Raw genomic sequence first — 57,671 nt, 5'->3', positions numbered from 1 at the left:
GCGACGAAGTTGAGGATGGCATCGCCGAGGAATTCCAGGCGTTCGTTGTTACGCCCGGCAAAGCTGCGGTGCGTGAGGGCCAGCAGCATCAGCTCCTGATCCTTGAAGGTGTAACCGAGCTGGCGCTCGAGACGGCTTAGAGAAACGCTCACGGTTTACCCACGCTGAGTTCGTGGCTGGATTCCACCGCCATCGCCGGGGTACGGCGCAGGCCTGGGACAATTAACGCTGTGTTCAAAAATTACATCCTGAATATCGTGGCTTCATGCCCCGGAGCCGATTTGTGTCGACTCCAGAAATGCATTCGGCGCTGTGGTCAACAGCGCCGTGTTTGATTACTTGATCAGGCCAACCCGCGAGAAATTCGGCAGGTGGCTGAGTTTCGGTTCCGGCCAGCTCATCCAGACAGCGAAGGCTTTGCCGACGATATTCTGGTCGGGAACCATGCCCAGCAGATCCTTGGGAATGTTCGGGTCATCCCAGTAGCGACTGTCGTTGGAGTTGTCGCGGTTGTCGCCCATCATGAAGTAGTGCCCGGCCGGCACGGTCCAGGTATGGTCCGGCGTAGCGCGGTAGCGGCTCATTTCCTTGCGGATCAGGTGCTCGGCGGCGCCGAGTTTTTCCTTGTAGAGTTCCGCGCTGCCCAGCGTGCCCGGCTCGGAGCCGACCAATTGCTCGGCAATCGACTCGCCGTTGACGAACAGACGCTTGTCGGCGGTGTAACGCACCGTGTCGCCCGGCAGGCCGACTACACGCTTGATGTAGTTGACGTTCGGGTCGCTCGGGTAGCGGAACACCATCACATCGCCACGCTGTGGATCACCGACTTCGATGACTTTCTTGTCGATCACCGGCAGGCGGATCCCGTAAGAAAACTTGTTCACCAGAATGAAGTCGCCGACGTCCAGGGTCGGTTTCATCGAGCCGGACGGGATCTGGAACGGTTCCACCAGAAACGAACGCAGCACCAGCACGATGAACAGCACCGGAAAGAACGACTTGCCGTATTCGACCAGCAACGGCTCTTTGTTCAGCTTCTCGACCACCACGGGCTCGGGCTGGCTGACACTGCCTTGATAAGAGGCAATGGCAGCACGCCGACGCGGCGCCAGGAACAGCAGATCGAGCAACGCCAACAGGCCGCAGACGAACACGGCGATGACCAGCAACAGCGGGAAATTTAGTGACATAGGACCTGACTATTCCAACCTGAGCACGGCAAGGAAGGCTTCTTGTGGAATTTCCACGTTGCCGACCTGCTTCATGCGTTTCTTACCGGCCTTTTGCTTTTCAAGCAGCTTTTTCTTACGGCTTACGTCACCGCCGTAGCATTTGGCCAATACGTTCTTTCTGAGTGCCTTGACGGTGGTCCGGGCGACGATCTGACCGCCAATGGCAGCCTGGATGGCCACGTCGAACATCTGACGAGGAATCAGTTCTTTCATCTTCTCGGTCAACTGGCGACCTTTGAAGTGCGAATTGTCACGGTGCACGATCAACGCCAGGGCGTCGACCTTGTCACCGTTGATCAGCACGTCCAGCTTCACCAGATTAGCCGATTGGTAACGATCGAAATGGTAATCCAGCGAAGCATAGCCGCGACTGGTGGATTTGAGGCGGTCGAAGAAGTCCAGGACCACTTCGTTCATCGGCAAGTCATAAGTGACCTGCACCTGATTGCCGAGGAACAGCATGTCGACCTGTACGCCGCGTTTCTCGATGCACAGGGTGATGACGTTACCCAGGTGCTCCTGCGGAACCAGGATGTTGGCACGCACGATTGGCTCGCGCATGTCTTCGATCGCCGACACATCCGGAAGCTTGGATGGGTTGTCGACGTAAATCGTTTCACCGGTTTTCAGCACCAGCTCGAAAATTACCGTTGGCGCGGTGGTGATCAGGTCCAGGTCGTATTCGCGCTCCAGGCGCTCCTGGATGATCTCCATGTGCAGCATGCCGAGGAAGCCGCAACGGAAGCCGAAGCCCAGTGCATCAGAGCTTTCCGGGGTGTACTGCAGCGACGAGTCGTTCAGGGTCAGTTTCTGCAGCGCTTCGCGGAAGTCCTCGAAGTCGTCGGAGCTGACCGGGAACAGACCGGCGTAAACCTGTGGCTGGATGCGTTTGAAGCCGGGCAGCACCGGCACATCCGGAGTCGAGCTCAGGGTCAGGGTGTCACCGACCGGCGCACCGTGAATATCCTTGATGCTGGCGATGATGAAGCCCACTTCGCCGGCCTTGAGGTCAGCGGTGGCGGTGTGTTTCGGGTTGAACACGCCGACGCTGTCGACCAGGTGGATCTTGCCGGTGGATTTCACCAGGATCTTGTCGCCCTTCTTCACGCGGCCATGACGCACGCGCACCAGGGAGACAACGCCCAGGTAGTTGTCGAACCAGGAGTCGATGATCAACGCTTGCAGCGGATCTTCGATGTTGCCGGTCGGCGCAGGAATGGTCGCGACCAGACGCTCGAGCACTTCGTCGACACCCAGGCCAGTCTTGGCGCTGCAGGTGACGGCGTCGGTGGCGTCGATGCCGATGATCTTCTCGATCTCGTCCTTGACGCGGTCCGGCTCGGCCTGTGGCAGGTCGATCTTGTTCAGCACCGGCATGACTTCGAGGCCCTGCTCGATCGCGGTGTAACAGTTGGCCACGGACTGGGCTTCAACACCCTGACCGGCATCGACCACCAGCAACGCACCTTCACACGCCGCCAGGGAACGGCTGACTTCGTAGGTGAAGTCGACGTGGCCCGGGGTGTCAATGAAGTTCAGCTGGTAGGTGACGCCATCTTTGGCTTTGTAATAGAGAGTAACGCTGTGGGCCTTGATGGTGATCCCGCGTTCGCGCTCCAGATCCATGGAATCCAGTACCTGGGCTTCCATTTCACGCTCGGCCAGGCCACCGCACATCTGGATGAAACGGTCAGCCAGCGTCGACTTGCCATGGTCAATGTGGGCGATGATGGAGAAATTGCGGATATGACTCAAATCACTCACGGATCAACACTCAAAAAGGCTGCAGGCTTGGCCCGCCGAAAAATAGCCGGGAATTGTACCTGATACACGGCGCAAGCGTCACGTTCGCCTGTCACCCGGATTGCATACGAAAACGCCCCGATCTGTCGACCGAGGCGTTTTCGCGATTAAAGCATTGGCAACAACGCGGCCATCAACCGGCCCGTCGCAGCAACCAGACGCCTGCCAGCGCACAGACCGTGGCCGGCACCAGCACCGCGAACAGCGGCGAGAAACCGAACACCAGGCTCGATGGACCGAGCAAATCCTGGACGATGCGGAAGGTGAAGCCCACCAGCACACCGGTGAACACCCGCTGACCGAGGGTTACCGAGCGCAACGGACCGAAAATGAAGGAAATCGCCATCAGCACCAGTGCGGCGGTGACCAGCGGCTGCAACACCTTGACCCAAAATGCCAGCCAGTAACGACCGTTGCTCAGGCCCTGATCCGCCAGATAGTGGATATAGCCCCACAGACCGGAAATGGACAGTGCTTCAGGCGCCATCACCACCGTGTTGAGCAATTGCGGACTCAGCGACACGTCCCACTCCTCGCTCGGCGCATTCACCACTTCGGTACTGCGTTCGTGGAAAACCGTGGTAGCTACGTCGGTGAGCAGCCAGCGCTTGCCGTCGAAATCCGCACGTTTGGCGAAACTGGAGCTCAGCAGGTGGCGCTCTTTGTCGAAGTGATAGCGGGTCACGCCATACAACAGGCCGTTGGGTTGCACGGCGTTGATGTGGATGAACTCCTCACCCTGACGGTGCCACATGCCGTGCTTGGCGCTTTGCGCGTCGCCGCTGCCTTGCGCCAGCGAGCGATTGGCCTGGGCCATGCTTTCGGTGGCCGGGGCCACGTACTCGCCAATCAGCACGCCGGCCAGCATCAGCACCAGCATCGGCTTCATGACCGCCCAGACGATGCGCCCGATGGACACACCCGCCGCACGCATGACCGTCAGCTCACTGCTGCTGGCCAGACTGCCAAGGCCGATCAGGCAGCCGATCAGCGCGGCCATCGGCAGCATTTCATACAAGCGACGTGGCGCGGTGAGGATGACGAAGCTCAGCACATCGGTCAGCGTATAGGTATCGCTGACGTCGCCCATCTCGTCGATGAAAGCGAACAGTGTCGCCAGACCCAGAATAATCGCCAGCACGGCGATGATCGCCATGAACACACTGCTGCCGATGTAGCGGTCGAGTTTAACCACGGGCCACCTCCAGCGCAGCGCTGCGACGGCTGGCCAGTTTCAGGCGCATGGGCTCCCAGTACAGCAGGCCGAGACCGATGACCAGGAAGATCCCGTGCACCCACCACAAGCCGAGGCCCGACGGGATCTTGCCTTTTTCGAGGGCGCCGCGGGCGGCAATCAGGATGGTCAGGTAAGCCATATAAAGAAGAATCGCCGGCAGCAGCTTCAGGAAACGGCCCTGACGCGGATTGACCCGCGACAGCGGCACCGCCATCAGAGTCACGATGAATACCAGCAACGGCAGCGAAAGGCGCCATTGCAGTTCGGCCTTGGAGCGCACGTCGTCATTGCTCAGCAGGGTCGAAGTGGGGATCGCATCACGGTCGGTGACTTCGTCACTGGCATCAGGTTTGGGCAGCAATACGCCGTAGGTGTCGTATTTGATCGCACGATAATCGGCCTGGCCCGGACTGCCGTCATAGCGATAGCCATTGTGCAGGATCAGGTAGCGGTTGCCGTCCGGACGGATTTCCTGACGGCCCTTCTCGGCCACCAGCACGGAAATCCCTCGGTCTTTCTGATCGGAACCGAGGTTCTTCTGCGAGATGAACACGCCGCTGAGGTTGACGCGATCATCAGTCAGCGTTTCGGTGTAGGTCACCCGGGTGCCGTCACGCAACTCCTGAAAACGGCCAGGTTCTAGGGTATCGAACTCGGTCAGGGCGTCCTGCTTGTTCAGCAACAGCTGAAACTGGGTGGCGCCCTGCGGGGCCAGGCTCAGGCTCAGCCACGCGACCACCAGTGCCACCAGCGTTGCCGGGAACAGGGTCATGCGCAGCAGACGCTGCTGACTCATGCCGGTGGCCGAGAGCACGGTCATTTCGCTTTCGAGGTACAACCGGCCGTAAGCCAGCAGGATCCCGAGAAACAGCCCCAATGGCAGGATCAGTTGCATGAAACCCGGCAGACGGTAACCCATGATCAGGAACAGCGATCCCGGATCGAGTTGGCCCGCAGCGGCCTGGGCAAGGTATTTGATGAAGCGACCGCTCATGATGATGACCAGCAGCACGGCGCTGACGGCGCTCAGGGTCAACATCACTTCACGGGACAGATAACGGAAGACGATCAAACCAGACACTCCAGGGTTGTCAGGCTAAGGCGGCCAAACAAGCAAACGTTTCGAGCGGCCCGCAAGGCAGAGCCGTCGAAAAAAGATGCGGCATTATCCTGTGATTGAGGGCGCCTGTCACTGCGCACACTCACCCAAGCGTGTAATCGGTTGAAGATCGTGCCGCCGAGGGTTGTCAGGCGCAGGGAGCGAGGTTCAAACTGCCGCCTTTGTCGCAGGCACTGGCCTGCGTCTCTTCTATCTATAAGCAGGCGACTGCGGACACCGTCGAACGCCTGTGTGTTGACCATTCATTCAGGGATCCGGACATGGAACTGGTTGTAAAAAGCGTTAGCCCAGAAACGTTGAAAACCGCCACCCTGGTGGTTGCCGTCGGCGAAGGCCGCAAACTCGGCGTGGCCGCCAGACAGGTCGACGAGCTGAGCGGCGGCGCGATCAGCGCCGTACTCAAGCGTGGCGATCTGGCCGGCAAGGTCGGTCAAAGCCTGCTGCTGCACAGCCTGCCGAACCTCAAGGCCGAGCGCGTGCTGCTGGTCGGCGTGGGCAAGGATGAAGAACTGAGCGACCGTCCGTTCCGCAAAATCGTTGCCGGCATCCTCAATACCCTGAAAGGTCTGGGCGGCAGCGACGCCGTACTGGCCCTGGATGAAATCATCGTCAAAAACCGCGACAGCTACGGCAAGACCCGTCTGCTGGCGGAAACCCTGGTGGACGGCGAATACACTTTCGACCAGTTCAAGAGCCAGAAAGCCGAACCGCGCGCCCTGAAGAAAATCACCCTGCTGACCATCAAGGCTGCCCAGGCTGAAGTGCAGCGCGCCGTGACCCACGCCACCGCGATCGCCAACGGCATGGCCTTCACCCGCACGCTGGGCAACCTGCCGCCGAACATCTGCCACCCGACGTTCCTTGGCGAGCAAGCCAAGAACCTCGGCAAAGAGTTCAAGGATCTGAAAGTCGAAGTCCTCGACGAGAAGAAGATCAAAGCGCTCGGCATGGGTTCGTTCTACGCCGTCGGCCAGGGCAGCGCCCAGCCGCCGCGCCTGATCGTCATGCAATACAACGGTGGCAAGAAGTCCGAGAAGCCTTACGCGCTGGTCGGTAAAGGCATCACCTTCGACACCGGCGGCATCAGCCTCAAGCCGGGCGCCGGCATGGACGAGATGAAATACGACATGGGCGGCGCTGCCAGCGTGTTCGGCACCCTGCGTGCGGTGCTCGAGCTGAAGCTGCCGATCAACCTGGTGTGCATCCTCGCCTGCGCCGAAAACATGCCGAGCGGCACTGCTTCGCGTCCGGGCGACATCGTCACCACCATGAGCGGCCAGACCGTGGAAATCCTCAACACCGACGCCGAAGGCCGTCTGGTGCTGTGCGACGCGCTGACCTACTCCGAGCGCTTCAAGCCGCAAGCCGTGATCGATATCGCCACCCTGACCGGTGCCTGCGTGGTTGCACTGGGCGCCCACACTTCGGGCCTGCTGGGCAACAATGACGAGCTGATCGGGCAACTGCTCAGCGCCGGTAAAGCCGCTGACGACCGCGCCTGGCAACTGCCGCTGTTCGACGAATACCAGGAGCAACTGGACAGCCCGTTCGCCGACATCGCCAACATTGGCGGGCCGAAGGCCGGCACCATTACCGCTGCGTGCTTCCTGTCGCGCTTCACCAAGAACCTCAACTGGGCGCACCTGGACATCGCGGGCACCGCGTGGACCAGCGGCGGCAAGGACAAGGGCGCCACCGGCCGTCCGGTTCCGCTGCTGACCCAATACCTGCTGGACCGCGCCAAAGCCTGAAACCGATGAACCTGGGCGGCGTCACTTTACGGTGACGCCGCTCAAGGCTCAGGAACCGCAATGACCAAAGTCGACTTCTATATCCTGCCCAGCGCCGACCCTTCGGCTCGTCTGGACTTTGCCTGCAAGCTCACCGAGAAAGCCTGGCGCATGGGTCATCGCATCTACCTGCATTGCAGCGATGCTGCCCAGCGTGACGATCTCGATGCGCGCCTGTGGGCGTTCAAGGGCGAAACGTTCGTACCCCACGGCCCTGCCGAGAGCGAACCGGACGGTTTGATCGTGCTGGGAGTGGGCGTTGACTGCGGCGCGCATCAGGACCTGCTGGTCAACCTCGACCTGAAAGTCCCGGCCTTCGCCAGCCAATTCGCCCGCGTGGCGGAAGTGGTGGTGGAAGATCCGGTGATTCGCGCGGCGGCACGGGAGAGTTTCCGTTTCTACCGCGAACAGGGCTATCCTCTGCAAGATCACCGTTTACAGCGACTCTGAGTACGCCGATGGACACTCCAAAACCGCTGCAAAAGCCTGCGCACCTGCTGGACGATCTCGAATCGATCCGCCAGTTGCTCGGCGATGACAACCTGCAACCGCCACTGCTGACCGACACGGTCGATGACGGTGAACAGGAACAGATTCCGATGTTGTTCGAGGCCGTCGACACCGCGCCGCCCGCCATCGAACCGCCCCAAGCTCCGGCCCCGGCGCCTGCTGCCAAACCGGCAGCACCTGTGGATAAAGGCCCGGACGCCCTGCTGCACCTGGACAGCGAACTGCGCGCCGCTGCGCAACTGATCATGCAGGACGTGATCGACGACTTCGCGCCGCACATCGAAACCGAAATCAAACGCCGCCTCGAGGCGCGGATGGAGCGGTTGCTGAGCCAATACGAATAACCCGGCCTCCGGTATTTTTTGTGGCGAGGGAGCTTGCTCCCGCTGGGGTGCGAAGCGCCCCCAAAACTATTCAACAGTGTTTTGTCCGCGAAGCCTGCGTGGCAGTGTTTACGACTGCTGCGCAGCCGAGCGGGAGCAAGCTCCCTCGCCACAGAGTTCGCGATCACATTTAGGTCTCCACCCGGCCCGCCCCGCTCGCCCTCGGCCCCATGCCCCGCTATACTTCCCGGCTTTTCCTGAATAAATGCCAATAGGGTCCCGCCGCGCATGGATAAGACCTACCAGCCGCACGCCATTGAAACTTCCTGGTACAACACCTGGGAGTCCGAGAACTATTTCGCACCGCAAGGCGCGGGCGATTCCTACACCATCATGATCCCGCCGCCGAACGTCACCGGCAGCCTGCACATGGGTCACGGTTTCAACAACGCGATCATGGACGCCCTGATCCGTTTCCGCCGCATGCAGGGTCGCAACACCCTGTGGCAGCCGGGCACCGACCACGCCGGTATCGCCACGCAGATGCTGGTCGAGCGTCAACTGGAAGCCACCGGCCAGAACCGTCACGACCTGGGCCGCGAGAAATTCCTCGAGAAAATCTGGGAGTGGAAGGATCAGTCCGGCGGCAACATCAGCCGCCAGATTCGCCGCCTCGGCTCGTCCGTGGACTGGAGCCGCGAGCGCTTCACCATGGACGACGGTCTCTCGGAAGCGGTTAAAGAAGCCTTCGTGCGCCTGCACGAAGACGGTTTGATCTATCGCGGCAAGCGTCTGGTCAACTGGGACACCAAGCTGCACACGGCGATTTCCGACCTCGAAGTGGAAAACCACGACGAGAAAGGTTTCCTGTGGAACCTCAAGTACCCGCTGGCCGACGGCGCGAAAACCGCTGAAGGCAACGATTTCCTGATCGTCGCGACCACCCGTCCGGAAACCATGCTCGGCGACTCCGCCGTCGCGGTTAACCCGAACGACGAACGCTACAAAGCCCTGATCGGCAAATTTGTCGAGCTGCCACTGGTTGGCCGCCGCATCCCGATCATCGCCGACGATTACTGCGATCCAGAATTCGGCACCGGCTGCGTGAAAATCACCCCGGCCCACGACTTCAACGACTACGAAGTCGGCAAGCGCCACAACCTGCCGCTGCTGAACATCTTCGACAAGAACGCCAACGTGCTGCCCGCCGCCCAGGTGTTCAACCTCGACGGCACGCTGAACGACAGCATCGACGGCAAGATCCCGGCTGAATACGCCGGCCTCGAGCGTTTCGAAGCGCGCAAGCAGATCGTCGCGGCGTTCGACGCCGCCGGCCTGCTGGTCAGCGTCGACGACCACAACCTGAAAGTGCCGAAAGGCGACCGCTCCGGCACCGTCATCGAGCCGTGGCTGACCGACCAGTGGTACGTTTCCACCAAGCCGCTGGCTGAGCCGGCGATTGCTGCCGTTGAAGACGGCCGTATCCAGTTCGTGCCGAAGCAGTACGAAAACATGTACTTCTCGTGGATGCGCGACATCCAGGACTGGTGCATCAGCCGTCAGCTGTGGTGGGGCCACCGGATTCCGGCCTGGTACGACGAGTCGGGCAAGGTCTACGTCGGTCGCGACGAAGCCGAAGTGCGTGCCAAGCACAACCTCGGCCCGGACGTTGCGCTGCAACAGGACAACGACGTGCTCGACACCTGGTTCAGCTCGGGTCTGTGGACGTTCTCCACCCTGGGCTGGCCGGAAAAGACCGAATTCCTGAAGAAATTCCACTCCACCGACGTGCTGGTCACCGGTTTCGACATCATTTTCTTCTGGGTTGCCCGGATGATCATGCTGACGATGCACCTGATCAAGAACGAGGACGGCACCCCGCAGGTGCCGTTCAAGACCGTTTACGTGCACGGTCTGGTGCGTGATGGCCAAGGCCAGAAGATGTCCAAGTCCAAGGGCAACGTCCTGGACCCGCTGGACATCATCGACGGTATCGAGCTGGAAGCCCTGGTGCAGAAACGCACCTCAGGCATGATGCAGCCGAAACTGGCGAAGAAGATCGAGAAGCAGACCCGCGACGAGTTCGCCGAAGGCATCGCCAGCTACGGCACCGACGCCCTGCGCTTCACTTTCTGCTCGCTGGCGTCCACCGGTCGCGACATCAAGTTCGACATGGGCCGCGTCGAAGGCTATCGCAACTTCTGCAACAAGATCTGGAACGCCGCGCGTTATGTTCTGGACAAGGGCGAAGACTGCGGCCAGAACGGCGAAGCCTACGAGCTGTCGCTGGCGGATCGCTGGATCATCTCGCAGCTGCAACGCACTGAAGCCGAAGTGACCCGTCAACTGGATCAATTCCGTTTTGACCTCGCCGCGCAAGCGCTGTACGAGTTCATCTGGAACCAGTACTGCGACTGGTATCTGGAGTTGTCCAAGCCAGTGCTGTGGGACGAAAACGCCCCGGTCGAGCGTCAGCGCGGCACCCGTCGCACGCTGGTGCGCGTACTGGAAGTGGCGCTGCGTCTGGCGCACCCGTTCATGCCGTTCATCACTGAAGAAATCTGGCAGCGCATCGCGCCGCTGGCCGGCATTCAGGGCAAGACGATCATGCTGCAACCTTGGCCAGTGGCCAACGAAGAGCGCATCGATCCGGCCGCCGAAGACGACATCGAGTGGCTCAAAGGCCTCATGCTCGGCACGCGTAACATCCGTGGCGAAATGAACATCGGCCCGGGCAAACCGCTGCCGATCTACCTGAAGAACGTCAGCGCTGAAGATCAGCGTCGTCTGACCGAGAACGAAGCACTGCTGAAGAAGCTGGCGCGTCTGGAATCGATCACCGTCCTGGCCGCTGGCGAAGAAGCGCCGCTGTCCGCCACCGCGCTGGTTGGCGAGATGGAAGTGCTGGTGCCGATGGCCGGTCTGATCGACAAGGGCGCCGAGCTGGCACGTCTGGACAAGGAAATCCTGCGTCTGCAGGGCGAAGTCCAGCGGGTTGGCGGCAAGCTGTCGAACGCCGGTTTCGTTGACAAGGCCCCGGCCGAAGTCATCGAGAAGGAACGCGCCAAACTGGCCGAGGCTGAACAAGCCCTGGGCAAACTGGCCGAGCAGCACGCGCGGATTTCCAGCCTGTAAGGGCAAGCCGCAATGAACAAGGGAGGCCCGCAACGGCCTCCCTTTTTTATTCAAGAATCGCTACAAATCCCCTGTGGGAGCGGGCTTGCTCGCGAATGCGGTGTCTCATTCAACCTGTGTGTTGGCGAGCACACCGCTTTCGCGAGCAAGCCCGCTCCCACAGTTTGAACGGTGTTGCCTTTAGATGTGGGACAATACCCGCCACTTTCAGCCATACCCGAATCGATCACACCCATGAACGCCCCCCGCACACCCAAACCTGCGCGCAAGAAGCCTGATGCCGCGACCCCGACCAAAGCCGTTGAGTCGCGTGAAAAGGCCAGCCTGCACCCGCGCAATCGTCACCAGGGTCGCTATGACTTCCCGGCGCTGATCAAGACCACGCCGGAACTGGCGAAGTTCGTGATCACCAACCCGTACGGCAAGGAAAGCATCGACTTCGCCAGCCCCGACGCGGTGCGCGTGTTCAACCGGGCGCTGCTCAAGTCGTTCTATGGCATCGAGCATTGGGATATTCCGGCGGATTACCTCTGCCCACCGGTCCCGGGCCGTGCCGATTACGTGCACTTCCTCGCTGACCTGCTGGCGAGCATGAACGACGGCAAGGTCCCGCGCGGTGCGATCGTCAACGTGCTGGACATCGGCATGGGCGCCAACTGCGTGTATCCGCTGATCGGCAACAGCGAATACCGCTGGCACTTCCTCGGTTCGGAGATCGACCCGACGGCCGTGGCCGCCGCCCGAGCCATCGTCCAGTCCAACGACCTGAACAAGGTCATCAAGCTGCGCCAGCAGGAAAACCGCAAGCACATCCTGATTGGCTTGCTGGAGCCGGGCGAACGCTTTGACCTGACCATGTGCAACCCGCCGTTTCACGCCTCGATGGAGGAAGCGACCAAGGGCAGCGAGCGCAAATGGCGCGCACTGGGCAAGGCCGATCCGAAACGCAAGCTGCCAGTGCTGAACTTCGGCGGTCAGTCTGCCGAGCTGTGGTGTGAGGGCGGTGAAGCGCGTTTCGTGACGCAACTGATCGCCGAGAGCGCGAACTTCCAGCACAAGGTGCTGTGGTTCAGCACGCTGGTGTCGAAAGCCTCGAACCTGCCCGCCATCGAAACCGCGCTGAAGAAGGCAGGCGTGCTGGAAAGCCAGGTGGTGGAGATGTCGCAAGGGCAGAAGCAGAGCCGCTTCGTGGCCTGGACCTTCCAGACCAAGTCGGAGCAGCAGATCTGGCGTCGCGAGCGCTGGGTTCGCTGACACTGAGCTACTTGTGGGAGCGGGCTTGCTCGCGAAAGCGGTGGATCAGTCAATAAACATGTCGACTGACACTCCGCTTTCGCGAGCAAGCCCGCTCCCACATTTGATTTATGGTGTCAGTAAAAAACGGACACAAAAAAACCGTGCCCGGATCGCTCCGGTGCACGGTTTTTTTATCGCTGCGTCTTACTTGTTCACAGCGTCGGTCAGGCCTTTGGCCACAACCAGCTTGATCACTTTCTTGGCAGGGATTTCGATGGCAGCGCCAGTCGAAGGGTTACGGCCAGTGCGGGCAGGACGCTCGGTCACTTTCAGCTTGCCGATACCTGGCAAGGTGATTTCGCCGCCGTTTTCCAGCTGATCGGCAACGATTTGGCCCAGTTGGTCCAGAGCGTTACGCGCGGTGGTTTTCGGCGCGTCGATAGCTTCAGCGATGTCGGCGATCAGTTGGTCTTTAGTAAGAGCCATGTAGTGTTCCTTCCCTATCAAATTCATATGGATTGCAGAGTGCAGTGTCAGCCATCGAGCCCGATCTTCTGGATCTGGCACCCTCGGCGATAACCACGACGAGTCGGGTTATAGATGCCGAAATCAGGGTTTGGTTCGACCTGACAAATGCTGATTGCACGCTTAACGCAGTGACTTCGCGTAAGACCGGGCAAAACTAGCACAGAGACGGGGAAATATCCGCCTCTAGCTACCCATTTGGTCAGGTTTATTGCTCTAAATCGGTAAAAAACTGCATAAGGACCGCCACCCGCCCCGGATTTGCCCTTCACCCCGCGCCAAAACCAGTGGTTGCGGTACACTGGGCGCTTTTTCGGGGGAGCCTGCCCTCCTCCCTTCCACCAGCCGAGAAGCCCATGCCGATCCGTCATTGCATCGTCCACCTGATCGACAAAAAACCCGACGGCACGCCCGCAGTTCTGCACGCCCGTGACTCTGAACTGGCTGAGTCCGCGGCCATCGAGAACATGCTCGCCGACCTCAACGAGAGCTACAACGCCAAACAGGGCAAAGCCTGGGGCCTGTTCCATCCGGAATCCGGCGCGTTCCCGTTCAGCGGCTGGCTGAAGGAATACATGGACGGTGGCAAGGACTTCGCCGCGTTCAGCAAAGTCGCGGTCGAGCATCTGCAGAAGTTGATGGAAGAGTCGAACCTGTCGGTCGGCGGCCACGTGCTGTTCGCCCACTATCAGCAAGGCATGACCGACTACCTGGCGATCGCCCTGCTGCACCACAGTGAAGGCGTGGCGGTGACCGATGAGCTGGACGTGACCCCGTCGCGTCACCTCGACCTCGGCCAGTTGCACCTGGCGGCGCGGATCAACGTGTCCGAGTGGCAGAACAACAAGCAGTCCAAGCAGTACATCTCGTTCATCAAGGGCAAGAACGGTAAGAAGGTTTCGGAATACTTCCGCGACTTCATCGGCTGCCAGGAAGGCGTCGACGGCCCGGGTGAGACGCGCACCCTGCTCAAAGCCTTCAGCGACTTCGTCGAGAGCGAAGACTTGCCGGAAGACTCCGCCCGCGAGAAAACCAAGACCCTGGTCGATTACGCCAGCAGCCAGGCCAAGCTTGGCGAACCGATGGGCCTCGAAGAGCTGTCGGAGCTAATCGACGAAGAACGGCCGAAAGCCTTCTACGACCACATTCGCAACAAGGACTACGGCCTGTCGCCGGAGATTCCGGCGGACAAACGCACGCTCAACCAGTTCCGCCGCTTCACCGGCCGCGCCGAAGGTCTGTCGATCAGCTTTGAAGCGCACCTGCTGGGTTCGAAGATCGAATACGACGAAGAGGCCGGCACCCTGATCATCAAGGGCCTGCCAACCTCGCTCACTGATCAGCTCAAGCGTCGCAACTGATGCTCGGTAATGTGCTGAAGAAGGTCGCACTGGTTCTGCTGGTGGTCGTGGTCTATCAGAACTGGGGCAAGATCGAGCGGGTGTTCAACCCGTCGCAAATGGTCTCGGAGCAGGTTCGTGCCAACGCCAGCGTCGTGCTGTATTCCACCGACTGGTGCGGCTACTGCAAGCAGACCAAGCGTTTTCTCGACAGCAAAGGGATTGCGTTCCAGGAGTTCGACATCGAGAAGGATGCCGAGGCGCGCAAGGCGTATGAGGCGCTGGGTGGACGCGGGATTCCGTTGATTGATGTGAATGGCACGTTGATTCGCGGATTCGACCCGGACGAGATCCTCGCTGCCCTGAAATAACACACACCTGTGGCGAGGGAGCTTGCTCCCGCTGGACTGCGAAGCGGCCCTCGCTTTTCAGGGCGAGCGCGCGTTCGCATATTTTGCGACTGCTGCGCAGTCGAGCGGGAGCAAGCTCCCTCGCCACAGGATGTTGTGTGTAACCGTTACTTGGCTTCGATGCGGAAACCAAAGCGCGGGAAGTGCACATGCACCACGCCGCCACGCGGGTCTTCGCGGCGCAGGATCAGCTCTTCGCGGCCGGTAAACAGCAACTCGCCCACCACCGGATCAACCCCGTAGTCTGTGGCGGCAATCGCCACCTGCTGCCCGGCCTTGAAGCCGTTCGGATCTTCAAACTGCTCATCCGGCAGCGCCGCCGGCGTCGAGCTGCGCGCCACGTCCAGCGCTTCCTCGGATGTCATTTCACTCGCCGCACCATGACCAAAGCCCAACACGCGCCCCAGCCACGCAGCGACGGCCGGATACTCGTCCACCAACGGCGCAGTAACGTGCGTCGCCTTGAGGAACCACAGCGGATGCGCCAGAGCGAAGTCGGCAATCGACGGCTCACCGAACAGGAAGTCGCCCTGCTCACGCTGCAACTGCTGCTCCAGCCGCGCCATGAGCGTTGGCCACTGATGCTTGGCCTGCTCCGCCGACAGCCGCGTGGCACTGCCGCCACTGAACAGCCCGGCACGGTCAGCGATAAAGGCCTTGATCGCTTCCGGCGGCAACTTGCCGAAACGCACGGCGACCGATTCCGGCTGGAACACCAGACTGACCGCATGCTGGAACACCACCGAATCCGCCCACGCCGCGAAGCTGGCACTGGTCATTTCCTGACCTTCAGGGAAGAACGCCGGCAGGGTTTTTTCCTGCTCCAGACGACGGGCGATCAACGACGTGTCGCAATAGATGTCGGCGCCGACCTGCAACACCGGGGTCTTGCGGTAGCCGCCAGTCAGCGCGGTCAGATCCGGCTTGGGCATCACCGGCGAGATGTGCACCGAGCGCCAGGACAAGCCTTTGAAGCCCAACAGCAGACGAGCCTTCTCGGCAAATGGAGAGGTCGGGTAATGATGCAGAATCAACTCGGACATGCTCGGCTCCGCCGCACAAAAAGTGAGTCAGCAGCTTAGCGTGCATTTGGATAGCAGCCTACAGATCTGGCTGATGGGAACCGATCAGTCAGATTGATAAGACGCGACCAGGCATTCCTTGGCGCTCTTGCGCAGCTTCTTGATCAAGCGTTCCTGACGCAACGCATCGCTCTTGTCGCGGCAACGTTCGGTGTAGACCAGCGCCATCGCCGGGCTGGACAGGAAGAAGCGCGCGCCCTTGCCGCTCTGATGCTTGGCGAAGCGGCGCACCGGGTCGTCGCTGATCCCGCAATACAGCGAACCGTTGGCCGCGCGCACGAGGTAGACGAACCAGGACTTGCTCACTGGCTCGACGACATCAAGTGGTTTTTCGCTGAGGCTGGTCACTTCGGGATCTGGACGTGTAGGAAACAGGCCGCGATCTTATCAGCGACCGGCCTGAAATGCCTTCAGCCCTTTCAGCGCCTGCGCACGGACGGCGTTGCGCACCAGCGGCGTCCAGCCCAGCAGCAAGCCTTTGAAACCCAACGCCTGCCGCGACCAGCGCCACAGGTCGAAGTGGTCGTGGTGCTCGCAGATTTTGCCGTCACGAAAGACGAAGCGCGCCTGTATATCGTTGATCACCACGTTGCCGGTCTGGCTGAACAGGTAAGTCGCCACCCAGTGCGCGCCGCCGCTGCGTTCATCGGCGCGGACATTGTCGAAAGTCAGGGAGAAGTCCTTGGCGCGGGTGGTGAGCATGCGCCACATGTCGCCGGCATCGCGCCCACGCAGTTCACCGAAGGCCGGATCGCTGAACACCACATCGTCGGTGTAGCAGGCGGCCATGGCCTCGGCGTCGAGGCGCTGGAAGGCCTGGTAGAAGCGGGTGATCAGGGCGGCGTGGGCTTCGCTCATGGGCAAACTCCAGGAAATGGACAGATTGCCAGCACGATAAGCTGCAAATCGCAGAAACACTATCGGCATTCGTGCAACGAATACCACATAAGATCTCCAAACACTCCTAAACCTGTGGGAGCGGGCTTGCTCGCGAAGCGGTGAATCAGTCGCCATCAATCTTGACTGAACAACGCTTTCGCGAGCGAGCCCGCTCCCACATTTAAAACAATCGTGTCAGATTTTTTCGCTTTGCACTTGCACGTACAGCGAGCGGCCGGCACCCAGCCCGGCAATGATCGCCCCGGTGCCGATGATGCCGAAAATCCAGCCCACCGCATTCCAGCCGCCCGTCCAGTCATGCACTACGCCGACCGCGAACGGTCCCATCGAAGCCAGCGTATAACCGAAGCCCTGGGACATGCTCGACAGGTTCGCCGCGACGTGCGAATCCCGTGAGCGCAGCACGATCAAGGTCAGCGCCAGGCTGAACGTACCGCCCTGCCCCAGGCCCAGCAGAATCGCCCAGCCCCACAGGCCTTCAATCGGCGCATAGAGGCAACCGAACAGACCACCGAGGGTCAGCGCCATCACCACCACGATCGCCAGCCGCTGATCCTTGCCACGGGTCGCCAGCCACGGCGCCGCCAGCGAACTGGCGAGCTGGATGATCACCGAGCCGGACAGCACCAGCCCGGCCTGGGTCGGGGTCAGCCCGCGACCGATCAGGATCGAAGGCAACCAGCCGAACACGATGTACGCCAGCGACGATTGCAGGCCCATGTACAAGGTCACTTGCCAGGCCAGCGGATCGCGCAACAGCCCACGCACCCGATAGGCGACGTGGTGCGCGCCGTGTTTCTGCCCGACTTGCGGCAGCCAGAACAGCGCCGCCACCAGCGCGGGGATCACCCAGAAACCCAGGCCCAGCGCCCAGCTGTTGTCGAAGTGCTCGCTCAACGGCACAGTCGAACCCGCAGCCATTGCCGCACCGAGACACAGGGCCATGGTGTAGACGCCGGTCATGGTTCCGGCGTGTCTGGCGAAGTCGCGTTTGACGATGCCCGGCAGCAGCACGCCGATAATGCCGATGCTTGCGCCACCGAGGACGCTGCCGGCGAACAGGCCGATCTCACCGAAGTTGCTGCGTACAATGATGCCGGCGGCCAGGGTCAGCAGAATCCCCAGCACCACCCGTTCAGCGCCGAAACGCCGCGCCAGTATCGGCGCCAGCGGTGCGAACAGGCCCAGGCACAGCACCGGCAACGTGGTCAGCAAACCGGCCTGCGCAGCAGACAGGCCAAGGCTTTTCGACACTTCGCTGAGCAGCGGCGCCATGCTCGACAGCGCCGGGCGCAGGTTCAGCGCCACCAGAATCAGCCCCAGCAGCAACAGCCACGGGCGGCGTACCAGCGGATGGCTTTGCTGCACTTGTTCGTCGTCAGCCTCGGCGTCGATCAGCAGCTCTTCGAGTTCTGCCGTGCGCTTGGGGGTTGAGAGGTTGTTCTCGGTTTCAAGGTTCATTGATCAACTGCCTCGATATGGCTTTGGCCCGTTCCGGGTCGCGTTGTTCGACGGCATCGAGCAACTCGATGTGCAGGTCGAACACTTCCTGACGGCGCGGGACGATGTTCAGCGTCTGGCGTAATTGCGCGCCGACGATGCTGGAGAAATAGCGATACAACTCGCTGAGGGTGGGGTTGTGCGCGGCGTCCACCAGACGGCGGTGGAACACCAGATCGCAGGAAATGTAAGTGTCGAGATCGCCGTGGTAGTGGCTGCCGCTGGTGCCGAGCGCTTCGCGCAGCGCCACCAGATCTTCATCGGTGCGGCGCAACGCGGCCAGGCCAATCGCCTCGACTTCAAGGATGTGCCGGGTTTCGCGCGCCTGCTCCAGCGAGCAACGGGACAACGCCTTGAGCGTGTCCATCGGATCGACCACTGCGCGCAGATAACTGCCGTCGCCCTGACGGATTTCGATCAGCCCGGAAAACGCCAACACGCGCATGGCTTCGCGCACGGTGTTGCGGCTGATGCCCAACTCGCTGCACAGCTCCGGCTCGGTCGGCAGCCGTGCGCCGACCTGCCACACGCCATCGGTGATGCGCTGGCGCAGCTGATCCAGGGCCTGATCGACCAGGGATCGCTTGATCAAAGGTGAGATGTCTGTCATGAAATTCGCCCTTTCATCCAATCATAGGATGAATTTCCTGACATGGTAGTCAGGCAGCCGAATCGGCACAAGGGGCAAATCGCGGGCAAAAATAAACCCGGAACAGGTCCGGGTTTATTTCATTGCCTGAATTAGATCAATGCAGGATCTGGCTCAGGAACAGTTTGGTGCGGTCATTCTGCGGGTTGTCGAAGAAGTCGTTAGGCGCTGCTTGCTCGACGATTTCGCCCTTGTCCATGAAGATCACGCGGTTGGCCACGGTGCGGGCGAAGCCCATTTCGTGGGTCACGCAGAGCATGGTCATGCCGTCTTCGGCGAGGCCGATCATCGTGTCCAGCACCTCTTTGACCATCTCCGGGTCGAGGGCCGAGGTCGGTTCGTCGAACAGCATGATTTTCGGTTTCATGCACAGTGCGCGAGCAATCGCCACACGTTGCTGCTGACCGCCGGACAGTTGCCCCGGGAATTTATGCGCCTGCTCCGGAATGCGTACGCGCTCCAGATAATGCATGGCGATTTCCTCGGCCTTGCGCTTGGGCATCTTGCGCACCCACATCGGCGCCAGCGTGCAGTTCTGCAGGATGGTCAGGTGCGGGAACAGGTTGAAGTGCTGGAACACCATGCCGACTTCGCGGCGGATCGCTTCGATCTGCTTGAGGTCGTTGGTCAGTTCCACGCCGTCGACGACGATGCGCCCCTGCTGGTGCTCTTCCAGACGGTTGAGGCAGCGGATGGTGGTCGACTTGCCGGAACCCGACGGGCCGCACAGGACGATACGCTCGCCCTGTTTGACGTTGAGGTTGATGTCTTTCAGCACGTGGAACTGGCCGTACCACTTGTTCACGCCCTGCATCTGAATAATGCCTTCAGGGCCCACAGGCTTTTTGATTGCTTCGCTCATTTACCGAGAACTCCTAACGCTTGTGGCCAGTGTCGAGCTTGCGTTCCAGATGCATGGAATAGCGCGACATACCAAAACAGAAAATCCAGAACACCAGGGCGGCGAACACGTAGCCTTCGGTGGCCATGCCCAGCCATTTCGGGTCGGCAGCGGCTTGCTTGACGCTATTGAGCAGGTCGAACAGGCCGATGATGATCACCAGGCTGGTGTCCTTGAACAGCGCAATAAACGTGTTGACGATGCCCGGAATCACCAGCTTCAGGGCTTGCGGCAGAATCACCAGGCCCATCGCGCGCCAGTAACCGAGGCCCATCGCCGCAGCCGCTTCGTACTGACCTTTGGGGATCGCTTGCAGACCGCCGCGCACCACTTCGGCAACGTAGGCCGACTGGAACAGAATCACGCCGATCAGCGCCCGCAGCAGCTTGTCGAAGTTCATGCCTTCGGGCAGGAACAGCGGCAGCATTACCGAGGACATGAACAGCACCGTGATCAACGGCACGCCGCGCCAGAACTCGATGAAGGTCACGCAGACCACGCGAATCGCCGGCATGTTCGAGCGACGGCCCAGCGCCAGAATGATCCCCAGCGGCAAAGCGCCGGCGATACCCACGGTGGCAATGACCAGCGTCAGCATCAGGCCGCCCCACTGGCTGGTCGCCACGGCGTCGAGGCCGAACACGCCGCCATGCAGCAGGCACCACGCGACGATCGGGTAGATCACCAGGAAGCCCAGGCCGTACACGGCTTTGTGCGCCACGCGTTTGATAAACAGTGGTGCCACGCCGATCACCGCCAGCCACACGGTCAGGTCGACGCGCCAGCGCAGTTCCGCCGGGTAGTAGCCGTACATGAACTGGCCGAAACGCTGCTGAATGAACACCCAGCAGGCGCCGTCCTTGGTGCAGTCGGCGCGGGTGGTGCCGACCCAGTTGGCATCGAGGATCGCCCAACTGAGGATCGGAGGGACCACCAGGTAAATCAGGTAGAACGCGAACAGGGTCAGCAGGGTGTTGAGCCAGCTGGAGAACATATTGGCGCGTATCCATGCCATCGGGCCGAAGACCTTGGCCGGCGGTGGCATGTCGGGTTTGAAAGTATGGGTTGTCATGCGCGTTTCCTCACCGCTCGATCAGCGCAATGCGCTTGTTGTACCAGTTCATCAGCAGGGAAATGCTGATACTGATCGCCAGGTACACGCTCATGGTGATGGCAATGACTTCGATCGCCTGACCGGTCTGGTTGAGCACGGTGCCGGCGAACAGCGAAACCATTTCCGGATAACCGATACCGGCAGCCAGCGACGAGTTCTTCGCCAGGTTCAGGTATTGGCTGGTCAGCGGCGGAATGATCACTCGCAGGGCTTGCGGAATGATCACCTTGCGCAGGGTCGGGCCGTTGCGCAGGCCGAGCGAACGCGCCGCTTCGGTCTGGCCATGGCTGACCGACTTGATCCCCGAACGGACGATTTCCGCGATGAACGCGGCGGTGTACACGGTCAGCGCCAGGGTCAACGCGAGCAGTTCCGGGATCAGCACCCAGCCACCGACGAAGTTGAAGCCCTTGAGTTGCGGCATTTCCCAATGCAGCGGCGCGCCGAAGATCAGTGCGCACAGGGTCGGGAGCACCAGCAGGATCGCCACGCCGGTCCAGAATTTGTGGAACGGTACGCCGGTGTCTTCGAAACGCTTGTTGGCCCAGCGGCACATCAGCACGATGGCGACGATGGCCAGCACCACACTGATGACGAACGCCCAGAAGCCGTCAGCCATTTGCGCGGCCGGCATGTTCAGGCCCCGGCTGCTGACGAAGAAGGTGTCGCCGAAGTTATGGCTGTTACGCGGTCCCGGCATGGTCAGGAACACCGCGAAGTACCAGAACAGGATCTGCAGCAGCGGCGGAATGTTGCGGAACACTTCCACATACACGGTCGCCAGTTTGCTGATGATCCAGTTCGGCGACAGCCGCGCCACACCGATGATGAAGCCCAGCAGGGTCGCCAGGATCACGCCGATGACGGTCACCAGAAGGGTGTTGAGCAAACCGATCACGAACACCCGGGCATAGCTGTCCGCTTCGGTGTAGGAAATCAGGTGTTGAGCGATGCCGAACCCGGCACTGCGCTCCAGAAAGCCGAAACCGGAAGTGATGCCCCGGTGCTGCAGGTTGGTCTGGGTGTTGTCGAACAGATACCAGCCCATGGCGACCACCGCCACGACGGTGATGATCTGAAACAGCCACGCACGCACTCGCGGATCGCTGAGGCTGAACCTCTGCTTTGGTGCGCCGATTGAATTTTGCATGAAGTGCCCCGGAAGAAATGGAACAGAACATCACCCGGCGGTTGGCCCGCCGGGTGATAGAACCATTAGCGCACTGGTGGTGCGTACTGAATGCCGCCGTTGGTCCACAGCGCGTTCAGGCCACGGTCGATTTCCAGCGGAGTGCTCTTGCCGAGGTTTTTCTCGAAGATTTCACCGTAGTTACCGACCTGCGAAACGATTTTCACAACCCAGTCCTTCGGCAGTTTCAGGTCCTTGCCGTATTCACCGTCAGCACCCAGCAGACGAGCGACATCCGGGTTCTTGGTGGATTTGGCTTCTTCCAATACGTTTTTCGACGTCACGCCGGCTTCTTCAGCGTTCAGCAGCGCGTAGCCAACCCAGCGAACGATCGCCAGCCACTCGTCGTCGCCATTACGCACGACCGGGCCCAGCGGTTCTTTGGAGATGGTTTCCGGCAGTACCACGTAGTCTTTTGGCGAAGCCAGTTTGCTGCGCTGTGCATACAGCTGCGACTTGTCGGAGGTCAGCACGTCGCAACGACCGGATTCCAGCGACTTGGCGCTTTCATCGGAGGTGTCGAATGTGATCGGGGTGTACTTCAGGCCGTTGGCACGGAAGTAGTCGGACACGTTCAGTTCGGTGGTGGTACCGGCCTGGATGCAGATGGTTGCACCGTCAAGTTCCTTGGCACTCTTCACGCCCAGCTTGTTGTTGGCCAGGAAGCCCACGCCGTCGTAGTAAGTGATGAAGCCCGGGAATTTCAGGCCCATGCCGGCGTCACGCGAGCTGGTCATGGTGGTGTTGCGCGAGAGCAGGTCGATTTCGCCGGACTGCAGCGCGGTGAAGCGCTCCTTGGCGTTCAACTGGCTGAACTTGACCTTGTTGGCGTCGCCGAATACCGCAGCGGCCACAGCGCGGCAAACGTCAGCGTCGATCCCGAGGATCTTGCCCGAAGCGTCCGGTACCGAGAAACCCGGCAGACCGTCGCTCACGCCACATTGCACGAAACCTTTCTTCTGCACGGCATCCAGGGTTGCACCCGCCTGAGCGAACCCGCTGACGCCGAGTACTGCTGCCGCAGTCACGACCGCCAGAGTGGATTTCAACATCTTCATTCAAACCTCCAGTTTTGCTCTTGTTGTGTCGGAGCTTGAGTCCAGTCGCACCCTTTTGAGGCGTTGTTGACCCGTGTTGGCTTTTTTTGGGGTCAACCGACGTAAGACCTTCGCTATGAGTCTAGTAGGAGAAAATCCACATCATGGACAACTCACTTCTCACCAGTCGGCCGAACGGGCTGTAGCCCTTTCACGTTCGCTTTGCCCGTAGCGGCCATTGGCGAACATCCATCACCGGATTCTTTGCAATCCCGTCGCAAGTCGTACACTGATAGTGTTACCGCCACACGCGAGATCGGTTGCACGCTGAGAGCCATAGCAAAGCCCGTACCACACCGCTTGCTGAAGCGATTGCGCGACAGGTCAAGAGCAAAACTTGTAGCCTTGCGACATCTTGTTAACTGATCGACCGGGCGCGCACGCAAATCACGCACTTATTGAGAGCGCCCGCACATTTTTGGAGCAGCCATGACCGAGCCCCTGATTCTTGAACCCGTAAAGCCCGCAGACGCCTGCGTTATCTGGCTGCACGGCCTCGGCGCTGACCGCTATGACTTCCTGCCGGTCGCCGAAGCGCTGCAGGAAAGCCTGCTGACGACCCGCTTCGTCTTGCCGCAAGCGCCGACCCTGCCCGTCACCATCAATGGCGGTTACGCGATGCCGAGCTGGTACGACATAAAGGCCATGAGCCCGGCGCGGGCAATTGATCGTGAGCAACTGGAAGAATCGTCAGATCGCATCGTCAAATTGATCGAAGCGCAGCGCGCCAGCGGAATAGACGCTTCGCGGATTTTTCTCGCCGGGTTTTCCCAGGGCGGCGCCGTCGTTCTGCACACCGCTTATATAAAGTGGCAAGGTCCGTTGGGTGGCGTACTTGCCCTCTCCACCTATGCCCCGACCTTCACCGACGAGATGGAGCTTTCCGCCAGTCAGCAGCGCATTCCCGCGCTGTGTCTGCACGGCCAGTTCGATAACGTGGTGCAGAACGCCATGGGCCGCAGTGCCTATGAGCACTTGGTGAAGCATGGTGTCACCGTGACATGGCAGGAATACCCAATGGAGCACGAAGTGTTACCCGAAGAAATTCGCGACATCGGCGTCTGGCTGAGTGAGCGCCTGCGCTGATTCGGCCGCTTGCCGGACCGCTTTGATCATCCCACTACGCCGCGCCCGTTTCTTGCATTACACTGGCCGGCGTACATTCCTTAACCAATTGATGAGATGACCGTGCTCGAAGCACTCAAGAAAATGTTCGGTAAAAGCGAGGCTGAGCAGCTCGCGCCAGTTCCCAGTGCGCCGTCGCACGCCCCCGGCCCTCGCAGCGATGCGCCCAAGGTTGAACGTCCGGCACCGGTAGCGACACCCGAGCCCGAGCCGCAACCCGCCATCGCCGCCGAACCGGCCCGCGCCGAAGCAGCGAAACCGGCCAGACCGCGCCGCGAACCGAAGCCCAAGGCACCGGTCATTCCCTGGAAACTCGAAGACTTCGTCGTCGAACCCCAGGAAGGCAAGACCCGCTTCCACGATTTCAAACTCGCTCCGGAACTGATGCACGCCATCCAGGATCTGGGCTTTCCATACTGCACGCCGATCCAGGCGCAGGTGCTGGGTTTCACCCTCGCCGGCAAAGACGCCATCGGCCGCGCGCAGACCGGCACCGGCAAGACCGCCGCGTTCCTGATCTCGATCATCACTCAGCTGTTGCAGACGCCACCGCCGAAAGAACGCTACATGGGCGAACCCCGTGCGCTGATCATCGCGCCGACCCGTGAGCTGGTAGTGCAGATCGCCAAGGACGCTGCCGACCTGACCAAGTACACCGGCCTCAACGTCATGACGTTCGTTGGCGGCATGGACTTCGACAAACAGCTGAAGCACCTCGAAGCGCGCCACTGCGACATTCTCGTCGCCACCCCGGGCCGGCTGCTCGACTTCAACCAGCGCGGCGACGTGCACCTGGACATGGTCGAAGTGATGGTGCTGGACGAAGCCGACCGCATGCTCGACATGGGTTTCATCCCGCAAGTGCGGCAGATCATTCGCCAGACCCCGCCGAAAAGCGAACGCCAGACCCTGCTGTTCTCCGCGACCTTCACCGAAGACGTGATGAACCTGGCCAAGCAATGGACCACCGATCCGGCAATCGTCGAAATCGAAATCACCAACGTGGCCAACGAAAACGTCGAGCAGCACATCTATGCGGTGGCCGCGGCTGACAAGTACAAACTGCTCTACAACCTGGTCAACGATAACGGCTGGGAGCGAGTGATCGTCTTCGCCAACCGCAAAGATGAAGTGCGCCGCATCGAAGAGCGTCTGGTGCGCGACGGCATCAACGCCGCGCAGCTGTCCGGCGACGTGCCGCAGCACAAGCGCATCAAGACCCTGGAAGGCTTCCGCGAAGGCAAGATCCGCGTGCTGGTGGCCACCGATGTCGCCGGTCGCGGCATCCACATCGACGGCATCAGCCACGTGATCAACTTCACCCTGCCGGAAGTCCCGGACGACTACGTGCACCGCATCGGCCGCACCGGTCGCGCGGGCGCTGACGGCGTGTCGATCAGCTTCGCCGGCGAAGACGACTCCTACCAGTTGCCGTCGATCGAAGAAAAACTCGGACGCAAGATCAGCTGCGAAACACCGCCGACGCACCTGTTGCGTGCGGTTGAGCGCAAGCGCCCGCAGCCGCAGTAAGCGACCTGTAACGCCAAAAGCGCAGCCGGCAACGGACTGCGCTTTTTTTGTCCGGCGTTTTCAACAGGCGCTTGCGATAGACAACTAAAAGTCCATAATGGACAAATTAGTTTATATCCAGACCGCGGAGCCTGACATGTCCAGTACACCCTACGTGATTGACCACACCCAGGCCCGCGAGCTGCTGGCGCGCATCGACGTGCCGCAGATCCTGCGCAAACTGTTCCGCGACCTCGCCGCCGGCCACGCCGTGCAACCGGCGCAGCAATTGGTGGAGTTTCCACAGGGCGCCGGCGACTTCATCAATTATCTGGGGGTGCTGGCCGAGGACGGCGTGTACGGGGTCAAGACCTCGCCCTACATCGTCCGCGAGCAAGGGCCACTGGTGACGGCGTGGACGCTGCTGATGTCGATGCACAGCGGCCAGCCGTTGCTGTTGTGCGATGCCGGCGAGCTGACCACCGCGCGTACCGCCGCGACCACGGCGGTGGCGGTCGATGCCCTCGCCCCGCTGAATGCCACACGACTGGCGATCATCGGCAGCGGCAAGGTCGCTCAGGCGCATCTGCATTACGTGAAAGGCCTGCGCGACTGGCAGAGTATCAGCGTGTATTCGCCGAGCCTGTCGGAAGATGCGCACACCCAGGCACTGCTGAAAGAAATTTTCCCGGGGCTGAAGATTGCCGACAGCCGCGAAACCGCCCTCGACGATGCGGACGTGATCATGCTCTGCACCTCGTCCGCCGGCCCAGTGATCGACCCCGCAGCGTTGGCCAAACCGGCGCTGATCACCTCGATCAGCACCAACGCGCCACGCGCCCATGAGGTGCCGCCGCAGAGCCTGGGCGACATGCAGGTGTTCTGCGACTATCGTCTGACCACGCCGGGGTCGGCCGGTGAAATGTTGATCGCCAGTGAACAACATGGCTGGAGCAAGGACTTGATCGTCGGCGACCTCGCCGACCTGCTCAGCGAGAAAGTGCCGCGCCCCGGTTACGACCGTCACGTATTTTTCCGTTCAATCGGCCTGGGCCTGGAAGACATTGCGCTGGCCAATGCGGTTTATCACCTGACCAACTAACACCACAAATCCCCTGTAGGAGTGAGCCTGCTCGCGAAGAGGCCGTGTCAGGCAACGTATTGGCCGAATGACACACCGCCTTCGCGAGCAAGCCCGCTCCCACAGGGGATCAGCCTATTTCCCAATATTGCGAGCCACTGGAGATTTACATGAGCCAGGCAGATTTCATCATCATCGGCGGCGGGATTGCCGGCGCTTCCACCGGGTTCTGGCTGTCGCCCCACGCCAAAGTGATCGTGCTCGAACGTGAATCGCATCCGGCCTACCACTCCACCGGGCGCTCTGCCGCGTTGTACTCCGCGGCCTACGGCACGCCGCAGGTGCGAGCATTGACGCTGGCCAGCCGTGAGTTTTTCGACCATCCGCCGAGCGGCTTCTGCGAGCATCCATTGCTCACGCCGCGCGGTGAAATGACCGTGGATTTCAGCGGTGATGCCGCCGAGCTGCACAACCAGTACCTCAGCGCCAAGGCCACGGTGCCGGAGATGCAACTGCTCAGCGCCGACGAAGCCTGCGCCCGTCTGCCGATTTTGCGTCGGGAAAAAGTCCACGGCGCGATCTACGATCCGACCGCCACCGACATCGACACCGACGCGGTACATCAGGGTTACCTGCGCGGTATCCGCCGCAACAACGGCGAAGTGCACACCGATTGCGAGGTGCTGGGCCTGACACGTGACGCCGATGGCCTCTGGCAGGTGCAAACCAACGGCCAGACCTTCAGCGCTCCAGTCATCATCAACGCCGCCGGCGCGTGGGCCGACAAGATTGGCGCACTGGCTGGCGCGCAAGCGCTGGGCCTGCAACCTAAACGCCGCGCGGCGTTCATTTTCGCCGGCCCCGAGGGCGTGGACATTCATCACTGGCCGATGCTGGTCAGCCTCGACGAATCGTTCTACATGAAGCCCGACGCCGGGATGTTCCTCGGCTCGCCAGCCAACGCCGACCCGGTCGAACCGCATGACGTGCAGCCGGAAGAACTGGACATCGCCATGGGCATCTACCAGATCGAAGAAGCCACGACCCTGACCATCCGCCGTCCGACCCGCACCTGGGCCGGACTGCGCAGCTTCGTCGCCGACGGCGATCTGCTCAGCGGTTTCGATCCTCAGGTACCGGGGTTGTTCTGGGTCGCGGCTCAGGGCGGTTACGGCATCCAGACTTCACCGGCCATGGGCCAGGCCAGTGCGGCATTGGTGCGTGGGCAGGCGTTGCCGGAGCATCTGCGTCAGTTCGGCCTGAGCAGCGCCATGCTCTCCCCCTCACGGCTGCGCTGAAGGCCCCTGCGGATGACGCGCCCAACGGATTGCGGCACACTCGCAGCGCCCCCCGTGCACGGGGGCGCTGACGCCGCCTGGAGCTCCACAATCATGACCGCCCCCGAATTCGATCCGGCCCTGGATAACTTCCGTGCAATCGCCGACGCCATCGCCACGCTGTTCTTTCCCCACGCCGAAGTGGTGCTGCACGACCTGCGCACGCAGAAGGTCGATTACATCGCCAACAACCTGTCCAAGCGCGAGATCGGTGACGATTCGTCGCTTGAAGACATGCTCAGCGAGGAGGTCAGCGAGCGCAACATCGGCCCGTACGAAAAGCTCAATTGGGACGGCCAGAAGATTCGCAGCCTGAGCACCGTGCTGCGCGACCGCGACGAGCGGCCGCTGGCGGTGCTGTGCATCAATCTGAATATTTCGCTGTTCGAAAATGCCAAGGCTGCGCTGGACCTGTTCCTGTCGCCAAGCAAACTGATCCCGCAGCCGGATTCACTGTTCCGCGATGACTGGCAGGAACGCATCAACACCTTCCTCCACGCCTGGCTGCGCGAGCGGCAACTGAGCCTGAATCTGCTGACCCGCGATCACAAGCGCGAACTGGTGCTGGCCCTGCACGCCGAGGGCGCGTTCAAGGGCAAGAGTGCCTCGAACTATGTGGCCAATGTGCTGAACATGGGGCGGGCGACGGTGTACAAGCATTTGAAGGAATTGAAGGGCTAGAGATTTTCATCGGTAGTTCCGGCCTCTTCGCGAGCAAGCTCGCTCCCACAGGGATTTGTGAATGCCATAAATCTAATGTGGGAGCGAGCTTGCTCGCGAAAGCGGTAGATCAGTCGCCGTAGATGTCGGACTTGAAATACTTCTGGGAAATCTTCTGATACTCGCCACTCGCACGAATCCCGTCGATGGCCGTGTTCAACTCGCTGACCAACTCGGTATTGCCCTTGCGCACCGCGATCCCCGCGCCCTCGCCCACGTACTTCGGATCCTTCAGCTCCGGCCCGACAAACGCATAACCCTTGCCGCGCGGCATCGACAGGAAATCATTCAACGGAATGGTGTCGGCGAAAATCGCATCGAGCCGCCCGGCCGCCAGGTCCATGTAGATTTCTTCGTTATTGCCGTAGCGTTTGACGTTGATGCCCTTGGGCTCAAACACCTCGGTGGCATAACGGTCGGTGGTGGTGGCGCGCTGCACACCGACGGTCTTGCCCTTGAGGCTGGCGTACTGATCGTCGACCGTGGCGCCGTCCTTCATCACCAGTCGCGAGGAAGTGAAGTAGTACTTGTGGGTGAAATCCACCGACTTCTTGCGGTCATCGTTGATGGTCATCGACGATAGCGCCATATCGATTTTCTTCACTTTCAGCGAAGGAATCAGACCATCGAACTCACCCTCGACCCACACACACTTGACCTTCATCTGCGCGCACAGGGCGTTGCCGATGTCGTAGTCGAAACCGACGATCTCGCCTTTGTCGGTCTTCGAGGCGAACGGTGGATAAGCGGCTTCGATACCGATGCGCAAGGTTTTCTCGGCGGCAAACGAGCTGGTGCACGCCAACAGGCTCAGGGCCAGACCGGTGATCAGGGGGAGTTTCTTCATGTTCGTTTTCTCGCGGGTTGTTGTTGGTTTGGCAAGACAGAAGAAAAAGCTGAAACGGTTTTTTGTACTTGTAAATCCATACTGGACTTTAACGTACACATCGTCAATCAGGCAGCAGAGATTGATCCGCCTCGCTATCCGATGCGGTGTCATTCAGTCTGGGGCGATGCTGATGGCCTCTTCGCGAGCAAGCCCGCTCCCACATTGGAAATGAGTTCTCCTGTGGGAGCGGGCTTGCTCGCGAAGACGGACTTGAAGGCGCTATAAAAACTACTTCTTCCAGCGATCCGCAGCGGCATGATCACTGTCACGCCCTTCCACCCAGCGCGGGCCATCGCTGGTGGTTTCTTTCTTCCAGAACGGCGCGCGGGTTTTCAGGTAGTCCATGACAAAGGCACAGGCGTCGAACGCCGCCTGGCGATGGGCACTGGCCGCACCGACAAACACGATCGGCTCGCCCGGCTCCAGCGCGCCGATGCGGTGTAGCACTTCGAGCTTCAGCAGCGGCCAACGCTGTTCGGCCTCGACGGCGATCTTGCCAAGGGCTTTTTCGGTCATGCCCGGATAGTGTTCGAGGAACATCCCGGCCACATCCAGCCCGTCATTGAAGTCGCGCACATAGCCGACAAAACTCACCACCGCGCCGACACCGACATTCGCCGCGTGCATCGCGTTGACTTCAGCGCCGGGATCGAACGCCGTGGACTGCACCCGAATCGCCATGCCTCAGCCTCCGGTCACAGTGGGGAAAAACGCCACTTCGTCACCGTCGCTCACCGGCTCGTCGAGCTGACACAGGTCTTCGTTGCGTGCGCACATCAGGTTCTGTTCGCTCAACACTTCGGCGCCCTCGCGTTGCGCGAGCAGCGCACGCACATCGTCGACAGTGGCGAAATCGCCTTCGACCGCGACCGAGTCCACACCCAGCGCTTCACGGTAACGGGCAAAGAATTTAACCGTCAGCTTCATGGCTGCTCCGCCTGAAAATGCCCGCTCTTGCCGCCGACCTTCTCCAGCAGACGCACGCTTTCGATGACCATGCCGCGGTCCACCGCTTTGCACATGTCGTAAATGGTCAGCGCGGCGACGCTGGCAGCGGTCAGCGCTTCCATCTCGACGCCGGTCTGCCCGGACAGTTTGCAGCGGGCGACGATGCGCACGCTGTCGTCACCTTCAGCGCTGAGTTCGACCTTGACCCCGGTCAGCATCAGCGGATGGCACAACGGGATCAGATCGCTGGTTTTCTTCGCTGCCTGAATGCCGGCAATGCGCGCCACGGCAAACACGTCGCCCTTGGGATGGCCGCCGCTGACGATCATCTGCAGGGTTTCAGGGAGCATGCGCACCAGCGCCTGGGCGGTCGCCTCACGGAACGTCACGGCTTTTTCGGTGACGTCGACCATGTTGGCGCGACCTTGGGAATCGAGATGAGTCAGCACGGGATTACTCCTGATCAGGAGCCGGGATTGTAAACCTGCGGGTCAATTTTCCGCATCACTGATTATGAATCCACCACTATCCCCTGTGGGAGCGGGCTTGCTCGCGAAAGCGGTGTATCAGGCACACATTTGGTGGCTGACACACCGCTTTCGCGAGCAAGCCCGCTCCCACATTGGGTGATGTGTTCATCCATAAAAAACGGGCGGCTGTCAGGCCGCCCGTTTTCTGGTGGAGGGTTACAAATGCGATTCGGCGTATTCGGCCAGAATCGAGCGTGGCACCCCTTGCAGGGTGATGTGCACACCGTTGGGGAAATCCTTGAAGCGTTCGGTCAAGTAAGTCAGCCCGGAGCTGGTCGCGGACAGGTAAGGGGTGTCGATCTGTGCCAGGTTGCCCAGGCACACCACTTTGGAACCGGCGCCGGCCCGGGTGATGATGGTTTTCATCTGGTGCGGCGTGAGGTTCTGACATTCGTCGATCAGGATCAGGCTCTGCTGGAAGCTGCGACCGCGAATGTAGTTGAGCGATTTGAACTGCAACGGCACTTTGCTGAGGATGTAGTCGACGCTGCCATGGGTGTTTTCGTCATCCATGTGCAAGGCTTCGAGGTTGTCGGTGATGGCGCCCAGCCAAGGCTCCATTTTTTCCGCTTCGGTGCCCGGCAGGAAGCCGATTTCCTGGTCCAGGCCCTGCACGCTGCGGGTTGCGATGATCCGGCGATAGCGCTTGCTGACCATGGTCTGCTCGATGGCCGCGGCCAGCGCCAGGATGGTTTTACCGGAACCGGCGGCGCCCGACAGGTTGACCAGGTGAATGTCCGGATCCAGCAACGCATACAGCGCCAGGCTCTGGTAGATGTCACGTGGCTTGAGGCCCCAGGCTTCCTGATGCAGCAGCGGTTCCTGGTGCAGGTCGAGGATCAGCAGCCTGTCTTCCTGGATTTCCTTGATCCAGCCGACAAAGCCTTGTTCGTCAATGATGAACTCGTTGATGTGCACCGCCGGCAGGTTGTCGATCAGCTGTACCTGATGCCAGGTGCGGCCGTGATCCTGACGGGTTTCGACCTTGCTCACGCGGTCCCAGAAGGAGCCGGTCATGTTGTGGTAGCCGTTGGGCAGCAGGGACACGTCATCGACCAGTTGGTCGGTGCTGTAGTCCTCGGCCGCGATCCCGCAGGCGCGCGCCTTGAGGCGCATGTTGATGTCTTTGGTGACCAGCACCACGGCCTTCTTCGGATCACGGGTGTGCAGGTCGATCAGTTGGTTGATGATTTTGTTGTCGTTCAGATGCTCCGGCAGAATCAGGTTCGACTCGGCCTGTTTGCTCATCAGAATTGACAGCAAGCCCTTCGGCCCGCCCTTGCCGCGCTGAATCGGCACACCCAGCTCGACGTCCTCGGGGGAGGCATCGCCCAGGGTCTTGTCGATCAGCCGGATCGCCTGGCGGCATTCGGCAGCAACGCTGTGATGACCGCTCTTGAGCTTGTCCAGCTCTTCGAGCACGGTCATCGGGATCGCGACGTGGTGTTCTTCGAAATTCAGCAGGGCATTTGGATCGTGAATCAATACGTTGGTATCGAGTACATAAAGGATTGGCTGGTTGGAAGAAGGGCTACGTCCGTGATCATCCATACTCGGTCACCTTTGTGGGAGCCATTCGACGCAATACCTGGGCGGTGCTGCGCCTCGAAGTGACTGCCGAACTCATCCACGAGGGCCTGGATGAACTGCACACAAAAGGAGTCTTGGAAGACGCCACCTGTGTTGCAGGTTTCGGCGGTCTGTCTTCGTAATACTCCAAAACCCATGACATAAAAAAGCACTTTGACGGTTTTTTTAAGTTTATTTTGCAGAGTGACGAAAAGCCCTTGGCGGACTGTCCAGACCCCGCTAAAGTCGGAAGTCCGCCTGCATCGAATTCTCTAGAAAAATCGCCCCAAGCCCAATGTTTCCGGGCTTTTTCCGTTTGTCAGCGAAACCCGTCCTGACAGTCCTCAAAGCCGATGCCGCTTTGCGCAGTTTGCGTGATCAGCCACGGCAACGCGGTCTTAACCGCATCCTGTTTCATGTTGAAATTGATCACCCCGTGACGCCACAGCAGCATCAGGGTCAGCACCCGCTGCGCGCTCGGCGCGCCCTTGAGCTTGCCTGCACCGTCCTGGGCATCGATGTCCCACAGCGCCACTTGCAGGCCCTGATTGCGGAAGAAGCTGCCAGCATCACTGCGGCGCTGACCTTCCGGTGGACGGAACAGCGGTACGTAATTCTCCGGCAACTTGTTCTTTACCAGATCGCTGCTGCGGCGCACCGAGTCCTGCCAGTCCTGCCAGTGGCTGTGGGAGCGGAACTCCCAGCCCTGAACACCGACGCATTGCTTCGAGAACTCCGACTGCAGGTTGCTCACCGAGCGATCGGCCAGCCGCGCCTGCACATCCTTACCCAACAGGAAGAACGTGCCGCTGAGGTTGGATTTGCGCAGGTAGTCGGCGATCCAGTCGGTGTTATCCGGCTGCAGATTGGCGGCGCTGTCGAAACTCAGCAGAAACAGCCGATCGTGCATCTCGTCGCCGTTGCGCTCGTAGTCGCCGAAGTGATCGACTTCGCTGCTGGTCTGCGGCGACAGCGCGGCCTTGCGCATCAGCTCGTCCAGGTACTGCAGATGAAACAAGCGGCTCGGCTCGGCCCACTTGGTGTAATAGCTGTCATCGCTGACCACAAACTTGGCGGCCTGCTCGCGCAGGGTCGGCAGGTCTTCGACGAGGAAGCAGAACGAGGCGTCCTGATCGCAGCTCTGCTGGGCGAAGTTGTAGTTGGCCAACAGACGTTCCCAGAGCCGCTGACGCAGGCTGCTGATCGCGTCGACATTGACCGTACGCAGCCCCAGACGCTGGGCCAGCGCGGCCTCGTCCAGCGCTTCGGTGCCGAGCAGGCCACGGGCGAACATGAGGATTTCCGCGCGCGAAGCAACGTCGAACAGCGTCGGGCTGCTCAGTTGCTCCGGCCAGGTGCTGCGATCCAGCGTCGCCACATCACCCGGTGCCGCCATGGCCCCGAAGCTCAACAGCCACGCGGTGAATAAAAGAACAATGCGCAAAGGGGTGTCTCCATAACCAAACCCGCGCGGCACTATAGCTGATCCCGCGCGATTCCCCTCAGCCACTCCGACTCCCTGTGGGAGGGGGCTTGCTCCCGAATGCGGTGTGTCATTCAGCAGATATGGCGACTGACACGGCCTCTTCGGGAGCAAGCCCCCTCCCACAGGGAAATGTGGCGAGCCGTCGATCACCTATGGGCTTGATAGCTGGAGTCAACTCGGCCAACCCCCTAGAATCGCCCCCACGATTAAAGGAGACGACTTCATGCTGATGGTGATTTCCCCCGCCAAGACCCTCGATTACGAAACACCGCCGGCGACCCAGCGCTTCACCCAGCCGCAATACCTCGACCACTCCCAGGAGCTGATCCAGCAACTGCGCGAACTGAGTCCGGCACAGATCAGCGAACTGATGCACGTGTCCGACAAGATCGGCGGCCTGAATGCCGCGCGTTTCGGCAGCTGGACGCCCGCCTTCACCCCGGAAAACGCCAAGCAGGCCCTGCTCGCGTTCAAGGGTGACGTGTACACCGGCCTCGATGCGCAATCGTTCAGCGAAGCCCAGTTCGACTATGCGCAAAAGCATCTGCGCATGCTCTCCGGCCTCTATGGCCTGTTGCGTCCGCTGGATTTGATGCAACCGTATCGTCTGGAAATGGGCACCAAACTGGCCAACGCCCGTGGCAAGGATCTGTACGCGTTCTGGGGCACGCGCATCAGCGAATGGCTCAACGAAGCGCTGGCCGAACAAGGCGACAACGTGCTGCTGAACCTGGCGTCCAACGAGTACTTCTCGGCAGTCAAGCGCAGTGCCCTGAACACGCGGATCATCAATACCGAGTTCAAGGATCTGAAGAACGGCCAGTACAAGATCATCAGCTTCTACGCGAAAAAGGCCCGTGGCCTGATGAGCCGTTTCGTGATTCAGGAACAGATCAACGATCCGGCCGCCCTGAAACAGTTCGATGTGCAGGGTTATCGCTACAGCGCCGAGCAGTCGAAACCGGACAATCTGGTGTTTCTGCGCGACCACGCTCGGGAATAAAGCATGCCCATTGCACGACTCTTTCTATAAAGAGTCGTGCAGCTCGCACGACGTCAAAAATCCCTCGCCACATTTCGCCGTTTTATTGGCGCCATAAAATCGTTCCCTCCAATTCTAATTTTAGTTTCACTCGACAGCCGCTCTTTTTTTCAGTAGTGGCACGTAAATTTTTTTACGGTAGTGGCACAAAACTATCTAGCTCGATTACGCACCGATTAACAAAGGCCCAAATCGAAAGTGCTATCAAATTGAGACCAGTGCCATCTTTGGCAATATTTCAAAAAATTTCAGATTTCGCGATGAGTGGGTAGGAACTATGTCCAAATGCATAGCTCATACCACCGGTAACGATTCTCACCGAGTTTGTACGAGATAACTTACGCAGAGCGGAGAACCATGTAACCAAGTTGTCACAGCAACTTGCCTAGATGGTTCACTCATCTGATCAACTAACGATGGATAGGTGAAACGCACCATAAACATCCTCTACACGGCCAAGGCTGCGCCCCTGTAAACGTGCTCGCCTGAGCACCCAACCGCTTGATCTACGGGCCTTACGCCCGACATCAGGTGGACTAGACACATGCACAAGCATCTTCCGAAAAGAAGATCAGCTGCATAACAGGGCAAGTCATAACAACTAAGGCCTAGTTGCGCACATCTTGAGTGCACTTATTTAGACACTCGGAACTTAGTATGCCTGCACACGGCATTGTGGCGCCTGTATGCCGCACTTTCGAGTGCACTATGACCGCTGAACACCATTAACTCCGGCCATCTAATGGCTTGATAAAACACAGAGGTAATTGCGATGCGCATCAGCATATTTGGTTTGGGTTACGTTGGCGCAGTGTGTGCCGGTTGCCTGTCTGCACGGGGCCACGACGTGGTTGGCGTCGATGTTGCCAAAGACAAGATCGACATGATCAACGCCGGCAAATCGCCGATTGTTGAACCGGGTCTGGGCGAACTGCTGGCGCAAGGTATCGAGACCGGTCGTCTGCGCGGTACGACCAACTTCGCCGAGGCGATTCGTGACACCGACCTGTCGATGATCTGCGTCGGTACGCCGAGCAAGAAGAACGGCGACCTGGAACTGAACTACATCGAAGCGGTATGCCGCGAGATCGGTTTCGTGCTGCGGGAAAAAACCACCCGCCACACCATCGTGGTGCGCAGCACCGTGCTGCCGGGCACCGTCGCCAACGTGGTGATCCCGATCCTCGAAGACTGCTCGGGCAAAAAGGCCGGCGTCGACTTCGGCGTGGCGGTCAACCCGGAGTTCCTGCGTGAATCCACCGCGATCAAGGACTACGACCTGCCACCGATGACCGTCATCGGCGAGTTCGACAAAGCCTCGGGCGACGTTCTGCAATCGCTGTACGAAGAACTCGACGCGCCGATCATCCGCAAGGACATCGCTGTCGCCGAAATGATCAAGTACACCTGCAACGTCTGGCACGCGACCAAGGTCACCTTCGCCAACGAGATCGGCAACATCGCCAAAGCGGTTGGCGTCGATGGTCGTGAAGTGATGGACGTGGTCTGCCAGGACAAGACCCTCAACCTGTCCCAGTACTACATGCGCCCGGGCTTCGCCTTCGGCGGCTCGTGCCTGCCCAAAGACGTGCGCGCCCTGACCTACCGTGCCGGTTCGCTGGACGTCGAAGCGCCGCTGCTCAACTCGCTGATGCGCAGCAACGAATCGCAAGTGCAGAACGCCTTCGACATCGTTGAAAGCCACGACAAACGCAAAGTCGCCCTGCTCGGCCTGAGCTTCAAGGCCGGTACCGACGACCTGCGCGAAAGTCCGCTGGTGGAACTGGCCGAGATGCTGATCGGCAAGGGCTACGACCTGAGCATCTACGACAGCAACGTCGAGTACGCCCGTGTTCACGGCGCGAACAAGGACTACATCGAGTCGAAGATCCCGCACGTGTCGTCCCTGCTCAACTCGGACTTCGATTCGGTGATCGACAACTCCGACGTGATCATCCTCGGCAACCGCGACGAGAAATTCCGCGCACTGGCTCAGGAAGCGCCGCAAGGCAAACAGGTCATCGACCTGGTCGGCTTCATGGCCAAAGCCACCAACGCCGGTACTCGCACCGAAGGTATCTGCTGGTAAGTCAGCCTTCCGGCCGGGGGATTTGAACCTCCGGCCGGTTCTTCGCCTGCCTTAACCCCATCGGGCCACCCGACAGGCTCGCCCGAGATAGAGACGGATGCAGATTATGCACAGGCTAAAGCACGGCCTACTTCAGGCCGCCGGTTGGCTGTTTTACCTCAGTTTGTTGTTGGGCCTGGCCTTGATGCTGCCCACGTCCACATTCGACTCCGAGTCGAAGGACTTCATTTTCCTGATTGGCGCCGTGGGTATCTGGCGCTACTCGATGGGTGCAACGCATTTTGTGCGCGGCATGATTTTTCTCTACATCGTTTACCCGCACCTGCGCCGCAAAGTGCGCAAGCTGGGTAAAGCGGCGGACCCGTCGCATGTGTTTCTGATGGTCACCAGTTTCCGTATCGACGCGCTGACCACCGCGCAGGTCTACAGCTCGGTGATCCGCGAAGCCATCGACTGCGAACTGCCGACCACCGTGGTCTGCTCGATCGTCGAAATGTCCGATGAGCTGCTGGTGAAAGCGCTGTGGGCGCGGATGAATCCGCCAGAGCGCGTGAAGCTCGACTTCGTGCGTATCCCCGGCACCGGCAAACGTGATGGCCTGGCCTACGGTTTCCGCGCGATCTCCCGTCACCTGCCAGACGACCGCGCCGTCGTGGCGGTGATCGACGGCGACACCGTGCTCGGCGAAGGCACCGTGCGCAAGACCGTGCCGTGGTTCCAGCTGTTCGGCAACGTCGGTGGCCTGACCACCAACGAATTCTGCGAAGTACGTGGCGGCTACATCATGAGCGAATGGCACAAGCTGCGTTTCGCCCAGCGTCACATCAACATGTGCTCGATGGCCCTGTCCAAGCGCGTACTGACCATGACCGGGCGCATGTCGGTGTTCCGCGCCACCGTGGTCACCGATCCGGAGTTCATCGCCGACGTCGAAAGCGACTCGCTGCAACACTGGCGCCTGGGCCGTTTCAAATTTCTCACCGGCGACGACAAGTCGAGCTGGTTCAGCCTGATGCGCCTGGGTTACGACACCTTTTACGTGCCGGACGCCGCGATCAACACCGTTGAGCACCCGCCGGAAAAGAGCTTCATCAAGGCCAGCCGCAAACTGATGTTCCGCTGGTACGGCAACAACCTGCGCCAGAACTCGCGAGCACTGGGCCTGGGTGTAAAACGCCTCGGCGCCTTCACCTCGGTGGTGCTGTTCGATCAGCGCGTATCGATGTGGACGTCGTTGCTGGGCCTGACCGTGGCGATCATTGCCAGCTTCAAGTACGGCGGCGCATTCATCCTCGCCTACCTGCTGTGGATCGGCATCACCCGGCTGATTCTGACTCTGTTGCTGTCGTGCTCCGGTCACCGGATCGGCCCGGCTTACCCGGCGATTCTCTATTACAACCAGATCGTCGGTGCGCTGGTGAAGATCTACGTGTTCTTCCGCCTCGACCAGCAATCCTGGACGCGCCAACCCACTTCCCTGACCCGTGATCTCGCCAGCTTTCAACGTTGGTTCAACACCTGGTCGTCTCGGACCATGACCTTCTCCGCCGGCAGCATTTTCGTCGCCGTGCTGCTGATGATGGTCTGACCGCCCCCTTATTGAATTAACAAGGAAATCGCCCCTATGAATACCGCCGTCAACGCCAACGTAGTGCATGAATCCGAAGCCCAGCGTCAGCACGCCCGCGTAAAAATCCCGGCCAAACTGCGCTTTTTCGGCCACGACCGGACGCCGCTCGAAGCGCGGGTCCTCGACCTGTCCGCCGGTGGCCTGGCGTTCAACGCCGGGCAGATGCCGCTGACCGTCGGTGAGGTGCATAAGGCACGCCTGCAATTCGTCATCGACAACCTCGGCCTGGCCATGGACGTCGAGCTGCAGATCCGCTCCTACGACCGCCAGACCGGTCGCGCCGGTTGCCAGTTCCAGAACCTTGAGCCGCAGGACATTTCCACTCTGCGCCACCTGATCACTTCGCACCTGGCCGGCGACATCGTCAGCATGGGTGAAGTGCTGGCGACCCTGCAGCGCGACAACTTCACCAAGGCGCGCAAGGTCAAGGACGGCGGCAGCGGCATGACCCCGTTCGGGCGTCTGAAAGCCGTGACCTTCAGCGCCGGCATCTTCGCCATCGGCCTGGTGGCGTTCGGTTTCGTCTTCAAGTCGGTGTACGGCATGTACTTCGTCAGCCACGCGCAAGCAGGTCTGGTCAGCGTGCCGGGAATGAACATCACCATGCCGCGTGACGGCACCGTGCAGAGCCTGGTCAAGTCCGACGGCGTCGCCGCCAAAGGCGCCCCGCTGGCGACCTTCAGCACCAGCATGCTCGACGTGCTCAAGGGCCATCTGGACGAAGACCAGTTGCAACCGGCCAAAGTTGAAGAACTGTTCGGCAAGCAGATGACCGGCACCCTGACTTCGCCGTGCGATTGCACCGTGGCCCAGCAACTGGTGGCGGACGGTCAGTACGCGAGCAAGGGCGATGTGATCTTCACCCTGGTGCCGCGCAACACCCAGGCCACCGTCGATGCACGCTTCTCCTATCGCCAGTTCGGCGACGTGCGCCCGGGTACGCCTGTGAGCTTCCAGATCGCCGGCGAAGACCAGACCCGCACCGGCAAGATCGTCAGCAGCACCAGCCTGAAAAGCGCCGACCTGTCCTCCGACATCCGCGTGCAGATCCAGCCGGACGAACCGCTGGACAGCAGCTTCGCCGGCCGCCCGGTGGAAGTGAACAGCGACCGTGGCCCGAACCTGAACTGGCTGATCGACAAAGCCATGGCTGCCGGTCTTTAAGTCGAGGACATGCCTGTGACGATTCCTACTCTTTTGAAAACGCCGCAGCCCATGTGGGAGCGGGCTTGCTCGCGAATGCGGTTCAACATTCAAAATCAGTGTGGGCTGACACACCGCCTTCGCGAGCAAGCCCGCTCCCACATGGGGCCACTGTGCGCAGTTGCATTGGCCGTCAGTCTGGCCGGTTGCGCCGGCCTGCCCGACCAGCGTCTGGCCAACGAAGCGCTCAAGCGTGGCGACACCGCCACTGCCGCGCAGAACTACCGCGCACTGGCAGATCTGGGTTACAGCGAGGCGCAAGTCGGCCTCGCCGATATCCAGGTCGACAGCCGCGACCCCGAGCAGATCAAGCAGGCCGAGGCGACCTATCGTGCCGCCGCCGACGTGTCGCCACGGGCCCAGGCCCGTCTCGGTCGCCTGCTGGTGGCCAAACCGGGCTCCACCGAAGCCGAGCACCACGAAGCCGAAAGCCTGCTGAAAAAAGCAGGTGCCAATGGCGAAGGCAATACGTTGATCCCGCTGGCGATGCTCTACCTGCAATACCCGCACAGCTTCCCAAATATCAACGCGCAGCAGCAGATCGATCAGTGGCGCAAATCCGGTTACCCGGAAGCGGGTCTGGCGCAGGTGCTGCTGTATCGCACCCAGGGCACTTACGACCAGCACCTGGATGACGTAGAAAAGATCTGCAAAGCCGCGCTCAACACCACCGACATCTGCTACGTCGAACTGGCCACGGTTTATCAGAAACGTGCCCAACCGGAGCAACAGGCTGAGCTGATCAAACAGATGCAGGCCGGTTACCGCCGTGGCAGCGTCAGCGCGCAGCGCGTCGATTCGGTGGCCCGCGTGCTGGCGGATTCGACCCTCGGCAAGACCGACGAGAAGACCGCGCAGTCGCTGCTTGAGCCAATCGCACCAGGCTACCCGGCATCGTGGGTGACCCTCGCGCAGCTGCTCTACGACTTCCCGGAACTGGGCGATGTCGATCAGATGATGCAGTACCTCGACAACGGCCGCGCCGCCGATCAGCCGCGCGCCGAACTGTTGCTTGGCAAGCTCTACTATGAAGGCAAACTGGTGCCGGCCGACGCGAAAGTCGCCGAAGAACACTTCCAGAAAGCCGTCGGCCGCGAAGTCGCCGCCGACTACTACCTCGGCCAGATCTATCGCCGTGGTTACCTGGGCAAGGTCTATCCGCAGAAGGCTCTCGACCACCTGCTGACCGCGGCGCGCAACGGCCAGAACAGCGCCGATTTCGCCATCGCCCAACTGTTTTCCCAAGGCAAAGGCACCAAACCCGACCCGCTCAACGCCTATGTCTTCAGCCAATTGGCCAAGGCGCAGAACACCCCGCAAGCCGATGAACTGGCGACCACCCTCGCAGCGCAATTGCCGCCCGAGCGTCTGGCCGAAGCCCAGCGCCTGCTGCAACAGGAACAGGCCAGCCGTGGTGCCCTGAACCAGAACACGCTGCAACTGCACGCCCTGCAAGAAGAAGACGGCGAGGAAGCCCTATGAAGTTGAATCCCTTTGTGAAGGCCGGCATTGGCCTCACGTTCGCGCTGATCTGGTCTTGCCCGACACTGGCGGCGATCACTGAAACCAAGAACTTCGGCCTGGAAGTGAAAATCACCGGTCAGTCCGAAGACGACCGCGACCTCGGCACCGCACCCGGTGGCGACGTCAACGGTGTGGGCCTGGACCTGCGTCCATGGATCTACGGCGAAAGCGGCGCGTGGAGCGCCTACGCCATGGGTCAGGCCGTGACCTCGACCGACATCATCGAAACCGACACCCTGCAGCAAGCCGACGGTGCCGAAACCACCGACAACAGTGATCGCAAGACCAAGAAGAACTACCTGGCGATGCGCGAATTCTGGGTCGGCTACAGCGGACTGACGCCGTACCCCGGCGAGATGCTCAAGCTCGGTCGCCAGCGCCTGCGCAATGACGACGGCCAATGGCGTGACACCAACATCGAAGCGGTGAACTGGACCTTCGACACCACCCTGTTGCGCGCCAACGTCGGTGTCGCCGAACGCTTCAGCGAATACCGCACCGACCTCAAAGAGCTGGCGCCAAAAGACAAGGATCGCCTGCACGCCTACGCCGATGCCGCCTACCAGTGGACCCCGGGCAACTGGGTCGGCATTCGCGGCCACCACACCCACGATGACGGCAAGCTCGATTACGCCGAACCGGGCGTACCCCGCGACACCCTCGACAAAACCCAGAACGGCGACATCAGCTGGCTCGGCCTGACCGCCGACAGCGACGCCTACAACTGGCGCAACACCAACACCGTCAACTACTGGGGCAGCATCACCGGCATGAGCGGCGACCTCGATTCGGTCAACCCGCTGAACGCCGATGGCAGCCGTCCGGCGCAAGCCAAGCGCAGTGATGACATCAACGGCTGGGCCACCGACCTTGGCGTGCGTCTGCGCCTCGATCCGCAGTGGCAGGTCGGTGCGGCCTACGCCCGCGCCAGCGCCGATTACCAACAGAACGGTCTGGAAAGCAACCGCTCCAACTACACCGGTACCCGCTCGCGGGTGCACCGTTTCGGCGAAGCGTTCCGTGGCGAAATGAACAACATGCAGACCGCGACCCTGTTCGGTTCGTGGATGCTCAACGACCAGTACGACGCCAGCCTGATCTACCACAAGTTCTGGCGCGTGGACGGCAACAAGCCGGTGGGCAGCAACGGCATCAACGCCGTGGAAAACAACACCGACGACGTCACCGGCGCGATCCTCTCCAGTACCTCGCTGCCGCTGCAGGATGGCAACAAGGACCTGGGTCAGGAAATGGACCTGGTGGTGACCAAATACTTCAAGCAGGGCCTGTTGCCGGCGGCGTTGAGCCAGTCGATCGACGAGCCTTCGGCGCTGGTGCGTTTCCGTGGCGGCGTGTTCAAGCCCGGTGATGCCTATGGCAGCCAGGTCGATTCGTACATGCACCGCGCGTTCATCGACGTGATCTGGCGCTTCTGATGCAAACCGCCAAGGGAGTGCCCGACATGCACCATGCAAGGAAAGGCTCGCTCAGCCTGTTGGCCGGCGCCATGCTGCTGGCCTCCGCTGGCGCGTTCGCCACGGTGGAACCGGCCAAGCCTGTGACCACCGCCAAAGAGCTGCAACAAGCCAAGACCTACACCGTCAGCAGCGCGCCGACCGAGGCGCTGGAACTGGCCAAGCCGACACTGCCCGACCTGTCCGGCTTCACCGCCGAGGCGGCTGCCGCGAAGATCAATCGGAGCAAACCGGGCAAGATCAGCGTGCGCCGGATGATGCAGGAAGACGCCCTGAAGGACTTCATCGGCGGCGACAACAAGATGGCCGAGTGGGTGGTGCGTCAGCACGGCATCCCGCAGGCGATCTTCGTTGACGACGGCTACCTGAACCTCAAGGATCTGGCGCAGAAGCTGCCCAAGCAGTACTTCAGCGAGACCGCGCCGGGCGTGTACCTGGCGAAGCTGCCGATCGTGGTCGGCCGCAAAGGCATCCTTGAAATCGATGGCCAGACCCAGGAACTGCGCCTGTCGCAAGAGGCCGGTTCGTTCCTGGTCAACGACGGTCAGTTGTTCGTGCGTGACACCAAAGTCACCGGCTGGCGCGAGAAGGACAACGGCCCGGCGACCTTCCGTTCGCCGAAGGAATTCCGTCCGTTCCTGCTGGCCTGGGGCGGCACCGAGACCTACATCGTCAACAGCAAGATGGCCAGTTTCGGCTACGCCAACAGTAAGTCGTACGGGGTGAGTATTTCCCAGTACACGCCGAACATGGCCAAGGTGCTCAAGCGTCCCGAGCCGACCGGCTGGATCGTCGGCTCCGAGTTCTCCGACATGTGGTACGGCTTCTACTGCTACGAGACCCGCGACTTCGTGGTCAAGGGCAACACCTACAAGGACAACATCGTCTACGGCATCGACCCGCACGACCGTTCCCACGGTCTGATCATTGCCGAGAACACCGTCCACGGCACGAAGAAGAAGCACGGCATCATCATTTCCCGTGAAGTGAACGACAGCTTCATCTTCAACAACAAGAGCTACGACAACCACCTCTCGGGCCTGGTGATCGACCGTAACAGCGTCAACAACATCATCGCCTACAACGAGATCTACAAGAACCACACGGACGGCATCACCCTCTACGAGTCCGCCGACAACCTGCTGTGGGGCAACAAGGTCATCAGCAACAAGCGTCACGGCATCCGCATTCGTAACAGCGTGAACATCCGCCTCTACGAAAACGTCGCCATGGCCAACGGTCTGACCGGCGTCTACGGCCACATCAAGGACCTGACCGACACCGACCGTGACATCAAGCTCGACCCGTTCGACGCGCAAGTCTCGCTGATCGTGGTCGGCGGTGAACTGGCGGCCAACGGCAGCGGCCCGATGGCCATCGACTCGCCATTGAGCGTCGAGCTGTATCGCGTATCGATGCTGGCGCCGACCAAATCCAGCGGCATCAGCTTCAACGGCATCCTCGGCGAGCGCCAGGATGAAATTCTCGACCTGCTGGTGCGCCAGCAGAAAGCCGTGCTGATCGACCCTGTCGAACGCCAGACCGAAATGCGGGACTGAGGATAATTTTATGCACCCACACTTGATCAAATTACTCAGCCTGTCGGCCCTGACCGTGGGCATTCTGGCGGCCAGCAATGCGGCTCGTGCAGACGAGACCGCAGCACCGAAGTTCACCGCCGAACCGTGCTGCAACCTGTGCCCGGCCGCGCATGACGCGAAGAACTACACCACGCGTTATCAGCAGAACTTCACCACGCTGGTGCAGGCGCAGGGCGACTGGTTGTTCCGTACGCAGGAAGATTTGCGCACCGAGTTCAACACCACCCCGGCCGGCTACAAGCGCCTGCAACAGCTGCACGACGCGTTCAAGGCCAAAGGCGTCGAACTGGTGATCGTCTATCAGCCGACCCGTGGCCTGGTGAACCGCAACAAGCTCAACCCGCAGGAAAAAGCCGCGTTCGATTACGAGAAAGCGCTGGGCAACTACAAGACCATGCTCGGGCGTTTCGCGCAGATGGGTTACGTGGTGCCGGACCTGTCGCCGCTGACCAACGAATCGCTGCCGGACACCCTGCCCGCCCACGATTTCTACTTCCGCGGCGACCAGCACTGGACGCCATACGGCGCTCAGCGCACAGCGAAAATCGTCGCCGAGAAGGTCAAGCAGATCCCGGCCTTCGCCGACATTCCCAAGCGTGAATTCGAGACCAAGCGTACCGGGCGCATGGGCAAGACCGGCACCCTGCACAACATGGCCGGGCAACTGTGCGGCACCAGTTACGCGATCCAGTACATGGACCAGTTCACCACCGAGCCGAAAGGCGAGGCCGGTGACGGCGACCTGTTCGGTGATTCCGGCAACCCGCAAATTACCTTGGTCGGGACCTCACACAGCGGCAAGAACTACAACTTCGCCGGCTTCCTCGAAGAGGCCATTGGCGCCGACATTCTCAACGTCGCCTTCCCCGGCGGCGGTCTCGAAGGTTCGATGCTGCAGTACCTCGGTAGCGACGAATTCCAGAAGACGCCGCCGAAGATTCTGATCTGGGAATTCTCGCCGCTGTACCGCCTCGACCAGGAGACCATCTACCGCCAGATGATGTCGCTGCTCGATAACGGCTGCGAAGGCAAAGACACGCAAATGTCCGCCAGCACCACGCTCAAGCCCGGCGGCAAACAGGAACTGCTGGTCAACAGCAAGAACCTGAACCTGCAGAACAGCAGTCATCAGGTCGACATCCGCTTCGCCGACACCTCGGTGAAAACCCTGCAAGCCACCCTCTGGTACATGAACGGTCGCCACGAGGACATCAAGATCGAGAAACCGGAAACCTCCGACACCGACGGTCGTTTCGCCTTTGAGCTGCGCACGGACGAAGACTGGGCCTCGCAAAATCTGCTGGCAGTCGAAGTTCAGGGCCCGGAAGCGGGTACCGCGCCGCAAAAAGTCGAAGCGAAAATCTGCAAACGCAACGTATTCCCGGGCGCTGGGCCACAAACCGCTCAGGTCGGGCAATGAGGTCTGCTATGCGAAATCGAACGATCAAACACTTGCTTGCACCATCCCTCCTGACCCTGGCGATGTTCGCCGGGGCCACTCAGGCCGCCGCGCCACTGCGTCCGCCGCAGGGCTACTTCGCCCCTGTGGATAAATTCAAGAGCGGCGACAAGAGCGAAGGCTGCGACGCGATGCCCGCGCCGTACACCGGGCCGCTGCAATTTCGCAGCAAATACGAAGGCTCGGACAAGGCCCGCGCAACGCTGAATGTGCAGTCGGAAAAAGCCTTCCGCGACACCACCAAGGACATCACCACCCTGGAGCGCGGCACCGCCAAACGGGTGATGCAGTTCATGCGCGACGGTCGTCCGGAACAGCTCGACTGCACCCTCAACTGGTTGACTGCGTGGGCCAAGGCCGATGCGCTGATGTCGAAAGACTTCAACCACACCGGCAAGTCGATGCGCAAATGGGCGCTGGGCAGCATGGCCTCTTCGTACATTCGCCTGAAGTTCTCCGACTCGCATCCACTGGCCGAACATCAGCAAGAGGCGCAGTTGATCGAGGCGTGGTTCAGCAAGATGGCCGATCAGGTGGTCAGCGATTGGGACAACCTGCCGCTGGAAAAAACCAACAACCACTCGTACTGGGCGGCCTGGTCGGTGATGGCGACTTCGATCGCCACCAACCGTCGCGACCTGTTTGATTGGGCAGTGAAGGAATACAAGGTCGGGGTCAATCAGGTCGATGCCGACGGCTTCCTGCCCAACGAACTCAAGCGCCAGCAACGTGCCCTCGCCTATCACAACTACGCCCTGCCGCCACTGGCGATGATCGCCAGCTTCGCTCAGGTCAACGGGGTCGATCTGCGCCAGGAAAACAACAGCGCGCTCAAGCGTCTGGGTGATCGGGTGCTGGCCGGGGTGAAAGACCCGGACCAGTTCGAGAAGAAGAACGGCAAAGAGCAGGACATGACCGACTTGAAAGAGGACATGAAATTCGCCTGGCTCGAACCGTTCTGCACCCTCTACACCTGCCCGCCGGATGTGATCGAGAAGAAGCACGGCATGCAACCGTTCAAGACCTTCCGCCTCGGCGGCGACCTGACCAAGGTCTACGACCCGTCGCATGAGAAGGGCTAAAAGCCCCTCACCCTAACCCTCTCCCGGAGGGAGAGGGGACTGACCGAGGTGTTTTTGAGAAATCCGCCGACCTGATACATCGAGTCGATCTCAGGTGTTGAAAAACAATCGAGATCAGGCTGCACAGAAATACCGAGCCGATCTCGATATTGGCAGCGCCAGAGATCAGGCTCCCTCTCCCTCCGGGAGAGGGCGGGGGGTGAGGGTAAGATTTCAAGTCCCTCCGCAACCCTGAAAGAAAAACGCATCACCCCTCCAATAGCACGGGGGGTTTGGGGGGGCTTTGGCCCTTGACTGTTGGTTCAAACATGGAGAGATCGGGATGGTATTTTCATCCAACGTGTTCCTGTTTCTGTTCTTGCCGATCTTTCTCGGCTTGTACTACTTGAGCGGGCAACGCTATCGCAACCTGTTGCTGCTGATCGCCAGCTACGTGTTCTACGCGTGGTGGCGGGTGGACTTCCTGGCGCTGTTCGCCGGCGTCACCCTGTGGAATTACTGGATCGGCCTGAAAGTCGGTGCCGCCGGCGTGCGCACCAAACCGGCACAGCGCTGGCTGCTGCTCGGCGTCGCGGTCGACCTGTGCATCCTCGGCTACTTCAAATACGCCAATTTCGGCGTCGACAGCATCAACGCGATCATGAGCTCGTTCGGTCTGGAGCCGTTCATCCTGACCCACGTGCTGCTGCCGATCGGTATCTCGTTCTACATCTTCGAGTCGATCAGCTACATCATCGACGTGTATCGCGGCGACACCCCGGCCACGCGCAACCTGATCGACTTCGCGGCGTTCGTGGCGATCTTCCCGCACCTGATTGCCGGCCCGGTTCTGCGTTTCCGCGACCTCGCCGACCAGTTCAACAACCGCACCCACACCCTCGACAAGTTCTCCGAAGGTTGCACGCGGTTCATGCAGGGTTTCATCAAGAAAGTCTTCATCGCTGACACCCTCGCCGTGGTCGCCGACCACTGCTTCGCCCTGCAAAACCCGACCACCGGGGATGCCTGGCTTGGCGCGCTGGCGTACACCGCGCAGTTGTATTTCGACTTCTCCGGTTACAGCGACATGGCCATCGGTCTGGGCCTGATGATGGGTTTCCGTTTCATGGAAAACTTCAAGCAGCCGTACATCAGCCAGTCGATCACCGAGTTCTGGCGCCGCTGGCACATCAGCCTGTCGACCTGGCTGCGTGACTACCTGTACATCACCCTCGGCGGTAACCGCAAAGGCACGCTGATGACCTACCGCAACCTGTTCCTGACCATGCTCCTCGGTGGTCTGTGGCACGGCGCGAACATCACTTACATCGTCTGGGGCGCCTGGCACGGCATGTGGCTGGCGATCGAAAAAATGCTCGGCATCAACACCGCGCCGCGCAGCCTCAACCCGATCCGCTGGGCGCTGACCTTCCTGCTGGTGGTGATGGGCTGGGTGATCTTCCGTGCCGAAAACCTGCACGTCGCCGGGCGCATGTACGGCGCGATGTTCAGCTTCAGCGACTGGTCGCTGTCGGAACTCAACCGCGCCAGCCTCACCGGTCTGCAAGTGGCGACCCTGGTGGTGGCGTACGCAACCCTGGCGTTCTTCGGCCTGCGTGATCTGTACACCAACCAGCCTCCGGTGAAGAGCAAACCTGAAGTCAACGTCGAGGCCAACGGCCCTGCCACCGCGACCCCGGGCGTGATCAAAGCCGCGCCTGGCGAAAACCCGGCGAGCATCCACGAGCCTGGCTACACCGTCGGCGTCGAAGCCCAGGTGCAACCGGCCTACTGGACCGCGGACTGGTCACGCTACGTGATGCGCGGGCTGATCCTGCTGCTATTCATCGCCTCGATTCTCAAACTCTCGGCGCAAAGCTTCTCGCCGTTCCTTTACTTCCAGTTCTGAGGGATCTGACATGACCCGCTCATTACGCATCTTCTACATCGCGCTGTTTCTGCTGACCCTGCTGGTGCTCGGTCTGTGGTCGGTGCGCAGCTTCTTCGGCTTCAGCACCAACGCTGATGCGACCGTGCTCAACGGTCGCTGGACCAAGGCCGTGGAAACCCACTACGACGACCAGTTTCCGATCAAGCGTCTGGGCACCAATCTCTGGGCGGCGCTGGATTTCAAACTGTTCAACGAAGGTCGTCCGGGCGTGGTGCTCGGTCGCGATCAGTGGCTGTACAGCGACGAGGAATTCAACCCGATCGTCAACGAAGAGCTGAACCTGCAAGGCAACTACGCGCTGGTCGAAGGCGTGCGCCAGACCCTCAAGGCAAAAGGCGTGAAACTGGTGATGGCCATCGTCCCGGCCAAAGTGCGCCTGTACCCGGAGCATCTGGGTGAAGTGAAACCCGCGAGCATCCACGCCAACCTCTATCAGGACTTCCACGCCCGTGTCGCGGCAGACAAGATCCTCGCCCCGGACCTGCTCGGCCCGCTGCAACAGGCCAAGCAGAACGGTCAGCAAGTGTTCCTGCGCACCGACACCCACTGGACCCCGGAAGGCGCTGAAATCGCCGCCAACACCCTGGCGAAAACCATCGCCGACAAGTTCCCGCTCAGCGGCGAGCCACAGCGCTTTGTCACCACGCCAGCGGAGAAGGTCACGCACAAGGGCGACCTGCGTCTGTTCCTGCCGCTGGATCCGCTGTTTGAAAACCTGATGCCGGCACAAGAGCCGCTGCAGAAGCGCAACACCGTGGCCGCCGAGCAGCCTGCCGGTGACGACGCGCTGTTCGCCAGCAGCGAAGTACCGGTCGCACTGATCGGTACCAGCTACAGCGCCAACCCCAACTGGAACTTCGTCGGTGCGCTGAAACAAGCGCTGCACAGCGACGTGGTCAATTACGCCGAGGACGGCCACGGCCCGATCCTGCCGATGCTCAGCTACCTGAAAAGCGATGACTTCAAGAACAGCCCGCCACAGGTGCTGATCTGGGAGTTTCCTGAACGATATCTGCCTGTGAACAACGAAATCGGCGACGCCGACCCACAGTGGGTCGCAGAGCTCAAACAAGCCGGTGCTCGCCAACAAAACGTAGCCATCAACACTAAATCCGAGACGCCCGATCGGGCGCAAAACTGAAAGAGAGGTAACACCATGACTTTCACAACTACTCCTCGTCGTCTCGCAAAACGCTTCGCACTGGTTGCAGGCCTCAGCGTGCTTTCCGTCCAGGCCTTCGCCGGTGGCGACGCCGCGCTGTACGGCCCGACCGCACCGAAAGGCTCGACTTTCGTGCGGGTCTACAACGCCAGCAACGCCGAAGTCAGCGCCACCGTCGGCAGCACCAACCTGAGCGACGTTGCACCACTGGCCAGCAGCGACTTCAGCTTCATGCCGGGCGGCGACTACAGCGCCAAGGTCGGCAGCCAGACCCTGCCGGTCAAACTCGCCGGCGACCACTACTACACCCTGGTCAACAACGCTTCCGGCGCGCCGCAACTGATCGAAGAACCACCGTTCAAGAACAAGCAGAAATCCCTGGTGCGCGTGCAGAACCTCAGCGACAAGCCGCTGACCCTGAAGACCGCCGACGGCAAGACCGACGTGGTGCCGAACGTGGCGGCCAAGGGCCGTGGCGAACGTGAAATCAACCCGGTGAAAGTCAGCCTGGCGCTGTACGAAGGCGACAAGAAAGTCGGCGACGTGAAACCGGTCGCCCTTGAGCGCGGTGAAGCAGCGGTGCTGTACGTCACCGGTTCCGGCAGCAGCCTGTCGCCAGTCTGGGTGAAACGCCCGGTGTCGACTCGCTAATCAATTTCCAGACTGACCCCGTCCCCACTGTGGGAGGGGGCTTGCTCCCGAAAGCGGTCTGACATTCAACCGATATGTCGACTGATAAACCGCCTTCGGGAGCAAGCCCCCTCCCACCCTTGATCGGGTTGTCAGTTCGGATACGAGACAAAAACAAGAGTGAAACGACACAACGTTCGTGCCTCTAACCAATCGATTTTTATGGAGTAAACAACATGATTCCGGTGATCTTGTCAGGTGGTAGCGGTTCACGTCTTTGGCCGCTTTCGCGCAAGCAATTCCCTAAACAATTCCTCGCCCTGACCGGTGAACACACACTGTTCCAGCAAACCCTGGAGCGTCTGGTGTTCGAAGGCATGGACACACCGATCGTGGTCTGCAACAAGGATCATCGCTTCATCGTCAACGAACAGCTGGCCAACCGTAATCTCGAATGCCAGCGCATCCTGATGGAGCCGTTCGGCCGCAACACCGCGCCGGCGGTGGCGCTGACCGCGATGATGCTGGTCAACGAAGGGCGTGACGAACTGATGCTGGTGCTGCCAGCCGACCACGTGCTGGAAGACCAGAAAGCCCTGCAACGCGCCCTCGCTCTGGCCACCGTCGCCGCCGAAAACGGCGAAATGGTGCTGTTCGGCGTGCCGGCGACCAAACCGGAAACCGGTTACGGCTACATCAAATCCACCGGCGATTCGCTGCTGCCGGAAGGCGTCAGCCGTGTCTCGCACTTCGTCGAAAAACCTGACGTCAAACGCGCCACCGAATATGTCGAATCCGGCGGCTACTACTGGAACAGCGGCATGTTCCTGTTCCGCGCCAGCCGCTTCCTCGAAGAGCTGAAAAAACACGATCCGGACATCTACGACACCTGCCTGCTGACCCTCGAGCGCAGCCAGCAGGACGCCGACACCGTTACCCTGGACGAAGCCACTTTCGCCTGCTGCCCGGACAACTCCATCGACTACTCGGTGATGGAAAAAACCCAGCGCGCCTGCGTGGTGCCGCTGACCGCCGGCTGGAGCGATGTCGGTTGCTGGTCGTCGCTGTGGGAAGTCAACGAAAAAGACGCCAACGGCAACGTCAGCAAAGGCGACGTGGTGATCCAGGACAGCAAAAACTGCATGATCCACGGCAACGGCAAACTGGTGTCGGTGATCGGTCTGGAAAACATCGTCGTGGTCGAGACCAAGGACGCGATGATGATCGCCCACAAGGACAAGGTTCAGGGCGTCAAGCAGATGGTCAACACCCTCAACGAGCAGGGCCGCAGCGAAACCCAGAATCACTGCGAGGTCTACCGTCCGTGGGGCTCGTATGACTCGGTGGACATGGGCGGGCGTTTCCAGGTCAAGCACATCTCGGTCAAACCGGGCGCGTGCCTGTCGCTGCAGATGCACCACCACCGCGCCGAGCACTGGATCGTGGTCAGCGGCACTGCTGAAGTGACCTGCGATGAAAATGTGTTCCTGCTCTGCGAAAACCAGTCGACCTACATCCCGATCGCCTCGGTGCATCGCCTGCGCAATCCGGGCAAGATCCCGCTGGAAATCATCGAAGTGCAATCGGGTTCGTACCTGGGTGAAGACGACATCGAGCGCTTCGAAGACATCTACGGTCGCTCCACCCCGATCGAACGCGGCGTGTCGGTGAAAACCATCGCGCAGTGATCAACCCGCAATAAGAAGCCCCCGTCCAGCCCGCTGCGTCCCCATCCGCAGTGGGTTGGGCGGGGGCTTTTTTATCCGCGATCTGCGGTGTCGGTACTGGCCTCTTCGCGAGCAAGCCCGCTCCCACACTTGAAATGCATTCCCCTGTGGGAGTGGGCTTGCTCGCGAAGGCGTCTTCGCATTCACCATAGAAATCCTGCCCATCGCCAACCTCACCTACGCTTAGGTAGGATGACCCTCTCTCTCCTCGAGGTTGTGTGACATGTTCATCGGCGTTTTGCTGGTCATCACCTGGCTGATCCTGTTATTGCGCTATCCGGCCAAGGCCGTGCCGGTGTCGGTGGCCGCCGCCGTTGGTCTGGGATTGGTCGCGGTCTGGGTGGTGTGGCTGGACAACCGCGAACTCAAGCAACTGGCGCGTCTGGAGATGCGCATTGTCTATGCCCCTGAACAGTGCCCGGCGGATCGACCGCTGCAACTGAAAATGAAAAACGGCAACGACGTGCCGCTGACCGAACTGCGCTGGCGCATTGCGGCCTACGCGCCCGGTGACACGGTCAATCTGGCCGACAACCAATACACCGCCCCGCGCTATCGCGGCCCCGGCGAACTGCAGGCCGGCGGCGACTGGGAAGACTGCCTGCCCATGCCACCGCTGCGCCCCGGTTATCGCCCGCAAACCCTGGAGTTTCGCGCCGAGCGTTTGCAAGGCAGCTTCTCCGACTGATCCCCTTCCCCACTTTTTTTGCACAAGGAATGCGCCATGCCCGTTACGTTGATTACCGGTTGCTCCAGCGGCATTGGCCGCGCCCTCGCCGACGCCTTCAAAGGCGCCGGTTACGAAGTCTGGGCCACTGCGCGCAAGAGTGAAGACGTCGCGGCGCTGACCGCCGCCGGGTTCACCGCGATCCCGCTGGACGTCAATGACAGCGTGGCGCTGGAACAACTCGCCGAGCGCATCAATCAGCAACACGGCGGCCTCGACGTACTGATCAACAACGCCGGTTATGGCGCCATGGGCCCGCTGCTCGACGGCGGCGTGCCGGCCATGCAGCGCCAGTTCGAAACCAACGTGTTCTCGATTGTCGGCGTTACCCGCGCACTGTTCCCGGTGCTGCGCCGGGCCAAGGGGCTGGTGGTGAATATCGGCAGTGTGTCGGGGGTTCTGGTCACGCCGTTCGCTGGCGCCTACTGCGCTTCGAAAGCCGCGGTGCATGCCTTGAGCGATGCGTTGCGCATGGAGCTGGCGCCGTTCGGCATTCGCGTGATGGAAGTGCAACCGGGGGCAATTCAGTCGAGCTTCGCCAAGAATGCCGGGCATGAAGCGGAGCAGTTGATCAATGAGCAATCGCCGTGGTTTCCATTGCGTGAGGGGATTCGTGCGCGGGCCAAGGCATCACAGGACCAACCGACGCCGGCCGGTGAGTTTGCGGCTGAGTTGCTCAAGGCTGTGCATCAGGGCACGCCACCAAGATTGATCCGCATTGGCAATGGCAGCCGCGCGTTGCCGTTGCTGGCGACGTTGCTGCCCAAGGGGTTGCTGGAGTCGACGTTGATGAAGCGGTTCGGCTTGCGCGGCCAGCTCTGAGACCGGGTTGACGCTTTCGCGAGCAAGCCCGCTCCCACAGGAGAATGCATTCCAAATGTGGGAGCGGGCTTGCTCGCGAAGGGGCCAGATCAGCCAACACTCAGCCCCAGCCCTTCATGAAATCAATAAACGCCCGCACCTTCAGCGGCAAATGCCGGGTATCCGGATACAGCGCGTAAACACCCTGCTGAGCAAAACGGTAATCGGCCAGCAACCGCACCAGTCGCCCCGCCTCCAGATCCTCCTGAATCAGCCATTGCGGCAAAATCGCCACGCCTTGCCCGGTCAGCGCAAACGCCCTGAGCGTCGCCGAGTTGTCGGCGACGATGGCGGTGGTTCCCGGTTTTGGCTGGTAGACATGCTCGCTGCCGGCCGGATCGGTCACGGTCATTTCCGGGACGCGGCCATGGCCCAGCGTCGGCATCGACTCCAGCGTCGCCAGCGTGGCAACCGGCGCGAAGCGCTCGACCAGCTGCGGCGCCGCCACCGCAAACACTTCGAACGTCGACAACTGCACCGCACGCAGGTTGGAGTCGTGCATGCGCCCCAGACGGATCGCCATGTCGAAGCGTTCGGAGATCAGATCGGCATGGGTCGAAGACGTCGACAAGTGAATGTTCAGTTGTGGCTGTTGCTGACGGAACACCTCCAGCGCCGGCACTACCTGTGCCAAGGCGAATTCCACGGTGGTGGTGATGCGCAACGTGCCCTTGAGTTGCGAATGCTCGGAGCGCGCTTCCTCAATCGCCAGTCGCGCTTCGTCGAGGGTGCGCAAGCAACGCCGATAGAAGCGCTCGCCGGCATCGGTCAGGGCCAGTTGCCGGGTGTTGCGGGTGAGCAAGGTGACGCCCAGCTCTTCTTCCAGGCGCTTGAGATTGAAGCTCACCACCGCGCGGGTCTGGCCCAGGGTATCGGCAGCGGCCGTCAACGACCCGGCCTCGACCACGGCTTTGAAAGTGTCAAAACGGTCCAGGCTGACCATATCCAACGCGCTCCCTGTCAAAATTATTTTGACAAACTAGCAGGCAAACCAGCGTTTTCCTAACGTCACAAGCGCCCTACCCTGCACGTCTCATCACAGGGAAGCTGCCATGGCCTATCGCTCGAAAGTTGCGCTGGTGTATCTGTTCGGGTTCGCCCTCGACCTGCTGAACATGTTCGCCGCGAGCATTGCCTACCCGGACATCGCCCGGGAATTACAGGCATCAGTGACGCAACTGGCGTGGATCACCAACGCCTACATGCTCGGGCTGACACTGATCATTCCGCTGAGCGTATGGCTGGCGGCGCGGCTGGGCGAGCGGCGGCTGATTCTCGGCTCGTTGCTGGTGTTCGGCATCGCCTCCGGTCTGGTGGCCCAGGCCGGGTCGATCGAAAGCCTGATCGGCTGGCGTTTGCTGCAAGGGCTCGGTGGCGGCTTGTTGCTGCCGATCGGTCAGGCCTTGGCCTATCGGCAGTATCCAGCGACGCAACGCGCGCACCTCACCGGCGTGGTGCTGATGGTCGCGCTGCTGGTGCCGGCCCTGTCGCCGGCGGCGGGCGGCCTGATCGTCGAGGCGTTGTCATGGCGCTGGATTTTCTACCTGAACATGCCAATGGCGCTGCTCGCGTTCGGTCTGGGTCTGCTGTGGTTGCAAGCGGATCAGGCCACCCTTGAACGCCCGAGGCTGGATCTACTCGGTCTGCTGCTGGCCGTATCAGCCCTGAGTCTGTTGTTGATCGCCGTGAGCCTGGCGAGCGCCGCCGCTACCCGTCACCTCGCCGCCGGGGTTCTGTTGCTCGGCGCCTTGACCTTATGGCTGTACCTGCGCGATGGCTGGCACAAACCCGACGCGGTGCTCAACCTGCAACTGCTCAAGAGCCCGTCGCTGCGCCTGGCGATGCTGATCTACCTGTTCGTGCCCGGGGTGTTTACCGGCACCAATATGATTGCCGTGTTGTACCTGCACGACCTCGGCTTCGGCGCGGCGCAAACCGGTGCGCTGATGCTGTCCTGGGCGGCCGCCTCGGGTGTGGCGATCATGCTGGGCAAGCGCAGTTTCAACCGCATCGGCCCCAAGCCGTTGTTGATCGCCGGGATGCTTTTGCAATGTCTGGGGATTGTCCTGCTGATGCGCGTCGAACACCCCGCCGCCACGCCACTGATCATCGCTTATGCCTTGATGGGACTGGGCGGCAGCCTGTGCAGCGTAACTGCGCAGAGCCTGGCGTTTGTCGGCATCGCGCCGGAAAAAATGGGCCACTCCAGTGCCCTGTGGAACATCAATCGCCAGCTCGGTTTCTGTCTTGGCGCGGCGCTGCTCAGTTCGCTCTTGGGCGCATTGGGCAGCCACGGTTTTCAATACTGCTTTGTCGCGGCGGCCTTGCTCACATTGCTGCCGATGATCGCCGTATTGCGCTTCGACGCCTCCAAAGTGCTCGCCCTGCTAAGCCCACCTCCCCTTCAGGAAAAATCCACATGAGTGACTACAACGAATATTTTGATGAAGTGCTCCAGGCCCACCTGGTCATCGAACGCTGGTTTGCCGTGGAGCAGGATTCGGCGGAACTTGCGCGTTTGCTGAACCGGTTCTCGGCGGATTTTTCCATGGTCACGCCGCTGGGCCGGGCGCTGGATATCGAGGCCTTGCGCGCATTGTTTCAGTCGGCGGGCGGGAAGAAGACCGGCTTCAGAATCGAGCTCAGTGAGCTGCGCGGGATTGCGCTGCATGCGCATGGCGCGACGCTGAGTTATCGCGAGCAGCAGAGCGATGCGAACGGGTTGCGCACCGATCGTCGATCGACGGTGGTGTTTGAAAAGACCGAGGCCGGGCGGGTGCTGTGGCGGCATTTGCAGGAGACGTTTGCGCTGAGTGATTGCTCAGCGCTTTTCTGAAGTAACGAGTCGACCTCTTCGCGAGCAAGCTCGCTCCCACAAGGGATGTTTGTTGCACCCCGGCCCTCCTGTGGGAGCGAGCTTGCTCGCGAATGAAAGCGACTCGGTATTTCAGTTATCCACCGCGTCCTGCTTCACCACCACCGTGCAAGTGATCCCCGCCGCCAACAACACACCCTCCGGCACTTCATCGATGTGAATGCGCACCGGCACCCGCTGCGCCAGTCGCACCCAGTTGAACGTCGGGTTGACGTCGGCGATCAGCTCGCGGCTTTCCGGGTTGTCGCGGTCGTAGATGCCACGGGAAATACTCTCCACATGCCCCTTCAAGACTTCACCGCTCATCAGTTGCATGTCGGCTTTGTCGCCTACGCGCACGTGCGGCAATTTGGTCTCTTCGAAGAAG

The 57,671-nt window shown here is 60.7% G+C and carries 52 protein-coding genes (2 of these 52 cut by a window edge); 29 read left to right on the top strand and 23 right to left on the bottom strand.

Features of this window, described 5'->3' with window-relative positions; all coding sequences use genetic code 11:
* The 5 genes from rnc to lptF all read right to left on the bottom strand — a co-directional run.
* Positions 1-152, bottom strand: the beginning of a protein-coding gene (rnc, locus tag V9L13_RS25825) for a ribonuclease III (protein ID WP_024011703.1). Its footprint begins 538 nt before the window's first position; 152 of the gene's 690 nt are visible here — the first part of the coding sequence; the start codon lies at positions 150-152; its stop codon lies beyond the left edge, outside the window.
* 183 nt (positions 153-335) lie between these two features.
* Complete coding sequence (gene lepB / locus V9L13_RS25820; protein WP_003221931.1) at positions 336-1,190, bottom strand: signal peptidase I; 855 nt, start codon at positions 1,188-1,190, stop codon at positions 336-338.
* A gap of 9 nt (positions 1,191-1,199) precedes the next feature.
* Positions 1,200-2,996 carry a translation elongation factor 4 gene (lepA, locus tag V9L13_RS25815; RefSeq protein WP_003221926.1) on the bottom strand — a complete coding sequence of 599 codons (1,797 nt, stop codon included), beginning with the start codon at positions 2,994-2,996 and terminating at the stop codon, positions 1,200-1,202.
* Positions 2,997-3,168: 172 nt separating this feature from the next.
* Positions 3,169-4,230: an LPS export ABC transporter permease LptG gene (lptG, locus tag V9L13_RS25810; RefSeq protein ID WP_003221924.1), complete on the bottom strand. Its 1,062-nt coding sequence runs from the start codon at positions 4,228-4,230 to the stop codon at positions 3,169-3,171.
* Entirely contained in the window at positions 4,223-5,344 is a 1,122-nt protein-coding gene (gene lptF, locus V9L13_RS25805) for an LPS export ABC transporter permease LptF (RefSeq protein ID WP_003221922.1), read from the bottom strand. Before lptF ends, lptG begins: the two co-directional genes overlap by 8 nt.
* A gap of 308 nt (positions 5,345-5,652) precedes the next feature.
* Here lptF and V9L13_RS25800 point away from each other — a divergent pair, with 308 nt between their 5' ends.
* From V9L13_RS25800 to rlmF, 5 genes are all read left to right on the top strand, one after another.
* Positions 5,653-7,143 (top strand): leucyl aminopeptidase, encoded by a 1,491-nt coding sequence (locus tag V9L13_RS25800; protein WP_338800878.1) that lies wholly within the window; start codon positions 5,653-5,655, stop codon positions 7,141-7,143.
* Positions 7,144-7,203: 60 nt separating this feature from the next.
* The gene (locus tag V9L13_RS25795; protein WP_338800877.1) at positions 7,204-7,632 is read left to right on the top strand and encodes a DNA polymerase III subunit chi; all 429 of its coding nucleotides are present in this window, start codon (positions 7,204-7,206) and stop codon (positions 7,630-7,632) included.
* A gap of 8 nt (positions 7,633-7,640) precedes the next feature.
* Positions 7,641-8,036 carry a hypothetical protein gene (locus V9L13_RS25790; protein ID WP_003221916.1) on the top strand — a complete coding sequence of 132 codons (396 nt, stop codon included), beginning with the start codon at positions 7,641-7,643 and terminating at the stop codon, positions 8,034-8,036.
* A gap of 267 nt (positions 8,037-8,303) precedes the next feature.
* On the top strand, positions 8,304-11,150 hold the full coding sequence (locus tag V9L13_RS25785; protein ID WP_338800876.1) for a valine--tRNA ligase: 2,847 nt from the start codon (positions 8,304-8,306) through the stop codon (positions 11,148-11,150).
* 234 nt (positions 11,151-11,384) lie between these two features.
* The gene (rlmF, locus tag V9L13_RS25780; protein WP_103519983.1) at positions 11,385-12,404 is read left to right on the top strand and encodes a 23S rRNA (adenine(1618)-N(6))-methyltransferase RlmF; all 1,020 of its coding nucleotides are present in this window, start codon (positions 11,385-11,387) and stop codon (positions 12,402-12,404) included.
* 186 nt (positions 12,405-12,590) lie between these two features.
* Here the strand turns inward: rlmF and V9L13_RS25775 are convergent, their stop codons facing one another.
* Positions 12,591-12,872, bottom strand: coding sequence for an HU family DNA-binding protein (locus tag V9L13_RS25775; RefSeq protein ID WP_003221909.1), 282 nt, complete (start codon positions 12,870-12,872; stop codon positions 12,591-12,593).
* A 395-nt stretch (positions 12,873-13,267) separates the two neighbouring features.
* On the opposite strand from V9L13_RS25775, the gene yejK reads away from it, so the two are divergent.
* Both yejK and V9L13_RS25765 read left to right on the top strand, forming a co-directional pair.
* Entirely contained in the window at positions 13,268-14,272 is a 1,005-nt protein-coding gene (gene yejK, locus V9L13_RS25770; RefSeq protein WP_003221908.1) for a nucleoid-associated protein YejK, read from the top strand.
* Positions 14,272-14,622 (top strand): glutaredoxin family protein, encoded by a 351-nt coding sequence (locus tag V9L13_RS25765; protein WP_003221906.1) that lies wholly within the window; start codon positions 14,272-14,274, stop codon positions 14,620-14,622. The genes yejK and V9L13_RS25765 overlap by 1 nt, the downstream gene beginning before the upstream one ends.
* 146 nt (positions 14,623-14,768) lie before the next feature.
* Here V9L13_RS25765 and V9L13_RS25760 read toward each other — a convergent pair whose 3' ends face one another.
* The 9 genes from V9L13_RS25760 to V9L13_RS25720 all read right to left on the bottom strand — a co-directional run bounded on the left by V9L13_RS25760 (position 14,769) and on the right by V9L13_RS25720 (position 23,054).
* Complete coding sequence (locus V9L13_RS25760) at positions 14,769-15,704, bottom strand: glutathione S-transferase family protein (RefSeq protein ID WP_338800875.1); 936 nt, start codon at positions 15,702-15,704, stop codon at positions 14,769-14,771.
* A gap of 84 nt (positions 15,705-15,788) precedes the next feature.
* The gene (locus tag V9L13_RS25755) at positions 15,789-16,091 is read right to left on the bottom strand and encodes a GIY-YIG nuclease family protein (RefSeq protein WP_003221903.1); all 303 of its coding nucleotides are present in this window, start codon (positions 16,089-16,091) and stop codon (positions 15,789-15,791) included.
* A 39-nt stretch (positions 16,092-16,130) separates the two neighbouring features.
* Positions 16,131-16,601, bottom strand: coding sequence for a nuclear transport factor 2 family protein (locus V9L13_RS25750; protein WP_003221901.1), 471 nt, complete (start codon positions 16,599-16,601; stop codon positions 16,131-16,133).
* Positions 16,602-16,817: 216 nt separating this feature from the next.
* Positions 16,818-18,104: a CynX/NimT family MFS transporter gene (locus tag V9L13_RS25745; RefSeq protein WP_338800874.1), complete on the bottom strand. Its 1,287-nt coding sequence runs from the start codon at positions 18,102-18,104 to the stop codon at positions 16,818-16,820.
* Positions 18,094-18,753 carry a FadR/GntR family transcriptional regulator gene (locus V9L13_RS25740; protein ID WP_338800873.1) on the bottom strand — a complete coding sequence of 220 codons (660 nt, stop codon included), beginning with the start codon at positions 18,751-18,753 and terminating at the stop codon, positions 18,094-18,096. The genes V9L13_RS25745 and V9L13_RS25740 overlap by 11 nt, the downstream gene beginning before the upstream one ends.
* A gap of 136 nt (positions 18,754-18,889) precedes the next feature.
* Positions 18,890-19,654, bottom strand: coding sequence for an amino acid ABC transporter ATP-binding protein (locus V9L13_RS25735; RefSeq protein ID WP_003221897.1), 765 nt, complete (start codon positions 19,652-19,654; stop codon positions 18,890-18,892).
* A 13-nt stretch (positions 19,655-19,667) separates the two neighbouring features.
* Positions 19,668-20,765, bottom strand: coding sequence for an amino acid ABC transporter permease (locus V9L13_RS25730; RefSeq protein WP_247842361.1), 1,098 nt, complete (start codon positions 20,763-20,765; stop codon positions 19,668-19,670).
* A gap of 10 nt (positions 20,766-20,775) precedes the next feature.
* Positions 20,776-21,957: an amino acid ABC transporter permease gene (locus V9L13_RS25725; RefSeq protein ID WP_103484922.1), complete on the bottom strand. Its 1,182-nt coding sequence runs from the start codon at positions 21,955-21,957 to the stop codon at positions 20,776-20,778.
* Positions 21,958-22,022: 65 nt separating this feature from the next.
* Positions 22,023-23,054 (bottom strand): amino acid ABC transporter substrate-binding protein, encoded by a 1,032-nt coding sequence (locus tag V9L13_RS25720; protein ID WP_047292688.1) that lies wholly within the window; start codon positions 23,052-23,054, stop codon positions 22,023-22,025.
* 468 nt (positions 23,055-23,522) lie between these two features.
* Between V9L13_RS25720 and V9L13_RS25715 the strand changes: the two genes are divergently transcribed.
* The 5 genes from V9L13_RS25715 to V9L13_RS25695 all read left to right on the top strand — a co-directional run bounded on the left by V9L13_RS25715 (position 23,523) and on the right by V9L13_RS25695 (position 28,826).
* Positions 23,523-24,179, top strand: a complete 657-nt coding sequence (locus V9L13_RS25715; protein ID WP_338800872.1) for an alpha/beta fold hydrolase — start codon at positions 23,523-23,525, stop codon at positions 24,177-24,179.
* A 96-nt stretch (positions 24,180-24,275) separates the two neighbouring features.
* Positions 24,276-25,748 carry an ATP-dependent RNA helicase RhlB gene (gene rhlB, locus V9L13_RS25710; RefSeq protein ID WP_338800871.1) on the top strand — a complete coding sequence of 491 codons (1,473 nt, stop codon included), beginning with the start codon at positions 24,276-24,278 and terminating at the stop codon, positions 25,746-25,748.
* 136 nt (positions 25,749-25,884) lie between these two features.
* Positions 25,885-26,829 carry an ornithine cyclodeaminase family protein gene (locus tag V9L13_RS25705; RefSeq protein WP_338800870.1) on the top strand — a complete coding sequence of 315 codons (945 nt, stop codon included), beginning with the start codon at positions 25,885-25,887 and terminating at the stop codon, positions 26,827-26,829.
* A gap of 149 nt (positions 26,830-26,978) precedes the next feature.
* On the top strand, positions 26,979-28,106 hold the full coding sequence (locus V9L13_RS25700; RefSeq protein WP_003221885.1) for an FAD-binding oxidoreductase: 1,128 nt from the start codon (positions 26,979-26,981) through the stop codon (positions 28,104-28,106).
* Positions 28,107-28,199: 93 nt separating this feature from the next.
* Positions 28,200-28,826: a transcriptional regulator gene (locus tag V9L13_RS25695; protein ID WP_003221883.1), complete on the top strand. Its 627-nt coding sequence runs from the start codon at positions 28,200-28,202 to the stop codon at positions 28,824-28,826.
* A gap of 109 nt (positions 28,827-28,935) precedes the next feature.
* On the opposite strand, the gene V9L13_RS25690 is transcribed toward V9L13_RS25695, so the two are convergent.
* From V9L13_RS25690 to V9L13_RS25665, 6 genes are all read right to left on the bottom strand, one after another.
* Positions 28,936-29,712 carry an ABC transporter substrate-binding protein gene (locus V9L13_RS25690; RefSeq protein ID WP_338800869.1) on the bottom strand — a complete coding sequence of 259 codons (777 nt, stop codon included), beginning with the start codon at positions 29,710-29,712 and terminating at the stop codon, positions 28,936-28,938.
* A gap of 270 nt (positions 29,713-29,982) precedes the next feature.
* Positions 29,983-30,435, bottom strand: a complete 453-nt coding sequence (gene moaE, locus V9L13_RS25685) for a molybdopterin synthase catalytic subunit MoaE (RefSeq protein WP_103484926.1) — start codon at positions 30,433-30,435, stop codon at positions 29,983-29,985.
* Positions 30,436-30,438: 3 nt separating this feature from the next.
* Entirely contained in the window at positions 30,439-30,681 is a 243-nt protein-coding gene (gene moaD, locus V9L13_RS25680) for a molybdopterin converting factor subunit 1 (RefSeq protein ID WP_338800868.1), read from the bottom strand.
* Entirely contained in the window at positions 30,678-31,151 is a 474-nt protein-coding gene (gene moaC, locus V9L13_RS25675) for a cyclic pyranopterin monophosphate synthase MoaC (RefSeq protein ID WP_095138249.1), read from the bottom strand. The genes moaD and moaC overlap by 4 nt, the downstream gene beginning before the upstream one ends.
* Positions 31,152-31,388: 237 nt before the next feature.
* On the bottom strand, positions 31,389-32,783 hold the full coding sequence (locus V9L13_RS25670; RefSeq protein WP_003221872.1) for a PhoH family protein: 1,395 nt from the start codon (positions 32,781-32,783) through the stop codon (positions 31,389-31,391).
* A 337-nt stretch (positions 32,784-33,120) separates the two neighbouring features.
* On the bottom strand, positions 33,121-34,245 hold the full coding sequence (locus V9L13_RS25665) for a polysaccharide deacetylase family protein (protein ID WP_103521387.1): 1,125 nt from the start codon (positions 34,243-34,245) through the stop codon (positions 33,121-33,123).
* A 265-nt stretch (positions 34,246-34,510) separates the two neighbouring features.
* On the opposite strand from V9L13_RS25665, the gene yaaA reads away from it, so the two are divergent.
* From yaaA to V9L13_RS25590, 15 genes are all read left to right on the top strand, one after another.
* Complete coding sequence (yaaA, locus tag V9L13_RS25660; RefSeq protein WP_338800867.1) at positions 34,511-35,290, top strand: peroxide stress protein YaaA; 780 nt, start codon at positions 34,511-34,513, stop codon at positions 35,288-35,290.
* An 811-nt stretch (positions 35,291-36,101) separates the two neighbouring features.
* Complete coding sequence (locus V9L13_RS25655) at positions 36,102-37,418, top strand: UDP-glucose/GDP-mannose dehydrogenase family protein (RefSeq protein WP_003221866.1); 1,317 nt, start codon at positions 36,102-36,104, stop codon at positions 37,416-37,418.
* Between the two features lie 103 nt (positions 37,419-37,521).
* Complete coding sequence (gene alg8 / locus V9L13_RS25650; RefSeq protein WP_177434733.1) at positions 37,522-39,006, top strand: mannuronan synthase; 1,485 nt, start codon at positions 37,522-37,524, stop codon at positions 39,004-39,006.
* Between the two features lie 36 nt (positions 39,007-39,042).
* A complete protein-coding gene (locus V9L13_RS25645) occupies positions 39,043-40,212 on the top strand; it encodes an alginate biosynthesis protein Alg44 (protein WP_003221862.1) in 1,170 nt (389 codons plus the stop codon).
* 15 nt (positions 40,213-40,227) lie between these two features.
* Positions 40,228-41,733, top strand: a complete 1,506-nt coding sequence (gene algK, locus V9L13_RS25640; RefSeq protein ID WP_338800866.1) for an alginate biosynthesis TPR repeat lipoprotein AlgK — start codon at positions 40,228-40,230, stop codon at positions 41,731-41,733.
* Positions 41,730-43,211, top strand: coding sequence for an alginate export family protein (locus V9L13_RS25635; protein ID WP_338800865.1), 1,482 nt, complete (start codon positions 41,730-41,732; stop codon positions 43,209-43,211). Before algK ends, V9L13_RS25635 begins: the two co-directional genes overlap by 4 nt.
* Before the next feature lie 26 nt (positions 43,212-43,237).
* Positions 43,238-44,809: a mannuronan 5-epimerase AlgG gene (gene algG / locus V9L13_RS25630; RefSeq protein WP_338800864.1), complete on the top strand. Its 1,572-nt coding sequence runs from the start codon at positions 43,238-43,240 to the stop codon at positions 44,807-44,809.
* A 10-nt stretch (positions 44,810-44,819) separates the two neighbouring features.
* Positions 44,820-46,271, top strand: coding sequence for an alginate O-acetyltransferase (locus V9L13_RS25625; protein WP_003221844.1), 1,452 nt, complete (start codon positions 44,820-44,822; stop codon positions 46,269-46,271).
* Positions 46,272-46,279: 8 nt separating this feature from the next.
* On the top strand, positions 46,280-47,392 hold the full coding sequence (locus V9L13_RS25620) for a mannuronate-specific alginate lyase (protein WP_338800862.1): 1,113 nt from the start codon (positions 46,280-46,282) through the stop codon (positions 47,390-47,392).
* Between the two features lie 322 nt (positions 47,393-47,714).
* Positions 47,715-49,280: an MBOAT family protein gene (locus V9L13_RS25615; protein ID WP_262142004.1), complete on the top strand. Its 1,566-nt coding sequence runs from the start codon at positions 47,715-47,717 to the stop codon at positions 49,278-49,280.
* Between the two features lie 10 nt (positions 49,281-49,290).
* Complete coding sequence (locus tag V9L13_RS25610; RefSeq protein WP_135295000.1) at positions 49,291-50,463, top strand: alginate O-acetyltransferase; 1,173 nt, start codon at positions 49,291-49,293, stop codon at positions 50,461-50,463.
* Between the two features lie 15 nt (positions 50,464-50,478).
* The gene (locus V9L13_RS25605; RefSeq protein ID WP_007969549.1) at positions 50,479-51,135 is read left to right on the top strand and encodes an alginate O-acetyltransferase AlgF; all 657 of its coding nucleotides are present in this window, start codon (positions 50,479-50,481) and stop codon (positions 51,133-51,135) included.
* Positions 51,136-51,350: 215 nt separating this feature from the next.
* Positions 51,351-52,802 carry a mannose-1-phosphate guanylyltransferase/mannose-6-phosphate isomerase gene (locus V9L13_RS25600; protein ID WP_338800861.1) on the top strand — a complete coding sequence of 484 codons (1,452 nt, stop codon included), beginning with the start codon at positions 51,351-51,353 and terminating at the stop codon, positions 52,800-52,802.
* 262 nt (positions 52,803-53,064) lie between these two features.
* The gene (locus V9L13_RS25595; RefSeq protein ID WP_003221822.1) at positions 53,065-53,529 is read left to right on the top strand and encodes a hypothetical protein; all 465 of its coding nucleotides are present in this window, start codon (positions 53,065-53,067) and stop codon (positions 53,527-53,529) included.
* 36 nt (positions 53,530-53,565) lie between these two features.
* Positions 53,566-54,390 carry an SDR family oxidoreductase gene (locus tag V9L13_RS25590; protein WP_338800860.1) on the top strand — a complete coding sequence of 275 codons (825 nt, stop codon included), beginning with the start codon at positions 53,566-53,568 and terminating at the stop codon, positions 54,388-54,390.
* Positions 54,391-54,490: 100 nt separating this feature from the next.
* Here V9L13_RS25590 and V9L13_RS25585 read toward each other — a convergent pair whose 3' ends face one another.
* The gene (locus V9L13_RS25585; protein ID WP_338800859.1) at positions 54,491-55,372 is read right to left on the bottom strand and encodes a LysR family transcriptional regulator; all 882 of its coding nucleotides are present in this window, start codon (positions 55,370-55,372) and stop codon (positions 54,491-54,493) included.
* A gap of 109 nt (positions 55,373-55,481) precedes the next feature.
* Between V9L13_RS25585 and V9L13_RS25580 the strand changes: the two genes are divergently transcribed.
* Both V9L13_RS25580 and V9L13_RS25575 read left to right on the top strand, forming a co-directional pair.
* Positions 55,482-56,852: an MFS transporter gene (locus tag V9L13_RS25580; RefSeq protein WP_338800858.1), complete on the top strand. Its 1,371-nt coding sequence runs from the start codon at positions 55,482-55,484 to the stop codon at positions 56,850-56,852.
* Entirely contained in the window at positions 56,849-57,265 is a 417-nt protein-coding gene (locus V9L13_RS25575; RefSeq protein WP_338800857.1) for a DUF4440 domain-containing protein, read from the top strand. Before V9L13_RS25580 ends, V9L13_RS25575 begins: the two co-directional genes overlap by 4 nt.
* Positions 57,266-57,376: 111 nt before the next feature.
* Here the strand turns inward: V9L13_RS25575 and V9L13_RS25570 are convergent, their stop codons facing one another.
* Positions 57,377-57,671: the end of an HlyD family secretion protein gene (locus V9L13_RS25570; RefSeq protein ID WP_338800856.1), read on the bottom strand. Its footprint extends 572 nt past the window's final position; only the last 295 of its 867 coding nucleotides appear in the window; the start codon falls outside the window, past its right edge — the gene reads right to left on this strand; it ends in the stop codon at positions 57,377-57,379.

Origin of the sequence: Pseudomonas sp. RSB 5.4 (genome assembly GCF_037126175.1) — a bacterium.
Classification (GTDB): Bacteria; Pseudomonadota; Gammaproteobacteria; order Pseudomonadales; family Pseudomonadaceae; genus Aquipseudomonas; species Aquipseudomonas fluorescens_H.
This window is presented reverse-complemented; position numbering and strand designations above follow the sequence as displayed.

Bases quoted from the DNA above. Each gene is read 5' to 3' on its own strand.
- lepB (WP_003221931.1), bottom strand. From the start codon at position 1,190: ATGTCACTAAATTTCCCGCTGTTGCTGGTCATCGCCGTGTTCGTCTGC.
- V9L13_RS25800 (WP_338800878.1), top strand. From the start codon at position 5,653: ATGGAACTGGTTGTAAAAAGCGTTAGCCCAGAAACGTTGAAAACCGCC.
- V9L13_RS25795 (WP_338800877.1), top strand. From the start codon at position 7,204: ATGACCAAAGTCGACTTCTATATCCTGCCCAGCGCCGACCCTTCGGCT.
- V9L13_RS25790 (WP_003221916.1), top strand. From the start codon at position 7,641: ATGGACACTCCAAAACCGCTGCAAAAGCCTGCGCACCTGCTGGACGAT.
- V9L13_RS25785 (WP_338800876.1), top strand. From the start codon at position 8,304: ATGGATAAGACCTACCAGCCGCACGCCATTGAAACTTCCTGGTACAAC.
- rlmF (WP_103519983.1), top strand. From the start codon at position 11,385: ATGAACGCCCCCCGCACACCCAAACCTGCGCGCAAGAAGCCTGATGCC.
- V9L13_RS25775 (WP_003221909.1), bottom strand. From the start codon at position 12,872: ATGGCTCTTACTAAAGACCAACTGATCGCCGACATCGCTGAAGCTATC.
- yejK (WP_003221908.1), top strand. From the start codon at position 13,268: ATGCCGATCCGTCATTGCATCGTCCACCTGATCGACAAAAAACCCGAC.
- V9L13_RS25765 (WP_003221906.1), top strand. From the start codon at position 14,272: ATGCTCGGTAATGTGCTGAAGAAGGTCGCACTGGTTCTGCTGGTGGTC.
- V9L13_RS25760 (WP_338800875.1), bottom strand. From the start codon at position 15,704: ATGTCCGAGTTGATTCTGCATCATTACCCGACCTCTCCATTTGCCGAG.
- V9L13_RS25750 (WP_003221901.1), bottom strand. From the start codon at position 16,601: ATGAGCGAAGCCCACGCCGCCCTGATCACCCGCTTCTACCAGGCCTTC.
- V9L13_RS25745 (WP_338800874.1), bottom strand. From the start codon at position 18,104: ATGAACCTTGAAACCGAGAACAACCTCTCAACCCCCAAGCGCACGGCA.
- V9L13_RS25740 (WP_338800873.1), bottom strand. From the start codon at position 18,753: ATGACAGACATCTCACCTTTGATCAAGCGATCCCTGGTCGATCAGGCC.
- V9L13_RS25735 (WP_003221897.1), bottom strand. From the start codon at position 19,654: ATGAGCGAAGCAATCAAAAAGCCTGTGGGCCCTGAAGGCATTATTCAG.
- V9L13_RS25730 (WP_247842361.1), bottom strand. From the start codon at position 20,765: ATGACAACCCATACTTTCAAACCCGACATGCCACCGCCGGCCAAGGTC.
- V9L13_RS25725 (WP_103484922.1), bottom strand. From the start codon at position 21,957: ATGCAAAATTCAATCGGCGCACCAAAGCAGAGGTTCAGCCTCAGCGAT.
- V9L13_RS25720 (WP_047292688.1), bottom strand. From the start codon at position 23,054: ATGAAGATGTTGAAATCCACTCTGGCGGTCGTGACTGCGGCAGCAGTA.
- V9L13_RS25715 (WP_338800872.1), top strand. From the start codon at position 23,523: ATGACCGAGCCCCTGATTCTTGAACCCGTAAAGCCCGCAGACGCCTGC.
- rhlB (WP_338800871.1), top strand. From the start codon at position 24,276: ATGACCGTGCTCGAAGCACTCAAGAAAATGTTCGGTAAAAGCGAGGCT.
- V9L13_RS25705 (WP_338800870.1), top strand. From the start codon at position 25,885: ATGTCCAGTACACCCTACGTGATTGACCACACCCAGGCCCGCGAGCTG.
- V9L13_RS25700 (WP_003221885.1), top strand. From the start codon at position 26,979: ATGAGCCAGGCAGATTTCATCATCATCGGCGGCGGGATTGCCGGCGCT.
- V9L13_RS25695 (WP_003221883.1), top strand. From the start codon at position 28,200: ATGACCGCCCCCGAATTCGATCCGGCCCTGGATAACTTCCGTGCAATC.
- V9L13_RS25690 (WP_338800869.1), bottom strand. From the start codon at position 29,712: ATGAAGAAACTCCCCCTGATCACCGGTCTGGCCCTGAGCCTGTTGGCG.
- moaE (WP_103484926.1), bottom strand. From the start codon at position 30,435: ATGGCGATTCGGGTGCAGTCCACGGCGTTCGATCCCGGCGCTGAAGTC.
- moaD (WP_338800868.1), bottom strand. From the start codon at position 30,681: ATGAAGCTGACGGTTAAATTCTTTGCCCGTTACCGTGAAGCGCTGGGT.
- V9L13_RS25670 (WP_003221872.1), bottom strand. From the start codon at position 32,783: ATGGATGATCACGGACGTAGCCCTTCTTCCAACCAGCCAATCCTTTAT.
- yaaA (WP_338800867.1), top strand. From the start codon at position 34,511: ATGCTGATGGTGATTTCCCCCGCCAAGACCCTCGATTACGAAACACCG.
- V9L13_RS25655 (WP_003221866.1), top strand. From the start codon at position 36,102: ATGCGCATCAGCATATTTGGTTTGGGTTACGTTGGCGCAGTGTGTGCC.
- V9L13_RS25645 (WP_003221862.1), top strand. From the start codon at position 39,043: ATGAATACCGCCGTCAACGCCAACGTAGTGCATGAATCCGAAGCCCAG.
- V9L13_RS25635 (WP_338800865.1), top strand. From the start codon at position 41,730: ATGAAGTTGAATCCCTTTGTGAAGGCCGGCATTGGCCTCACGTTCGCG.
- algG (WP_338800864.1), top strand. From the start codon at position 43,238: ATGCACCATGCAAGGAAAGGCTCGCTCAGCCTGTTGGCCGGCGCCATG.
- V9L13_RS25625 (WP_003221844.1), top strand. From the start codon at position 44,820: ATGCACCCACACTTGATCAAATTACTCAGCCTGTCGGCCCTGACCGTG.
- V9L13_RS25620 (WP_338800862.1), top strand. From the start codon at position 46,280: ATGCGAAATCGAACGATCAAACACTTGCTTGCACCATCCCTCCTGACC.
- V9L13_RS25615 (WP_262142004.1), top strand. From the start codon at position 47,715: ATGGTATTTTCATCCAACGTGTTCCTGTTTCTGTTCTTGCCGATCTTT.
- V9L13_RS25610 (WP_135295000.1), top strand. From the start codon at position 49,291: ATGACCCGCTCATTACGCATCTTCTACATCGCGCTGTTTCTGCTGACC.
- V9L13_RS25605 (WP_007969549.1), top strand. From the start codon at position 50,479: ATGACTTTCACAACTACTCCTCGTCGTCTCGCAAAACGCTTCGCACTG.
- V9L13_RS25600 (WP_338800861.1), top strand. From the start codon at position 51,351: ATGATTCCGGTGATCTTGTCAGGTGGTAGCGGTTCACGTCTTTGGCCG.
- V9L13_RS25595 (WP_003221822.1), top strand. From the start codon at position 53,065: ATGTTCATCGGCGTTTTGCTGGTCATCACCTGGCTGATCCTGTTATTG.
- V9L13_RS25590 (WP_338800860.1), top strand. From the start codon at position 53,566: ATGCCCGTTACGTTGATTACCGGTTGCTCCAGCGGCATTGGCCGCGCC.
- V9L13_RS25585 (WP_338800859.1), bottom strand. From the start codon at position 55,372: ATGGTCAGCCTGGACCGTTTTGACACTTTCAAAGCCGTGGTCGAGGCC.
- V9L13_RS25580 (WP_338800858.1), top strand. From the start codon at position 55,482: ATGGCCTATCGCTCGAAAGTTGCGCTGGTGTATCTGTTCGGGTTCGCC.
- V9L13_RS25575 (WP_338800857.1), top strand. From the start codon at position 56,849: ATGAGTGACTACAACGAATATTTTGATGAAGTGCTCCAGGCCCACCTG.